This is a genomic window from Ligilactobacillus salitolerans (assembly GCF_003864415.1).
Taxonomy (GTDB): Bacteria; Bacillota; Bacilli; order Lactobacillales; family Lactobacillaceae; genus Ligilactobacillus; species Ligilactobacillus salitolerans.
On record NZ_BFFP01000013.1, the window covers coordinates 1 to 54,307 of the forward strand.

At 42.0% G+C, this 54,307-nt stretch carries 45 protein-coding genes; 11 read left to right on the forward strand and 34 right to left on the reverse strand.

Going from position 1 to position 54,307, the window contains the following annotated elements; translation table 11 throughout:
* Nucleotides 1–148: 148 nt before the first annotated feature.
* From trxA to LFYK43_RS04935, 5 genes are all read right to left on the reverse strand, one after another.
* Complete coding sequence (gene trxA, locus LFYK43_RS04915) at nt 149–466, reverse strand: thioredoxin (RefSeq protein WP_124975995.1); 318 nt, start codon at nt 464–466, stop codon at nt 149–151.
* Between the two features lie 8 nt (nt 467–474).
* Nucleotides 475–1,302: a Cof-type HAD-IIB family hydrolase gene (locus LFYK43_RS04920; protein WP_124975997.1), complete on the reverse strand. Its 828-nt coding sequence runs from the start codon at nt 1,300–1,302 to the stop codon at nt 475–477.
* 109 nt (nt 1,303–1,411) lie between these two features.
* Nucleotides 1,412–2,152: a TerC family protein gene (locus LFYK43_RS04925; RefSeq protein WP_124975999.1), complete on the reverse strand. Its 741-nt coding sequence runs from the start codon at nt 2,150–2,152 to the stop codon at nt 1,412–1,414.
* A 325-nt stretch (nt 2,153–2,477) separates the two neighbouring features.
* Nucleotides 2,478–2,888: a helix-turn-helix domain-containing protein gene (locus LFYK43_RS04930; RefSeq protein ID WP_124976001.1), complete on the reverse strand. Its 411-nt coding sequence runs from the start codon at nt 2,886–2,888 to the stop codon at nt 2,478–2,480.
* Nucleotides 2,889–2,906: 18 nt separating this feature from the next.
* Nucleotides 2,907–3,683, reverse strand: coding sequence for a tyrosine-protein phosphatase (locus tag LFYK43_RS04935; protein WP_124976003.1), 777 nt, complete (start codon nt 3,681–3,683; stop codon nt 2,907–2,909).
* 114 nt (nt 3,684–3,797) lie between these two features.
* Here LFYK43_RS04935 and LFYK43_RS04940 point away from each other — a divergent pair, with 114 nt between their 5' ends.
* Nucleotides 3,798–4,778, forward strand: coding sequence for an NERD domain-containing protein (locus tag LFYK43_RS04940; RefSeq protein WP_124976005.1), 981 nt, complete (start codon nt 3,798–3,800; stop codon nt 4,776–4,778).
* Between the two features lie 331 nt (nt 4,779–5,109).
* On the opposite strand, the gene LFYK43_RS04945 is transcribed toward LFYK43_RS04940, so the two are convergent.
* From LFYK43_RS04945 to LFYK43_RS04975, 7 genes are all read right to left on the reverse strand, one after another.
* Nucleotides 5,110–6,066: a 2-dehydropantoate 2-reductase gene (locus tag LFYK43_RS04945; RefSeq protein WP_124976007.1), complete on the reverse strand. Its 957-nt coding sequence runs from the start codon at nt 6,064–6,066 to the stop codon at nt 5,110–5,112.
* Nucleotide 6,067: 1 nt separating this feature from the next.
* Complete coding sequence (locus tag LFYK43_RS04950; RefSeq protein WP_124976009.1) at nt 6,068–6,679, reverse strand: plasmid pRiA4b ORF-3 family protein; 612 nt, start codon at nt 6,677–6,679, stop codon at nt 6,068–6,070.
* Nucleotides 6,680–6,707: 28 nt separating this feature from the next.
* Nucleotides 6,708–7,871 carry an MFS transporter gene (locus LFYK43_RS04955; RefSeq protein WP_158609186.1) on the reverse strand — a complete coding sequence of 388 codons (1,164 nt, stop codon included), beginning with the start codon at nt 7,869–7,871 and terminating at the stop codon, nt 6,708–6,710.
* 110 nt (nt 7,872–7,981) lie between these two features.
* Nucleotides 7,982–8,890, reverse strand: a complete 909-nt coding sequence (locus LFYK43_RS04960) for a methyl-accepting chemotaxis protein (RefSeq protein ID WP_158609187.1) — start codon at nt 8,888–8,890, stop codon at nt 7,982–7,984.
* Nucleotides 8,891–9,015: 125 nt separating this feature from the next.
* A complete protein-coding gene (locus tag LFYK43_RS04965) occupies nt 9,016–9,489 on the reverse strand; it encodes a hypothetical protein (protein WP_124976015.1) in 474 nt (157 codons plus the stop codon).
* 80 nt (nt 9,490–9,569) lie between these two features.
* Entirely contained in the window at nt 9,570–11,678 is a 2,109-nt protein-coding gene (locus LFYK43_RS04970) for a DEAD/DEAH box helicase (protein WP_124976016.1), read from the reverse strand.
* Nucleotides 11,679–13,004: an ATP-binding protein gene (locus tag LFYK43_RS04975; RefSeq protein WP_124976018.1), complete on the reverse strand. Its 1,326-nt coding sequence runs from the start codon at nt 13,002–13,004 to the stop codon at nt 11,679–11,681.
* A 578-nt stretch (nt 13,005–13,582) separates the two neighbouring features.
* On the opposite strand from LFYK43_RS04975, the gene LFYK43_RS12510 reads away from it, so the two are divergent.
* From LFYK43_RS12510 to LFYK43_RS04990, 4 genes are all read left to right on the forward strand, one after another.
* On the forward strand, nt 13,583–14,941 hold the full coding sequence (locus LFYK43_RS12510) for an SWIM zinc finger family protein (RefSeq protein ID WP_158609188.1): 1,359 nt from the start codon (nt 13,583–13,585) through the stop codon (nt 14,939–14,941).
* Entirely contained in the window at nt 14,925–17,456 is a 2,532-nt protein-coding gene (locus LFYK43_RS04980) for a tellurite resistance TerB C-terminal domain-containing protein (protein WP_158609189.1), read from the forward strand. Before LFYK43_RS12510 ends, LFYK43_RS04980 begins: the two co-directional genes overlap by 17 nt.
* A gap of 336 nt (nt 17,457–17,792) precedes the next feature.
* Nucleotides 17,793–18,011 carry a type II toxin-antitoxin system RelB family antitoxin gene (gene relB / locus LFYK43_RS04985; RefSeq protein ID WP_124976022.1) on the forward strand — a complete coding sequence of 73 codons (219 nt, stop codon included), beginning with the start codon at nt 17,793–17,795 and terminating at the stop codon, nt 18,009–18,011.
* Nucleotides 18,011–18,280, forward strand: coding sequence for a type II toxin-antitoxin system RelE family toxin (locus LFYK43_RS04990; protein WP_124976024.1), 270 nt, complete (start codon nt 18,011–18,013; stop codon nt 18,278–18,280). Before relB ends, LFYK43_RS04990 begins: the two co-directional genes overlap by 1 nt.
* A gap of 125 nt (nt 18,281–18,405) precedes the next feature.
* On the opposite strand, the gene LFYK43_RS04995 is transcribed toward LFYK43_RS04990, so the two are convergent.
* On the reverse strand, nt 18,406–18,678 hold the full coding sequence (locus LFYK43_RS04995; RefSeq protein ID WP_229717953.1) for an AbrB/MazE/SpoVT family DNA-binding domain-containing protein: 273 nt from the start codon (nt 18,676–18,678) through the stop codon (nt 18,406–18,408).
* 231 nt (nt 18,679–18,909) lie between these two features.
* The gene (locus LFYK43_RS12515; protein WP_158609190.1) at nt 18,910–19,056 is read right to left on the reverse strand and encodes a hypothetical protein; all 147 of its coding nucleotides are present in this window, start codon (nt 19,054–19,056) and stop codon (nt 18,910–18,912) included.
* Nucleotides 19,057–19,361: 305 nt separating this feature from the next.
* Here LFYK43_RS12515 and LFYK43_RS05000 point away from each other — a divergent pair, with 305 nt between their 5' ends.
* Complete coding sequence (locus tag LFYK43_RS05000) at nt 19,362–23,216, forward strand: GH92 family glycosyl hydrolase (protein ID WP_124976026.1); 3,855 nt, start codon at nt 19,362–19,364, stop codon at nt 23,214–23,216.
* Nucleotides 23,217–23,330: 114 nt separating this feature from the next.
* Here the strand turns inward: LFYK43_RS05000 and LFYK43_RS05005 are convergent, their stop codons facing one another.
* The 5 genes from LFYK43_RS05005 to LFYK43_RS05025 form a co-directional block, all read right to left on the reverse strand.
* Entirely contained in the window at nt 23,331–23,852 is a 522-nt protein-coding gene (locus LFYK43_RS05005; RefSeq protein ID WP_124976028.1) for a hypothetical protein, read from the reverse strand.
* 46 nt (nt 23,853–23,898) lie between these two features.
* Nucleotides 23,899–25,137 carry an AAA family ATPase gene (locus LFYK43_RS05010; protein ID WP_439957205.1) on the reverse strand — a complete coding sequence of 413 codons (1,239 nt, stop codon included), beginning with the start codon at nt 25,135–25,137 and terminating at the stop codon, nt 23,899–23,901.
* 304 nt (nt 25,138–25,441) lie between these two features.
* The gene (locus LFYK43_RS05015; protein WP_124976032.1) at nt 25,442–27,658 is read right to left on the reverse strand and encodes a S8 family peptidase; all 2,217 of its coding nucleotides are present in this window, start codon (nt 27,656–27,658) and stop codon (nt 25,442–25,444) included.
* Complete coding sequence (locus LFYK43_RS05020) at nt 27,659–28,699, reverse strand: ATP-binding protein (RefSeq protein ID WP_124976034.1); 1,041 nt, start codon at nt 28,697–28,699, stop codon at nt 27,659–27,661. It lies immediately after the preceding gene.
* Nucleotides 28,700–28,877: 178 nt separating this feature from the next.
* Nucleotides 28,878–31,517, reverse strand: coding sequence for an LPXTG cell wall anchor domain-containing protein (locus tag LFYK43_RS05025; protein ID WP_124976036.1), 2,640 nt, complete (start codon nt 31,515–31,517; stop codon nt 28,878–28,880).
* 329 nt (nt 31,518–31,846) lie between these two features.
* On the opposite strand from LFYK43_RS05025, the gene LFYK43_RS05030 reads away from it, so the two are divergent.
* Nucleotides 31,847–32,794, forward strand: a complete 948-nt coding sequence (locus LFYK43_RS05030) for an LCP family glycopolymer transferase (RefSeq protein WP_124976038.1) — start codon at nt 31,847–31,849, stop codon at nt 32,792–32,794.
* A gap of 168 nt (nt 32,795–32,962) precedes the next feature.
* Nucleotides 32,963–34,303, forward strand: a complete 1,341-nt coding sequence (locus LFYK43_RS05035) for an ISL3 family transposase (protein WP_124976040.1) — start codon at nt 32,963–32,965, stop codon at nt 34,301–34,303.
* Between the two features lie 193 nt (nt 34,304–34,496).
* Here the strand turns inward: LFYK43_RS05035 and LFYK43_RS05040 are convergent, their stop codons facing one another.
* From LFYK43_RS05040 to LFYK43_RS05110, 15 genes are all read right to left on the reverse strand, one after another.
* Nucleotides 34,497–35,459, reverse strand: coding sequence for an XcbB/CpsF family capsular polysaccharide biosynthesis protein (locus LFYK43_RS05040; RefSeq protein ID WP_124976042.1), 963 nt, complete (start codon nt 35,457–35,459; stop codon nt 34,497–34,499).
* Between the two features lie 124 nt (nt 35,460–35,583).
* Nucleotides 35,584–36,705, reverse strand: coding sequence for a CDP-glycerol glycerophosphotransferase family protein (locus LFYK43_RS05045; RefSeq protein WP_124976044.1), 1,122 nt, complete (start codon nt 36,703–36,705; stop codon nt 35,584–35,586).
* On the reverse strand, nt 36,695–37,879 hold the full coding sequence (locus LFYK43_RS05050; RefSeq protein WP_124976046.1) for a CDP-glycerol glycerophosphotransferase family protein: 1,185 nt from the start codon (nt 37,877–37,879) through the stop codon (nt 36,695–36,697). Before LFYK43_RS05050 ends, LFYK43_RS05045 begins: the two co-directional genes overlap by 11 nt.
* A gap of 18 nt (nt 37,880–37,897) precedes the next feature.
* Complete coding sequence (locus LFYK43_RS05055; RefSeq protein ID WP_124976048.1) at nt 37,898–39,532, reverse strand: CDP-glycerol glycerophosphotransferase family protein; 1,635 nt, start codon at nt 39,530–39,532, stop codon at nt 37,898–37,900.
* A gap of 141 nt (nt 39,533–39,673) precedes the next feature.
* The gene (locus tag LFYK43_RS05060; protein ID WP_124976050.1) at nt 39,674–40,036 is read right to left on the reverse strand and encodes a hypothetical protein; all 363 of its coding nucleotides are present in this window, start codon (nt 40,034–40,036) and stop codon (nt 39,674–39,676) included.
* Nucleotides 40,037–40,412: 376 nt separating this feature from the next.
* Nucleotides 40,413–43,385: a CDP-glycerol glycerophosphotransferase family protein gene (locus tag LFYK43_RS05065; protein WP_124976051.1), complete on the reverse strand. Its 2,973-nt coding sequence runs from the start codon at nt 43,383–43,385 to the stop codon at nt 40,413–40,415.
* A 51-nt stretch (nt 43,386–43,436) separates the two neighbouring features.
* Nucleotides 43,437–44,246, reverse strand: a complete 810-nt coding sequence (locus LFYK43_RS05070; RefSeq protein WP_124976053.1) for an ABC transporter permease — start codon at nt 44,244–44,246, stop codon at nt 43,437–43,439.
* A complete protein-coding gene (locus LFYK43_RS05075; protein WP_124976055.1) occupies nt 44,246–45,682 on the reverse strand; it encodes an ATP-binding cassette domain-containing protein in 1,437 nt (478 codons plus the stop codon). The genes LFYK43_RS05070 and LFYK43_RS05075 overlap by 1 nt, the downstream gene beginning before the upstream one ends.
* Nucleotides 45,683–46,211: 529 nt before the next feature.
* Nucleotides 46,212–47,891: an HTH domain-containing protein gene (locus LFYK43_RS05080; RefSeq protein ID WP_124976057.1), complete on the reverse strand. Its 1,680-nt coding sequence runs from the start codon at nt 47,889–47,891 to the stop codon at nt 46,212–46,214.
* A gap of 18 nt (nt 47,892–47,909) precedes the next feature.
* On the reverse strand, nt 47,910–49,070 hold the full coding sequence (locus LFYK43_RS05085; RefSeq protein WP_124976059.1) for a MalY/PatB family protein: 1,161 nt from the start codon (nt 49,068–49,070) through the stop codon (nt 47,910–47,912).
* A gap of 98 nt (nt 49,071–49,168) precedes the next feature.
* On the reverse strand, nt 49,169–50,596 hold the full coding sequence (locus LFYK43_RS05090; RefSeq protein WP_124976061.1) for a fructose-specific PTS transporter subunit EIIC: 1,428 nt from the start codon (nt 50,594–50,596) through the stop codon (nt 49,169–49,171).
* Nucleotides 50,597–50,600: 4 nt separating this feature from the next.
* A complete protein-coding gene (locus LFYK43_RS05095; RefSeq protein ID WP_124976063.1) occupies nt 50,601–51,044 on the reverse strand; it encodes a PTS fructose transporter subunit IIA in 444 nt (147 codons plus the stop codon).
* A 107-nt stretch (nt 51,045–51,151) separates the two neighbouring features.
* On the reverse strand, nt 51,152–52,069 hold the full coding sequence (locus LFYK43_RS05100; protein WP_124976065.1) for a GH25 family lysozyme: 918 nt from the start codon (nt 52,067–52,069) through the stop codon (nt 51,152–51,154).
* A gap of 64 nt (nt 52,070–52,133) precedes the next feature.
* Nucleotides 52,134–52,361, reverse strand: coding sequence for a DUF2922 domain-containing protein (locus tag LFYK43_RS05105; RefSeq protein ID WP_124976067.1), 228 nt, complete (start codon nt 52,359–52,361; stop codon nt 52,134–52,136).
* A 36-nt stretch (nt 52,362–52,397) separates the two neighbouring features.
* The gene (locus tag LFYK43_RS05110) at nt 52,398–52,604 is read right to left on the reverse strand and encodes a DUF1659 domain-containing protein (RefSeq protein WP_124976069.1); all 207 of its coding nucleotides are present in this window, start codon (nt 52,602–52,604) and stop codon (nt 52,398–52,400) included.
* Nucleotides 52,605–52,916: 312 nt separating this feature from the next.
* Here LFYK43_RS05110 and LFYK43_RS13080 point away from each other — a divergent pair, with 312 nt between their 5' ends.
* The 3 genes from LFYK43_RS13080 to LFYK43_RS12815 all read left to right on the forward strand — a co-directional run bounded on the left by LFYK43_RS13080 (nt 52,917) and on the right by LFYK43_RS12815 (nt 53,943).
* The gene (locus tag LFYK43_RS13080) at nt 52,917–53,003 is read left to right on the forward strand and encodes a type I toxin-antitoxin system Fst family toxin (protein ID WP_369692898.1); all 87 of its coding nucleotides are present in this window, start codon (nt 52,917–52,919) and stop codon (nt 53,001–53,003) included.
* A gap of 342 nt (nt 53,004–53,345) precedes the next feature.
* Complete coding sequence (locus tag LFYK43_RS05120; protein WP_229717961.1) at nt 53,346–53,444, forward strand: type I toxin-antitoxin system Fst family toxin; 99 nt, start codon at nt 53,346–53,348, stop codon at nt 53,442–53,444.
* A gap of 433 nt (nt 53,445–53,877) precedes the next feature.
* Nucleotides 53,878–53,943, forward strand: a complete 66-nt coding sequence (locus LFYK43_RS12815) for a hypothetical protein (protein ID WP_229717963.1) — start codon at nt 53,878–53,880, stop codon at nt 53,941–53,943.
* The last annotated feature ends 364 nt before the right edge of the window (nt 53,944–54,307 follow it).

A 54,307-nucleotide genomic window follows, 5' to 3' on the forward strand; every position in this document is an offset into this window, starting at 1 on the left:
CTTCCTTCAGATTCTACCTCGCAATAGACACCCTTGCCTTCGACTTGTGATACCGACCACTACGGCTCACAGCGGACTCACACCGCCTAGTTACTGCCCATGCCGGGCGCACCAGAAAAAGGACACCATCGTCCAGATAATGTCCTTTTTATTCACTAATTTTTTGTTCCAAATACTGACTTAATGCCTTCTTTGGTTTGTAGCCGGTAATTTTTTCCTTAGCGACCCCATCTTTAAACAAGATCAGCGTCGGGATACTCATGACGTTAAATTGCTGCGCCAGATTCTGGTGTTCTTCCACGTCAAGCGAAGCAAAATTAATTTGACCAGCAAAATCATCTTCCAATTCCTCTAAAACCGGCTCCAACATATGACACGGTCCGCACCAATCTGCCCAAAAATCAACCAGAGTCAGTCCATGCGCGGTTGCTTGTGCCAAATTTTCACTTGTGATCTCGACGCTCATAAAATCACCTATTCTTCCTCGTTAAAGATAAACTTGTTGATTACTTCCGCGATCGCATCGTGGTTATTGTCGGCTTGCGTGATATAGTCGGCTTCAGCTTTGACAAAATCACGGCCGTTGGCCACACTGACACCCAGACCAGCGGCTTTGATCATCGGCAGATCGTTGCTGTTATCACCAATAGCGATCACTTCACTAGGTTTGATCCCTAATTTCTTAGCCAAAGCCATCGTGCCCCGACCCTTATCAGCGGTCGGATCATTGAACTCGATATAGCGGTCCGAAGAAAAGGTAATGTTTAAGGCAAAATCAACGTGACTTTCAACATAATCGCGCATCGACAGGCGACCGGCCTCATTTGCAATATTAAAGATAATCTTGGTGATCGGTGTATCTTGCAAGAACTTGATGTTATTTTCACGCATCAGTTTCCAGCCATCGACCCGGCCATCCAGATAATCTTTTTCATTTTGGTTCATATTCCAGATATAAAGTTCATCGACGGTATAAACGTGGATGCAGGCTTTTTCGTTCATCCCGATCTCAAAGAGCTGATTGACGATTTCATATGGCAGCCCATTGACTTGCAAAACTTTATTCTCTTTATTTTCGATGATCGCACCGCCATTATAGGAAATGACATACTGATCTTCTTTTTGACTGAGACCCATTTGGATCAAGTTATCCTGAATACTCAAGAAGCTCCGTCCCGTATTAGGCACGAAATGCACCCCGGCAGCTGTCGCGCGTTTGATTGCCGCTTCAGTCTTGGGGGTAATTTTCTTAGCATCAGAGAGTAAAGTTTCATCCATGTCGCTCGTAATCAATTTGTACATAATTAGCCAACTTTCTTTAGTTTTAGCTTACATTCTCCTCTTTTTAATCTACCGTACTCTTGCAAATAATTCAAGGTCGGCCTCCCACTTACAGAGACCGACCTTGTGTTTAAGCTCGATTATTTTTGATTCGGTTCACCACGATCGCACCAAGGATCGAGACCAGTACGATCACACCAAACAAAACAGCCGGAATTTCGATGTCAATTGCTGGGATCGTCAGGAATAATTTGATAGCGATCAAGGCAATTAGCCCATAGGCGACAGTTTCCAATTCCGGAACAAGCTGCAGCAGCCGCATGATAACTTCGGCTACCCCACGCATGGCCAAGATCCCGAAAATCCCGCCAAGCAAAACGATCACCGGATTAGGCGAGATCGCCAAGGAGGCTAAGATCGAGTCGATCGAAAAAACGATGTCCATCATTTCGATCGAGACCACAACCGACCAGAATGGCGACAGCCAAGACTTGCGTTCCTTTTTCTGCTTACTCTTGTGCTTGTCGTGCGGGTGAGCCCGGCCGTAAAAATGTTTGACCGACAAATACATCAAATAGGCAGCACCCAGGACCTTGATCTCCCAGAAATTGATCAGATAAGTTCCGACCCCGATCAGGATGAAGCGAAAGAAATAAGCGCCCCAGATCCCGTAAAAAAGCGATTTTTCCTGCTCTTTTTTAGTCGGCAGCTTTTGCGTCTGCGCGGCCAGCACAATGGCATTATCAACTGAGAGCAGACATTCGATCAGAACCAGCGACAAGATGATCATCCAGTCTTGCCCGGATGAGATCACTGTTTCCCAGTTGTGTAAGTCAAAAAAAGGTCCGTATAAGTTTTTAATTAGTGACAATCAAGGTATCCTCTCTGTGTTTAGTGTTTAGTGTTTAGTGTTTAGTGTTTTGGGGTTGAGTTGGTGCTGAGGTGTTTATAGTCGGGTTCCGCATGGCAGAAGATTGTGCTTAACCAACTTCAACCATCAATGCTGAAAAACGCATTGCTGGTCGAAGTCTGTTAATGCTCATCTTCTGAACGCCATGTTCCACCCTGTTTTTTAGTCGGGTTCCGCAAACCAGCCACTTCCGCTTATCTAACTCACCCATCATGACGCTTAAAACCGCGTCATAATAGGTGAGTCCGATAATGCTCGGTGCCTACCCGATTTGCTCCACCCTGTTTTATTGGTCCAACGGCAGTGTGACCTGGGCCGAGTCCTTTTGCTCTTCGTCTTTTGGCGGGTATTTGGCACGCAGATACCCTTTGATCATTCCATAAACCGCATTGCGGTCCTCCGTATCCAACGTTTTTCCGTTGAAGCGCAGGCGTGAATTGGATGCAAACAGATCTTCAATTTCAAAATCGTCGTAGTCGCGCCCCATCAGAAAATCAAGCGAAACATTGAAGTATTCTGCTAATTTGACTACCTCTACATACGAAGGGCGGTTAACTCCGCGCTCCCAAGAGCCGATCTGGTGCCCGGTATTACGCCGGTCTGCCGGTTGGTCCGCTTCCTTGTTCAATTCTTTTGCTAAAGCTGGCAAAGACAACCCCCGCCCCTGGCGCAGAGCCCTTAACCTAACTGGAAACATCACACTCACCTGCCTTTTTTAGAAGAACAAAAACCGTTTTTTCTTACGGATCGGCGCATAATCATGGGCCGCCACATACTCACCGTTGATCAGATTTTCCGCATTCGACTCAAAAGCCGCCGCCTTCTCCGTGCCAAAATCATGTGCGATCTGCTCGAGCGCTTCGCCCAAGACGAACTTGCGTCCTTGCAGAGCATGCGCGTCGGATGCCACGATCTGGACCAGGTTATTTTCAACCATCTGGTGAGCGATCTTGGCAACGTGATCACCGAAGCCGCCAACATAACTCGTCGCTGTGACCTGAGCCAAGGCCCCATTTTGAATGAAACCATACAAAAGATCCAAGTCGTTTTGAATCCCTTTATTTCGCTCTGGATGGACGATCACTGGTGTTGTACCGTGCTTTTTTAAATCAAAGATCACCCGATCGGCATAACGCGGTACCTCACCGTGCGGAAATTCCAGCAGCATATACTTTTTAGTTTCATCGATCCCCAGCAGATCATCATAATGGTCTAACAGATCACCATTAATATGCACTTCCTGGCTGGGAAAAACAGTCAACGGGATCTGCCGCTGATCCAATTCAGCTTGAAATTTATCAGCTGCTTGAACTACTTGCTGGGCATGATTGACGTAATCATTATCTAAATGATGCGGCGTTGCCAAGATATGCGTAACGCCATCGCGCACTGCCTCGTTTGCCAGAGCCAGGGAGCTTTGCAGGTCGGGCGACCCATCATCGATCCCGGGTAAAATATGACAGTGTAGATCAACAATCTTATTAAATTCCATTTCAACGACTCCCCTTTTCTGAAACTATTTAAATTTAGTATACACTATTGCAAACAGATTTGGCGTTAAATTGCGTATTTATATGTAGTAAGTAATTTCAAGGAGCTGAATTAAATGAGACAGAAAAATTTGGAACTACAATTTTTAGAAACGCTTTGTCGCCGAACCCAGTTAGATACTAAAGAGGAAAATCAGCTATATCGTTTGCAGCAAGGCTTTACAGGTGAATGTCAGGTCGACCAATTGATCAAACGTCTGCCCAAGCACCCATTTGTGCTGGACGATTTAAATATCCAATTTGGTCAAAAAGTTACTCAGATCGACAAATTGGTACTGGTCGGTCAGACACTTTATCTGCTTGATGTCAAAGATTATCAAGGCAAATACACTTATCAAGCCGGCAGCTGGTATCATGACGGCAAAATTCTGACCGGTAATATTTTAAGCCAGATCGACCGTGCCCGCGACATCTTAGCCCGAATTTTGCTAGATAATAACCTGAGTCTGACGATCGAACCGGTGATCATTTTTGTCAACCCAGCAGTCCAACTGGAGATTGACGACCCAGCCAGTCATACTATCAAACGTCTAGGCGAATTTGCCGACTGGTTTGAACAGCGGACCACAGCACATAGGGACCCGGCTGTGGAGCAGCGTTTAGTTGTGGTGCTTAGCAAATACCAGATCCCAGCAGTTGCACCAAAAGCCGACTTTAGTCAGCAGACTCACAGAAGTTTGCATCCGGGGATCTGCTGCCCGCACTGCCACAATTTCGCTTTGGTCCAGAAACGATACAGCCTGTACTGTCCACGCTGTCGGAGTTTCGAACCCAAAGAGCAGGCGTATGTCCGCACTATTTGCGAGTACGGCGTGCTGTATTTTAAGCAGGACCTGCGACGCAAGGAGTTGTTCGCATTTTTTGGGGAAGAGTATAACAGACGATATATTGAAGTTTGCTTAAAAAAATTCTTTAAAAGCTCTGGGTTTCATGGCAGAAGTTCATACTATATAAATGAAGGGCAAGAGTTTCGCTATTTATTTGCTAACCAAATGACTTACTTCAAATCTTTACAAAAACGAATCTCATGGCGCTGATCAGCAACTGACTTTGCTTTACTTACACGAGTTTAATTCCTAATCTCGCGTAACTTCGACTGACTTACGCAAGTTTAGCTCCTATTCTCGCGTAACTTCGACTGACTTACGCAAGTTTAGCTCCTATTCTCGCGTAACTTCGACTGACTTACGCAAGTTTAACTCCTATTCTCGCGTAACTTCGACTGACTTACGCAAGTTTAACTCCTATTCTCGCGTAACTTTGACTGACTTACGTGAGTTTAGATCTGTTTCTCCTCCAACTCCAATCGCTACCCTTGCCAAATAAAATAACCGCCATCCCAGCACTTCTCCAGGATGGCGGTTGTATTTATTTGGCACCAAGCAGCTCTTCTTTGGCATGGATCATGGCGGTCAGCAAGTCGCAGTATGGCGTCGGGATCTCGTACTTTCTGCCTTTGCGCGCAATCGCGCCGTTGATGAAGTCAATTTCTGTCTTGCGTTTGTGCAAAATGAGGTCCTGGTACATCGATGGATAGTGGTCGGCCACTGCCGAATCGTAACAAGACTCAACGTGTGCCACTAACTCTGACTCATTCAAATCAAGCCCCTCAGCTCGACCAACAGCGACAAATTCACTGACGACCTGCGTCACGATTGCATGTGCCGGCGCCATTTGACCGAACTGACCGATGTTGCATTCCAACAAGGCTGTCAAACAATTCATCGTGCCGTTAACACAGGCTTTGCGATAGATCGACGCCAAAATATCAGCAGAATAACTGGCATTTAGCCCCGATTTAGAGAGAAATTCTGCCAAATCTCGCGCTGCATCCTCTTGCCCTGGCGCGACATTTTGCAGTTCAACTGAACCTGTCCCGAACATCTTGACTTTTCCTGGGCCGATTAAGCTGGCTGTCCACATCGTATTACCCAAGAAAATCTGTTCTTTGGCAACATATTTTTCCAAAGTTTCGATGTGCCCCAATCCATTCAATAAACACAGGACCTTTGTCTGGGGCCCCAGCACACCTTGAATGTCATGCAGCATTTGCCCCAGCTGCATCGCTTTAGTAAAAACGATCACCAAGTCAAATTGCTCACCACTTGGAACTTCTGACTGCAGCCAGACCGGAACCTGAAGGCCAACGCCTTTGCCAACTCCTTTATCATCCTCGCCCAAATCCGCTTGCAAACCGTTCTTTTTGATCGCCGCCACATGTTCAGGCCAGCCATCGATCAGTGTCAGATCCTCATTGCCGCCCTGCGTGAGCATCACCGCAAACCGACTACCCATCGCTCCAGCACCCGCAATTGCAATTTTCACTTTAAAAGCCTCCTGCTTCTTTGATCATTACATTAGCTGCTTCTAAATCAAATTCATCTTCGTCCAGATCGTCATCAAAATCCAGTAATCCTTCCAGATCGCCCAGACCTTCCAGGATCCCTGCACCTTTGCCTTTCAGGACCCGAGGCAGATCTTCATGATCCACTTCAATTTTCGCAACTTTTTCGACTTTCAAACTAACTTCCCAGTCAGCCGTAAAGTCGTACTCAAAGCGAAATTTACTGCCGACTTGAGCAAAAGTTTCGCTTAACTTAGTGGTCCCTGGTTTGACCAAATTCTGGCTCCAGTGCAGCGTATCCTCCGGATCATCAACACCGAGGTCATAGCCGATATTTTTTATTCTCTCATCAAACGGTCCTAGTTCTGGCAGGCTCGGATCTGCCTTTTGCCGTTGCCGGTATTCCCGCCGAAACTGGTCGCCGACAAGTTCCGTTAAGGAATACATATGCTTGCCTTCCATTTCAAAAATCGCCATCAATTGCGCGGCCAGCTGCTTTAGCGTTTGCTCGCCGGAAACTTCGAATCTGCGCCAGACAGGCGGTTTGGCACCTTTAAGATCTGCACGAAACCGGTACACTTTTTCTTTTGCCATCGTTCATTACTCCTTTGACTTAATCCTATCAGGCTTCCTTAAACTTGTCTAAAGCAAAGGCCAGGACAACGAGCACCATTTGTAAAGCAAATAAGCCGACAAATGCCCCACGGTAACCCGCCAAAGTGATCACATAGCCGCCAGCGACCGGCCCCAAAGCGACCCCCAGCGTATTGGAGAGACTGCCAAGCGACTGCACGAACGCCCGGTGTTCTCGCCGCGCATATTTACTGAGTAACAGCGGGATCGTCGGTGTCACCAAGATTTCCCCGGTGGTCAACACGACTAGTCCCAGTACATAGCGCCAGTATTCGCTGGCGTTGATCACCAGTAAAAAAGACAGGCCATATAAAAATAAGCCCAACATCAAACGGAAACGTTCGACCCAAGGACGATGCGGGAAAAGTCGGTTAAAGACAGGCTGAAGGACAACGACTTGCGCGGTTGCAATCGTAAATAAGAGACTGTACTTTTGGACCGGGATCCCATGCGAGGTCATTAAAACTGAAATGTTGCTTTCCCACTGTTCGTAGCTGATACAGGTCAAAAACATAAAAGAACAGAGGATAGCGATACTGCGCGGCGAGCCGCTCTGCACGTTCATCTGCTCAGCAGTTGTTTCCGAGACGACACTCTCTTCGGCATTTTCTTCAGTTTCGACATTAAAGTATTTGGCAAAAACAAACAGGCCGCTGCCAAATAAAACCGCAGTAACTATGAAGACCAAGTGGATGCTGAGCGAGTAAATAAAGCCGGCCAGCAAGGTCGCTACACCGAGTCCGATATTAGCCGTCCAGTAATTGTTATTAAAAATATCATGGTCATTTTCTTGCAAAATAGACATGTAGCCGCTAAAAGCCGCGCGCCACAAACCCTGACCCAAGCCATATAAAGCCAGCAAAACTAGCAGGACCGGCCAATTAGGAAAAGCCGCCAGTAAAAGCAAAAAGCAGATCGCACTCATTCCGCCGAGATAGACCAGCGGTTCCTGGCGCCAGCTGTCAAATAAACGTCCGCCGATCAGATACCCAACTGCCACCAGACCCGAGTAGAGCAGCAAAGCATAGCCGGCGGTGACCAAGCTCTTGTGGAGATCATTATGAATGTAGAGGGTCATAATCGGTGTAATTAAACCGCTGCCCATGCTCAGCAAGGTGTTGATCAAGAGAAAAGTTTTGTTTTTGAGCACCATGGGAATTCTAGCCTCCTCCATCAAAAATAATCAATGCCACTACTATAATCGTTTTGCCAAGCAAAGTAAAAAAGCCGAGTCTTTCAACTCAGCTTTCCTCACCAATTCCCTTATTCATCGCCTTGTTCTACGGTCAACAGCTGGTTGAGCAAGGCTGCGTTGTCCCGGATTTTTTCCGAGCTTAGTTCAAGTTCATGCAGCGATTCCTGATTATGCTTAAAGCCGACCAGCGCTGATTCGATCTCTTCACCCGTCTGGTGCGAGGTCTGATCAATGTTCGCCACTTCTTGCGAGATCTTTTGCAAAGTATCCCGAATGCCGTCAGAAGACTGGTCAACATCCTTGGCCAACTTGCGCATTTCCTTGGCGACCACGGAAAAGCCGCCGGAATTGTCAGTCGAGCGCACTGCCTGTAAGGCCGTATTCACCGCCAAAATATTGGTATGGTACGAAATATCATGTACGGTCCGAGTGATTTTTTGGATCTCCTCTGTGTCCTTCTTCAAAGAATCGGTGATCTGCAAGTTGTCAGCCGATGTGCCCTGCATTGATTCCATCATCTTCTCCGTGTCGGCCATTTGTCGGGACTGCGAATCATACATTTGATCAATGGCGCCCGAAACTGACACAATCTCAGCCAAAGCCTTTTTGGTGGCTGAAATCTGCTTGGTTTTGTCAAAACAGACCTTACAGATGCCGGTCACGACTCCCGCAGCATTGTGCAACGGAAAGCAATCGGCTTCAAGATAGATTTTATGCCCATCCTTGGCTTTGCGGACCATTTGATCTTGGAAAGTGTTGCCTGCCAAAAGATACTCCCAAAATTTTTCATACTCAGGACTATCGGCAAAGGACGGGTAGCACAGGATCCGGTGCTTTTGACCGACCAACTCCTCGCGCGTGTACCCAACGGTTTGTGCAAAAGCCTCGGTTACAAAAGTAATATTTCTCTTTGGATCCAATGTGATCAGCGCCAGGTTGTCCAGCGCAGAACCTAAAAAATCTGGTGTAATTTCCACAAGAATCTCCCCTTTTCTTGATTGAAGTTCCATTCTTTTATATCGGCCACTTCGCCCAAAAGTTTAAGCGATTTCATGAAATTAAACACTAAAAAAACAGGCCTCTCTTCAGAAACCTGTCTTTATTATTGGGCTGATTCGATTTCAGTTTCTGCTGGCAAACACTTCTGCAGCAGGTGAGTCAATTCATTCAAGGACATTTCAAAAACCAGTGCATAGCGGCGCAATGATGCTTTCTCAATAAAAGTTGCGACGATCACTTTCCGTTCCTCACTCACGTCCATTGGTTTCAAGCTGACCTTGACGACCTGTTGAAACTTCAATAACCGAGTAAACAGGTTGGGCAATAAAATTCCCTGGTCAGTTAAACCGTTGCGCCCTGCCAAAAATGTCAGCAAGATCAACGCGGCAAACAAGACTTCAAAAACTAAGTTGGCACCCATTGTGTTCAATAAAGGTGTCAGAAAGCCTAAGAAAATCATCCCGCTTAAAACTGGGGAAAAATTGTATTTTGCCTTCAGCTGGAGCTGTGATTGCAAGTAGATGCGGCGCACCAGCGATAAGACTAGTAACGCACTAACGATGGATAGAAATAGCAAAGTATGCTAACCTCCTTTCTGAACAATATAACACATTTTAGTTAAAATTTCAGAGAGGCTGACTACAACTTGCAGCCAAATCAAATCCGCTCCGCAATCGTTTGTAAGGCCTGATACGCTAGCGGCAGATCAACTAAATTGGCTAAAACATACTCGATTTTTAGTGTCTGCGGCAAAAGCACCTGGTATTTATTTTCAGCCAGCAGCCGCGCAACCACGTGCGGATGTCCTGCCAGATATCCCCGCAAATTTCCCGGTTCCCACGAAATGTTCAGCACGGCTTGCAAAAGCTTTGCCACATCAATTTCTTCAGGCAGATGAAACGTGGTCGTTTTGTCGGTGAAACTGATTTGCCGATCCAACAGAGAACTAAACATCAGCTGCAAGGTCCGGTTGATCTTCGTACCGCAAAAAGTGCGCAAATTATTTTCTTCTGAGACAAAAGGAGAGCCATTTTCAGCCAAAACCTCTGCTTTCAAATCAGCCAAGATATTGGCCGCATCCGGACCAACTTTTAAACCTGGGCCAGCTTCCAACAGACTCAGCATTTCTTGTCGCACCAGTTGGCTGACTTCTCCACCGCCGCTGCCAAAATCCATGACATCAGCAGCGACAGTTGGTTCAACATAGATTTTGTGCGTGGGTACGATCACCCGCGTCACGACCCACGCTTTAGCATTCAAAATAAAACTGCTGCCTGGCTCAAGTTCGTTCGTTAATGGCAATTCCCCCACCTTTTTGTCACCGGCAACGACCGCGAAATTTTGTGCAGTAGCAAATTGCGCGAAGAAGTCTGCGCCATGCATTAGTTTTTCCGCGTTTGTCCCGCAGATCATCTCTGGCCCTAAACGCTCCAAATAACCTTCCTCAAGCAGGGACTCTGTTAACTCCAAAAACTCCGCGTCGCTGATCCAGGACCAAGCTTTAAATAAACGGGGCAAACGCTTAAATTCGGCCAAATCGATGCCGTTGCGTTCCAGCAATAAAGCTAGCAGCTGGTGGGCGAAAACATCGTAAGGCTTGGAAATCACAGTTGCCGCGTCTAAAGCTCCCCGTTGGTAGAGTTGGATCGTCGCTAAACCCTGCAAAAGCGACCAGAGTTCGGTGGCAATAAAGTGGAGCCGACTCTTTTTGGTCTGACGGCCAGACCGCCCCAGCCGCTGTGCTAGCCTAGCCACCGAATATGGCGCATTATACTGCACAACGCTATCCACCGCCCCAATGTCGATCCCTAATTCTAAGGTCGAGGTTGCACATATGGTAAACAAGGACTGACGGGCACCTTTGGCAAAGTGCTCGATCCGGGAACGATCGGCCTTCGTTAACGCAGCATGGTGGGTGAAATATCTGACCGAAGAATGATGTTCTGACCCTAATTGCTGCAGATTGGAGGCTAAATATTCAACATTGCGCCGGCTATTGGGAAAGACCAGCATCGTTTCTTTTTGTGAAAGCTGATAAATTCGCGTCAATGCTTCCGGCGCATTATGCTCGAGGTCTTCTGCAAAATAATCGACACTGACTTCAAGCTGATTCTGCCCGCGATCAAGCAAGATCTTAGTTGGCCGGTCGTTGCCAAACATCTGCTTTAAAGCAGTGCTGTCTGTCTTGGTGATCGTCGCCGACATTCCTAAATACCGTGGGCTTTGTTGCGTATAGTGCTGCAGACGCTCCAGCAAGGACTGGAGCTGAATGCCCCGGTTATTGCCCAGAAAACTATGGATCTCATCGACTAAAACCCATTCCAGACTAGCAAATAAAACCGAGCAGTCCTCAGGGTGCAGGTCTAACAACGCCTCCAAAGACTCGGGTGTGATCAACAAGATTCCGCGCGGGTCTTGCAGCAGCTTGACCTTGCTGGTCCGTGAAACTTCGCCGTGCCAGCGGTTGACCGGAATTTCCAGTGCCCGACATAGCTGACTGACCCGCGAAAATTGGTCATTGATCAGCGCGACTAAGGGGGAAACATAAAGGATCTTGATCCCATGCTGCCAATCAGAAACCGCGTTGATTGCCGGCAAGAAGGCAGCCTCAGTTTTGCCAGCGGCCGTTGGGGCAGCCAGAATCAAATTATCGCTGGTCTGGTGGACATATTTGATGGCAGCCGCTTGAATCTTAGTTAAAGCAGACCAGCCTTGTTGATAGATATAATGCTGCAAGTCACGCTGCAGCAAGGAAAAAGCATCCATTTAGAAAACCTCAATATCATCTTCGGTGTCGGCACTGTCCTTTTGCACGGGGCTTTCCTGGCCAAATTTGGACAAGATCACCTTTTCGACTTCAATTGCTGGATTTTGCCTGATCAAATCCAAGATCTCAATGTAGTCCTTGATCACCGCACGCGGGGTCAAAAACTGGTCGGCTCCCGGACGATTGAGTTGTTCTTCCATATAGAGTTGAACTTCCTGCAAGGACAGCTCGACCTGGGCGCGATAGTGCAGGTTGTAAATCTCCGTCAGGCGCTGCAGTAATGTATAGATTTCTTCATTAGTGAGCGGCTTGAGCGGCAAAACCGTCTTATTGGTGTTAACTAATTCTGAATCCAAGGAAGACTCAGCACCTAAGCGCCCTTTTAAGGCCCCATAACTCGCCAGTCCGCGTGTTTCGTCAAAAACTGTTTTGCGGGTCGCACCAAAATTGACCAAGAGATGCTGCACTTCATTGGACTTGCATTCATTGTAAATGTTCAAAATCCGTTCGTAGTTGCGTTCGCGTGATTGACGCCGGGGGAGTTTGTACAAGTTGACTGCTTCATCAAAATTGATCACCAGTCCCGCGTAGCCCAAACGGCTAAAGAGTTCACTTAAGTTCTTGATGGCGTCAAACCAGTTATCATCGGTGATCACGCGGTTGATGCCTAATTCACGTTTGGCTTCGGTCTTAGTCTCGATCTCACCGCGGATCCAGCGCAAGGCCTGTGCCTTTAACATGCGATCATTGTCCAAGACACCCTCGTAGTACTTGACGATGGCTTGTCCCATTTCAAAAGCTAAGCCAGCCGCCGCAAAGGAGCCCGTGATATCCAAAATTTTATTGGTCATCAAGCTCTGTGCTTCTTTAGAGAGAGCTTCTGGCAAACTGATTTTTGCTTCACTGGCGACTGCTTGGGCGATCTGGTTGATCCACTGGGAAAAGACGGTGTCTAAGGCATTCCCATTTTGAGCAGTCTGAGAAATAATGCTGTTAACGATGGCGGTGTACAAAGCCTTAGCCTTGCCGTCAGTGGCATAAAAGCGCCGGGTCGGGGTCATATCGACCGTAGCGACCAGGTAATTTTTCTGCAACGCGATTGCTTCGATCGTACGTAACATAAAGCTCTTGCCGCTGCCAAAGTCACCGACCCAAAAGCGCAGGTCGCTTCCACCAGCCGCAACATCGTCTAAAATGCGCAAGACCTCTTTAACTTCTTCATTACGGCCGACCAGCAAGTGGCGGACACCACGTTGGGGCACGACTCCGGCTTCTAAAGCACTGATAATGCTGGCAGCTTCTTTAGGATTGATTCTTGTCTGCATGTTAAAACTCCTCGTATTTTCAAAATTAAATATTGGCTTTTAAACCAAGTTTTAGTGACCATTGATACTTTATTTGTTGGACACTACATCATAACCTCTAACTGTCATTTACTTTGGTCAACAGGTATATGGTTGTAGCTCCTGCAGTTCAACTAGAATTGAAAGACTACGCCAAGATAATCATATTTCGGTTGGACTTTCGCGTAAACTCCAACCGATTTCGGCTCTTTCGGTTGGACATTTGCGTAAACTCCAACTGATTCCGACTCTTTCGGTTGGACATTTGCGTAAACTCCAACTGATTTCAGGTCTTTCGGTTGGACTTTCGTTTAAACTCCAACCGAATACTCCTCTCGTATTATTATATTAATTGGATTTTACACCATGCTTTAGTTTATATTCTTTATGCCTGGTATAGTTTTGAGTCAAACAAGCACACTTTATTCATCCTTTTGGGCTAGCGCCAAAGCGCACACATTTTTCCTTGGCCCGATAAAATACTTCAATTCTACCATAAACTAGAGGGCTTTTGATGTTACAATAAACTGATAAATTAACTAATTAGAAGGTATTCAACCATGAAATGGCAACAATATTTTTCCCCCACGATCCGGCAACGCGGACGCCGCTATTTTAACCAAAACCAAGTCAGCGAACTAAACTACGGCACCGGTCAGGTTGACGCAATCGTCCAGGGAAGCGAAGAGTACCATGTTCACATGGAATTTTCACCCGAACTCAAAGTAAAAAAGATGACTTGCGATTGTCCATACTGGACTGAGTGTAAGCACGAAGTCGCGGTTTTTTTGCTGCTCGATGCAATCGGTGATGCAGATCTTAAAGCCAGCCTTTTTGAGACCCAAGACTTGCAAGCCCTCCAACTGTACGTGTTACTACAGGAAGTTGCACCCCAAGACAGGCTTGACTTCTTGGCCGAAACCCTAGCAGCCGACCCAAATTTATTACTCACTTTTAAGCAAAGGTTTGGTTTGCCACTCTCAGAAGAAGAGTTACGGAATTACGGCGACAAGTTCGAAGATCTTCTCAGGTCATTAATGACTGCTAAAACCGGCCAAGAGGGATTTTTTCAAGATTTCCTGGCCTTTATCCAAACGGAGTTGCCAGGACTGACCAGACAAGCACCCAAATTTTGTGAGCGTCTTTCTTTCCAGGCACTGCAAGTACTCGACCGGATCAACGCCTGGCCTAACGAGTATTATCAAGCGACCTGCCTGCACGCACTGACAGCCCTCTGGGAAAAGCTGCTGGAACATCCTGCCAAAGGACAGAAACGGGAAATCTTTGAACAGGTCCTCAATTGGCTGGAATTTCATCTCACCGTAGATGCCGTCCAAACGATGGGAGATTTCCTACTGGCAAATTATCCGCAGAGAACCTACCAGCGCGACCTTCAGCATTTTGCTGACAGCCTAGAGGAGAAAAAAGATGAGGCTGATGACCAGACTCAAGATCACCTGACAGCATTTCAACTGATCACTGAAGTCAACCAATTATTCGATGTCCAAGAAATATTGCAAATAGTGCACCAACAACTGAACCTCGCTAGCTTGGTTTCACAAGCCGCCAAAAGGCTTTATGAAATCGGCAAGGGAAAACAAGCCCTGCTGCTTTTGCGTGAAGGCAAATATGCCCAGCCGACCGGCAGCAAGCAGCAAGTGCTACTCAGCCAAGAGTTGGGCAAAGCTTACCAGCAAGCAGGACAGCAGCAAAATTATCTCAAAGAATTGTTGTTGCGAGTCACGCAATACCAACCGGGTGACCTCATGGACTACCGGGCCCTCGAGCAGGTTTACCAGCGACGCCGCCGGGAATGGGAGCAAGTCCAAAACGCACTGCTGGAAGCCCTCCCTGCAGAACAAAAAAATAATTTACTTCAACAAATCAAGGGAGGTGCAAGTCATGGCGACAAATTCTAATCATAATTGGCACAAGGAAATCGGGATCACTAGTGCTATCAAACTAGAAACCGTCAAAGCTAACCAGCTGCTCTGGCAAGTCACACAGGTCTACGATGAACTGTGCAATCAAGCCTCAGTTCGCTTAGCATCAAGTAAGGGCTCACTGGACTATAAAATTAAGAAAAGCAAGCAGTTTCCGCTAGAGTCTTTCAAATTAGCCGGAGCACTGCTGCAGCTGGCCAATGGTCTAGTCGCAGGTCACTACCGGAAACAAGAACTTGATGCAGCTAGCCTCGAAGCCAAAGACATCGCGACCTTTTGGCTCGGCCAAGAGCTAGTTTCAACGGTGATCACGGCGGTGCAACCGATGTTAAAGGATTTGCCAGAGCCTGACGAGCAGACCTGCCGCTCCCTCAAAATCACTCCTACCGGTGAAGTTTATGTTGCCTGGGACCCCGAAGGAACGCTGCGCAAGATTCGGAAATTTTCTACCGAAGAACAACAGCAGCTGGAATTATTACAACAATCTGATGTAAGCTCTAAAATTGAGCCAGAACTAGCCTTATTTTACTTAGAAATTTGGCACATTATTTTAACTGCAGCCTTAGACGCTCCACGCTATGACCAGCGCGCCAAGTGGGTGATTAAGTTGAGCCGGCAAAAAGGCCAACTGACTGCAGATCAAATTGATTTTGTCACGAAACTTTATAATTATGGGCTTGCAATTAAAGAAGCTGCTACCAAGGATATCGATTATGACTTGAGTTTTGATCTCTCCCTGGCACTTACTCTAAGAGTTATCTTTCAGATTGAAACTGCTGGACGCAACTTTGCCGCCAGGCTGTATCTTAAAAACCATCCCACTGAAAAGAGCGCATTGCCTTGGGATAGAAGCTGGACCGAGCTGCTCCAGGAATATTTGCATTTTGACGAGAAAGCCTCACTCCTTAGCGACCACCCGTCCCAGTTTGACCAGCTGACACTCAAAGGCTTCAACATCGTGTGCGCTGAATTCGAAAAACGGCTACAGGCGTATCACCTCAGCTTGAAAGTGATGCTCGAATACGACAGCGATGAATTTGTTGCCTATTCCCTGGTAAATTATGCCTCTGATTTATTTGAGTGGTGTTACAAACCCAGTCTGCTTGAACCGAGTCTCAGTCATTATTACCAGCTAACTGAATATCTGCCAGCGAAAATTTTTGTCCCCGTCCAGGAGGCGGCTCAAGAAAGGGGCAAAGCAAGCGACTTGCCCACCCCAGACTTTGAAACCTGCAACCTGCTCCAGATCACTCCCGACGGCAGTCCATGGCTGGAATGGGATCCGCTCGGTGAGATCCGGCAAAAACAGCATTTTTCAGAGCAGGAGATCGAGCTATGCAGCACGGCTTATTATGCGGCCAAGGTCAACCAGCAGCTCTCACAGTCAGCCACCGCTCGCACCCAGACTCTCTTGTTATTTTTGCAATTATTCGAGCAAATAACCACAGTCTATGCCCAACAGAAGAAAAAATTTGGCAAAAAATTGAGTGGGGCCCTTGACGACCTCCAAGGACAAGGAAGATGGCTGGGCAGTTTTACCTACCTCTTTTTAAAAGACCTTTTCCGGACCGCCGATAATGGGATCCGCGCATGTTTGCCGCAATCTCAGATCACGCGCTCGCTGAAAATGGAGGAAAAAGGTTTTGTGGGGATGCCCAAGCCGCTCAAAAGTGACCTGCATGAAACTTGTGCTTCTTATGGTCAGTCGCTGAGTCTAATGACTAAAAAACAGATTTTCCAAGAACTGCCGCAAACACCGCAAGTGGAGCTGGTGCAATTGAAATTCACGACCGAGCCCGCTGAGCAGATCAAAGTCTTTCAAAGAGCTGCCAAACAAGAAAAATACCGCACATTTTTAATGGATGTCTGGGCAAAGGCCAACAAATTGCCAACTGAGCTGAGATTACTAGCGGTTTGCGAGCTGAAGCGTCTCAGAAAACTCACAGCTGACAAGTTAAAGCAGGCAAAAAACTTGGTCTACCCGGCAAATCAGGCTCGTTTCGAAGATTATCTGACCAAAGAAGTAAGTAAGCATGCAACTAGTTTGGCTGAGTTGGAATTTCTCACTAATTTGACTAAACCGATCAGACAAGAGATCCATTTGAACCAGCAAAAAATCACGCACTCGGCGCAAGCACTAGATCAAACGGTCCAATTACTGAATGACTACGTTGGTCCAATAGACGAAGAAAAAGTACCTGAGGCAGAGGAAAAGACTTCCAAACCAAGTACTCCAACCAAGAGCGAAGAGTCTGAAAGTTCATCCTCGAGCTTAGATTTGCTCAAAGAATTATTGGAGAAAAAGCAGATCCCTGTGGCAGAGATCGCTGCCCTTGCCCTAAAGCAAGGTGAATTACCCGACACTTACATCGCCCAGATCAACCAAGAATTTTTTGAGGAACTAGGCGATCAATTAGTGGTAATGGATGATGAAAAAGTTTGGATCGATGAGTATTACGTGGACTTTGCGCGTGAAAAAGTCGGTGAATAAGTGTCCTCGCCAAGTGGTATTGGCGAGTAATGCATATGAATAAATTGATATAGTTTGATCGGGCTGCCAGTTCTTGAATGGAACGGGTGGCTTTTTTGCTTTCTTGGTAGCTCGGACGTTACTTTGGCAGTCCAGCAGTATTTGCAGAACCTGAAAAGAGGTAGACATTTGAGTAATACCTTTTTACAATTTCATGCTAAAAAGCTATTTTTGAGTTGAATTTGCAATTCCGGTTATATTTTGGAAAACTCTTTTTTAAACTTAACTAATCATTATTGAATACAAACGTATTCTAATGTGTTATAATAAACCTGTAAAAAGATAGGAGGTTTTTGAATGACTACCACAACAACCATCAGAATGCCAGAAGACCAGTATAGGCAAGTCCAGGCCTTAGCATCATATGAAGGAATAAGCGTGTCTGCTTTCATGCGCAAAGCAATCCTTGAACAAGTTGAAGATGTTGAAGATTATGCAGATGGCATAAAAATTCTTAGCGAAAAGAATGAACGTATTTCTAGAGAAGACGTTCTTAAAGAGGTCTTATCGGACTAATGTACACTTGGAAATTTGACAAGAAGGCATTTAAAAATTTTAAAAAGCTGGATCGCACCATCCAAAAAAGAATTATTAAATGGCTTGATGACCATATAGAAGGAGCCGAGAATCCCCGCCAATGGGGAAAGGCTCTTGAAGGCGATAAAAAAACACTGTGGCGTTATCGTGTTGGCACTTTTCGTTTAATTGCAGATATTGTTGATAACGAATTCGTAGTTTTAGTTCTTAAGACGGCTAAACGAAATGATGTTTATAAAAACAAATAGGACGCCAGTCAAAATCGAAATAGCAGGGTAAGGGCCAATATTCAAATAACCCCTATCCTGCTATTTCGCTGATTTTAGTCAACCACTCTACAAGCCCAAAATTGGTGAAGTCTCCTATCCAAATTTCAATCAAGTCCTTCACTTTCTATATCTTCTCCCCAGTCAATTTCTTTAGTATTGACATTCCCGAACTTCTTCTCTTGTTCTGCCACAATATCCCACAGGTCTTGCTTTTTAGCAGCTATGGTTACTCGACTATTTGCTTCTATTTGCCACTCAATCGCGTCACTTGGACCTACTTCTAAGAAATCTCGTACTGTCTTAGGAATCGTGACTCGATTTTTGCTGGTTATTTTTGAGCGGACTATTGTTGAAATTAGACTTGGGACTAGATTCACCCCTCGGCTTTCCTAGAAACTATCTATTTTTGTCAAACTTAAGCTGGCAGATCCAAACCTTTTGTTACATTTCATCCTTCAATAATTTGCTGGTGTTTTGAATTAGTTTGGCAAACTTACTGCCAACGGGGTCCCTATTTCGTTCACCCGACTTGGAACCAGACCGATCCCGTCTGGTGCCTTCTTCACCCGACTTGGAACCAGACTGATCTCGTCTGGTGCCTTCTTCGCCTAACTTGGAACCAGACTCATTCTGTCTGGTGCCTTCTTCGCCTGACTTTGAGCCAGACTGATTCTGTCTGGTGCCTTCTTCGCCTGACTTGGAACCAGACCGATCCTGTCTGGTGCCTTCTTCACCCGACTTGGAACCAGACTCATCCCAACCAGCTCATACTTCCACCGATCTGCATCCTTCCCTCAAATCAACTAGAGAATTTTATCCCGAGCCCCTGAATGTTTTAACTTGAAACCTTTAGGTATAACATTAAGCTTCCCCTGCCCGCTTTCCCAAACAAGTCCGCGCTAACAGGCAAAACATAAGAACCTAATTAAACTTCTTTGCTTTTTTGTTAAATTACGTTATTATGTAAACGTATACATTTTTGTGATAATTCGCACAGAAAGGAGGCCTTGTTTTTACTGTCGTTTGTTTGGGTGTTAGAACATAAAAGGAGTGAACTTACATGCAGAACTTTAAGCGCTGGAGGGCGCTGCTGACACTAGTGGGGGCTAGTGCGCTTTTTGGCTTGGCTGCCAATCTCGACCAAGCTCATGCTGACCAGACACTTTTCTCAACTTCCTTTGAAGCCGATGAAGACCAGACATTTCCTGAAAATGAAGTCAATGACCGCCTTGGTTCCAGCAAGGTGGAGAATACCTTTGACTCCATTATTCCTGGGGATTTGACCAACCAGGTCGAACCGGATTCGATCAAGGGCAGCAAGGATTTTAACGATAACGAAACTAAACAGAAACTTTTTGACTCTGACCTGAGCACAAAATTCTTGTCCAACGAAAACGACGGCAAGGATATTTGGGTCAGTTTTTCTTTGCCCAAAGCTCAAAAAATCGGGATCTACGCCATCAGTTCAGCCAACGATGAAGCTAGCCGCGACCCGAAGGACTGGCAGCTTTACGGCAGTACCGACGGCAAAGAATGGGAGTCCATCGACAAGCAGACCGACCAGAAATTTAGCGGACGCAAGCAATGGCAAAAATATCAAGTCCAGCCCAAGCAAGCTTATCGCTACTACAAGCTGCAAGTTGAAAAGAATAATGGCGCCAACATGACGCAGTTATCCGAACTTAAAATTGGTACGAACAACAAGGCGGATGATCCCGCAGCACAGCCAATGATGTCATCAACTCTGAGCACCGGTCCCAAGGACGCCTTAAATCAGCAGAACAATCTCGGCTGGACCGGCAAAAAAGCTCTGGAATTTAAGGGAAAGGTCTCGGCGTCAGGCAACGCCTATTCACATAACAACTTAATTGATGATTTAAACATCAAAGTCAAGCCTGACACCAAGCTGCAGTATAAGATTTTCCCGTCTGACGGGCAGCATGACTACGATAACAAGTATGACTATCAATACACACCAATGTATGTCGCAATTAACCTGGAATTTACGGACGGCACTTTTCTCAGCCAGCTCAAGCCGCAAAGCACCGACAGCTTTGAGGTCACTCCGTCTGGCCAAGGCAGTTCACGCTCGCTGTATTACAATCAGTGGAACCAGATCACGACTAATATCGGTCAGGTCGCCGCTGGCAAAACCATCAAGCGCGTGCTGGTCAGCTTCAACAAGCCAGATGCCCAAGCCGGCAAGACCTTTGACGACTTCATCGATGATGTCAAACTAGCCAACGGCTCCACTGGCACCACCACGGCTAAAAACAAGACCGACTATGTCAACACCTTGCGCGGCACCAACGCAACTGGTGATTTCTCCCGTGGTCTGAATGTCCCGGCAACGACCGTCCCGAATGGCTTTAACTTCTGGGCGCCAGCCACGAACTACAATAGCAATGTGCTCTATGAATATCAAAACAACGGCGACCGGAAGTTCCAGTATATGACAGTCAGCCACGAACCATCGATCTGGGTCGGCGACCGCGGGACCTGGCAGTTTATGGTCAACACTTCGATCGACAGTTCCAAGGTCACAAGCGGCCAGGACATCGACCATAACAAATACGCTTCGACCTTTGACCATGCCGACGAAACCGCCAAACCGCAACTCTATTCGATCAAATTCCCAGCTAAATCCAACGCAGCTGGTGCTACGATGAGCCTGACGCCTAGCATGCACGGCGCGATCGCCCGCTTCCAATTTGATCCTGACGTTAAAAACAAGAACGTTGTCTTTGACTCGGCGCGTGGTAACGGCAGTCTAGAGTTTGCCCAAGATGGCAAGTCTTTCACAGCCATCACGCAACACGGCGACAACGGCATGCACCAGATGTATGTCTACGGTCAATTCGACAAACCGGTTCAGTCCAGCAAGGTCGAAAACTCCAAGCAAGGAATCGTTTCTTTCAAAGACAACGATGTTTCCATGAAAGTTGCCACCTCATTTGTCAGTGCTAAACAAGCGCAAAAGAACTATGAGCTTGAATTAGCCCAGGAAAGCTTCGCCAGCCTGCAGCAAAAAACAACTGACCAGTGGGAACAGATCATGAACAAGATCCAAGTCAAGGGTGCCACCCATAACCAGCTTGTGACCCTTTACTCCAATATGTACCGGCTTTATATGTATCCAAACTTCTACGGTGAAAACCAAGGAACAGCCGCTAAACCGGATTGGGTCCACAGTGATCCGTACAGCGGTTCAATGAGCCAACCAGTCGTGAAACCAGGCAAGATGTACTACAATAACGGCTTCTGGGACACCTACCGGACGGCTTGGTCGGCATACTCCCTGCTCTCACCAGCCAAAGAATCCGAGTACCTGGATGGGCTAGTGCAGCATTACCGTGACCAAGGCTGGGTCCCACGTTGGATCGCGCCAGGCGGGACTAACAGTATGGTTGGGACCAGCTCCGACATTATTTTTGCCGACGCGATGATGAAAGGTATTCCATTTGACCAGCAAGATGCCTATCAGTCAGCGATTAAGAACGCTTCGGTCCGCTCCGATAACTTGACCAATGGCGGACGTAAAGCCTTAAATCAGTCAGCCTTTCTGGGTTATGTTCCTTTGGAAAAAGACAACTTCGGCTTATCCTGGTCGCTGGAAGGCTATATTAACGACTGGGGCATCTACCAGATGGCCAAGAAACAACATCGTTTCGCCGAGGCAGAGTACTACAAGAACCGGGCTTTGACCTATGTCAAAATGTTTGACGGCAGCGGCAAAACAGCCACTGACAAGTGGTTGAAAGGCAAGAAGACAGACGGTTCATGGTCAACGACCGCCAGCAGCTTCGATCCACGTTCCTGGAGCCGGGACTACACGGAAACCGATGCTTACAACATGGCAGTCTCCGTCCCGCAAGATGGTAATGGGCTGGCCAACCTCTACGGCGGACCAACGGCACTGGCTCAAAAGATCGACCAGATCCTGACCACGCCTGGCGACTTCACGACCGATGGCGGTGTGATCCACGAAATGCGCGAGCAGCGTGAAGTCAAGCTCGGCCAATACGGCCATAGCAACCAGCCGGCGCATAATATCCTGTATATGTATGCCTTCTCGAGTCAACCTTGGAAGACCCAGAAGTATGTCCGGGATGTCTTACAACGACTCTATGTCGGTTCTGACTTCGGTCAAGGTTATGTCGGCGATGAAGATAACGGCGAGCAGTCCGCTTGGTATATCCTTTCTGCACTAGGGATCTACCCGCAGAATTTAGGTTCCAACCAGTTCGTCCTAGGTTCCCCGCTCTTTAAGGAAGCCAAAGTCCAACTGCCAAACGGCAAGTCGCTGACAGTCCAAGCGCCAAATAACAGCCAGCAAAACGTCTATGTCGACAGCGTTTATCTCAACGGACGTAAAATCAACAATCTCTACCTGGATTACAAGCAGTTGATGCACGGCGGGACCTTACGCTTTAATATGTCAGCTCGGCCAAATAAGTTCCGCGGTACGCAAGCATGGCAAAAACCGGAGTCACTGACCAAGGGCAAAAAGACGCCAACCGTCAAAACCGATGCTTTTGATCAAGGCAAAGTCACCAGCAACTTAAGTGACGGTAAGAACCTGACCGATAACAACAGTGAGACGGCGGCAAACGTTAAAGATGGTTCTACTCTGGATGTCACGCTTGACCAAGCCCGCAGACTCGACTTGCTGACACTGTCAAACGAAGATCAAAACACCAAGTTTAAGTCGGTTGAACTCAAGGGTTCACGCGATGGCAAGCACTGGTACAAGGTCGACAAGATCAACCACGTTGACTTCACCTATGCTAAATCAACTAAACCATTCTTACTCAAGAAGAATTTCCACGCTTATAAGCACTACCGGCTTGAATTTAAAGGCGGCAGCGGCAAGATCGGGGAAGTTGAATTGTTAGGGAAAATGGGAGAAAAGTAGCACCGACTTTTCGCTTGTAACACAGAAAAATCACATCGGAGTCCAATTTATGGATACTCCGATGTGATTTTTTTCTGTCTCTAGATGAAGCATAATCTTTCTGGACCTAAACTTTCAGCAAATCAGCCAAATAAAAATAATTCTCCCCAAACCTCGTAAGCTGTGTTTACGCTGCATTTCAACTTTAACTTCCTGAATAGCCTGAACAAGCCCTCCTGGATCGTCCGCCCACAGCTGAAAAACATGGTCATATTTTTTAATGGAGGCAATTCCTAATCCATCTGGTTTCTTCTCTCTAAAAAATGCACTGGGCTTTTTCTTCTTACCCTTGATATATGGTTTATTTTTGTACTTTTCATATCGCACAAGCCATTCTCTATCATAATGAAGGTGAATCGCTTCAATTTCCTCGCGAGTAATATAATAGTTAATGGATTCAATCTGTTTGGATAACTTTGAAATTGGTAGTTTACGATCGGGATCATCCATCAGGACAAAAATCCTAATATTTTCTTCGAATTCATGGCTCAAAAATTCGCTAGCATATCTCTTGGCATTGAGACCCTCATAAACATAATCACCATCTGCATTTTCAATTAATGAATCTCGGCCAATTATCAGCAAGTCATTTTCCAATAGGATGTCAATAATAGCATGTTCACTTGCCCCCTAAACAATGATACTATTCACCCCGCTCACCACGATTCTTCTTGGAAGTGGAACTCACCTTTCTAACTTGAGGACTATTATGCTCAATAATTGTTTGCCGCAGTTTTCTCAGTCTTTCATAACTTGGAGCTGTACCATTCAGCGCATTGCTTCCAAAAATATCACTATTTTTCAGCTCAGTCCTAATATTTTCTTCATTCATACGATGCACTTCAGTTTCTTTATTGCGGGTTAAGACATATTCTTCATCTTTGCGCTTTAAATCATCAGTTAGTTCAATGTAGTGAGACGAATATATAAGTGTACTTTTATTAACATTGACCCTTGGATCAGTAAAAAATCCTATAAAGTCCCTAACAATTTGTTTGTTAACATGCAATTCAATTTCATCAACAAGGAGAGTTGCGCCACTTCTCAGTGCCGTTAAAAACTCAAAGAATAGAGTGATGCCTTTAACCGTACCAGAAGAAACATACTTTCCAATATCATTAAAGTCCGCCACAGTTATTTGTCGTTCACTATTTTTAAACTTCAATTTATAGCCAATCGTGTTATTATCTTCGTCGACTTGATATTTCAAATAGTCTATAGAGTTATCCAAATATTCTAGCAATTCTGTTGGAGTTTCATCAGAAAAACTCTGTACAACATTTCTATCGGTTATCGGAACTGTTGATAACACTTCATAAACATTGGCTGTTTGATTATAAATTCGAAAAATTGAATCCTCCGAACTTAACAATCTCAATTCATTATCGCTTAACTTAGAGCGGTGCACTTCTGGTGCCTGACCATCAAATTCAAAGTACCGTGATTTGGGAACTTTTACATTTGAATGAAACACTTTTTCATCACTGATTCTCCAAACAGGCAGATCACGGTCATTAAAAGTCTCATTAAAGGACGTTTCAACACGATATCTGTCGCCTTCGTTGGAAGCAAGAAAACCTATTATTTCAATCGAATCTTTGCGTGGCCAAAAGGATTTAAATAAATCTGTTTGATCGATAGACAGTGATTCCAGATAAAAATCATTCAATCCTTTGAAAATATTCATTAAGGTACTCTTGCCAGTAGCATTGATACCGACCAGTCCAATTGTTTTATTGATCGTTAAAACATCATTAAATGCCGTTACTCGTTTTTTGGTTTTACTTGTAACTTGGCCAGCTGTTTGAATAGTGAACTTAGTCCCATCTTCAAACAAAGAGTGACCGGAAATTTGAAAACCAATTAATTTGATTGCTTTCACCATTCATTCCTCCAAATTACATATATTATGTAATTATCATAACTCTCTTAAGGATGAATGTATACAGAAAACCTTCAGAAAAAAAGCGAGCAATCACAATGATCACTCGCTCCAAACTAGCTTTCGGCAGAGCCTGAGCTAGCTAACGGATTTCCGTTATTTCATAAGAACACTATACTCTTAGACCGTTACATCGGCAATTATTTTGTTAGTTAAGTCATGGCAAACAATGTTCTCATACCACTACTACCACAGGTTAAACTCCATGGTTGTCGACTTAAGAGCTTATTCCCATTTACTCCGTTCAATCTAAATCAATCACTTCTTCAGCTTGATTGTAGATTTCAACTTGATTTTCAACGTCGATCCTATTAACTAACCAGCCTCTCATTGAACATTGTTGGATAAAATCTTCAATTCGATTTTTGCCATGGATCTCTTTTAATGTGACAACAATCCCAAACTTAATACCGTTGCCGTCGTTGCTTTGAAGACGATTCTTCATTTTTAGACTGAATCCCCAAATCCCAGAATCTTGATATGATTTTCTAGGTCTAGTTCTGGAGGTCAGTTTTTCCCCAAAACTTTTAACATTATCCCATTTTCTAAATAGCAAGCGGACTTTTGATTCACCTAAATAAAACCTGCCGTCTTCAGCTTGAATATTGTCATTAATTGTTTGGATCGTCTGACCAGTAACTCTTCCAAAATGTAAATCCAACTCGGTATCAGTGTAGTCCACCCCTTGATTTCTATTACATTCTGGAAAATAACACAGGGTAGCACGAGCCACAAATGGGTGTTTCCCTTTTTCCAACGGAACAGGAAGATTGTAATTATATGTTTCGTACTTATTGGCTACACCATTTAGAACAAAGCGAATCTCATCGTTAGCTGAATGCAGAATTTCATTGATATTCTGCGGAACAACTCCAAATCCAACCAATGAAGAAACACTATCCTGTTTATGCCAACCTCTGGCTGCATCAACAATTAACGCCTTGCTTAGTTCGCGACTAAACCCCATTACTTCAATTAAATAGGCTACCTTTCTTGTGATCCAGGGAGCTGCAAAAGAAGTTCCCGTGACTTTCTTTGTCCCCATGGCCGTGCACACTTTGATTTTTTTCTCCTGATCTCCACCAAAATAACTAACGTCAGGTTTCGTAAAAAAAGATAAGACAATTCCATCTCTGGAATACAATGCAGGGTTTCCCTCAGAATCCACGGAATTAACAACGATTGAATTAATTGAGTCCGCTGGGGCACCAATTTTCATTTTTCCCGGATGATTTCTAGGCTTATTAGTTCCACTGATGATAAAAATAACATCTTGTTCATATTCTATTTGATCTAAAATTGCAGCTTCAGGAGAAATAAAATTATCATTGACTTCCAACATCGAACCTAAAGAAAGATTCCAGACCTTAATGTCCTTGTTTTGCGCAATGATTTGTTTGATTGCTTTGATGACACTAAACGAGCTTGCCCTGTCACCATTCGTCACTCCAAAATGACGCACGCGGAACCGTCCGCAGCCATCTTCTAACTCAGGATTGAAGCTCGGGCCATCAACAATAATTGAAGTCACTGCTGTCCCATGATCGGCTCCCCACGGAACATCAGGAATATCTTCAGAAACTAAATTATGGTAATCTACCCAGGAAGAAAAATAAACATCTTGATCAAAAACCGTATCAATCACACCAACAATTGGTTCGTTGTTGGGTGCAGGGATCGTAATTTTACTATCGACCTCTTCAGTCGCAGCAACAATTGGAGAAAGTTTGGCAATATCCGAGACTGACATGGAAATTAAATAAGGAGCTTTTTCTTGCAAAAGTTCAAAATCACCCGGCTGTAATCTCATCGTAGTCCGATCTAGCAATTCAATTTTAGAGAGGCCAACTTTCTGTAATAGGTCAACTGTGTTAACTCCAGTATCATAAATTGTCACGATTGATGGAACAGTTGAAACCACACTAAGTTGTTCAACACCGAATTTTTCCACTCTCAAAGTATCCACAATTATACGTGCCAATTTGGTTTTCGGAAATCCGCCAAAATCTGCCTTAATTTTGCCGGAAGTAATTGCGGCCACATCCGTGTTTGTGATTTCATCTCCAAAGTGGTCTTGAATAAACGACCTCGCAGTTTCTAAACGAGTGATTGTTTCTTGAATGGCTTCTAGTGTGACACAGTGAGTGATAATATGCTTTTTTTCGCCAGTACTCGTGAATTTTGCACCAACAATTGAACCATTTGCTTTTTCATTTTTTTGAACTAACAGAGCTTGAATCCTATTACTTTTAGCGATTACCTGATCATAGTAGACTGAAACAAGCGGTTTAATAAAACTTGGCTGTTTAGTCCAAAAAGCTTGCACTTGCAGTAAGTTTTTAATTAGTTCTTCAAAGTGATCCAAGGAAATAACAGCATCTTGTGGCAACGTAGGCGCACCTGGCCTTTGTGAACTCTTTCTTTGCTCAAAGCGACCTTTTAATTCTAGGATTTGATTCATTTATTTGCCCTCGTTTAATTCTCGTGAAACTGTACTCTTCGGAATAGATGTCAGAACCTCAATTTCACGTACTGTAAAGCCCTTCTTCTTTAATTCTTCTACACTTAATTGCTGATTATCCATAACCTTCTCGTATAAGCGCTTCAAGTAATTGAATTTATCATTTGGGTCACTAAAAGCAACCACTGTTTCGATGAGATTCTTTAAATTGCCCGGGTATGGAATGTGCGGTAACAACTGTAATATTTTTCTAAAAAGACGGACATTTCTGCCTGCTTCGGGCACTTTTATTAGAACACCATTTAAAATACTCTCTGCAATCTCGAGTAAGTCATCTTGTGAGTATCTATCGAAATCAACAACAGCATTAAACCGGCGGATCAAAGCTTGATCAAAATCTTGAAAAAGATTAGTTGTGGCTAGTAATACTATTTGACTATTAAGATGATCTAGGCCTTTTAAAACAGCAGAGGTAGCTCGCCCCATCTCTCTCACATCGTTATGATTTGTGCGATCAAGGGCAATTGCATCGATTTCATCGAAGAGGATAACCACTTTTCCCGGTTGCGAAAGCTCATTAATCTCTGCAAACATTTCACTAATATTCTTAGCAGTCTGACCTAACCTGCTGTCGATCAACTGATCAAAATCAACTTGATATAATTTCCGATCTAGAAGTCGTGCAACCTGTTTAACCGTTTCCGTCTTACCAGTTCCGGGAGAGCCTTTAAAAATAAATTTATTGACCCCGAGTTTATGATTAACTGCATTAATTATTCCTAAAACATCATTAGTAATGATGTCAGGTAAAGGCAGGGAAACATCTTCTGCTCTAACCTCTTTAAAAAATTTCAGACCATTTGTATTCGCTTGAGGGACAAAAGTATTTGCGTCAGATAGCAGCGACACAATATATTCAGAAATTTGACCATCACCATTATTATCGAATTCTTTGGCAATCAGGTATGCTTGTTCACGAAAAGCTGGATTATTTTGTTCAGTATGATAGCGGATCAAATTTAAAACATCCTTTTTCTTCATTTCTTACACCTTTCCCCTTTAAATTTTCAAATGTCATTATATCACCAGCTGGGACATCTTTCTATTTTTTGGGACTAAAATAGATATTTTAAATTCAATAATCTTCGCTTATCTATCAAAATAGCAGAATAAGGCCTACCAATCGGTTGGGTCTTATCCTGCTATTTTCAAATTATCTTTACTTAACGGTTCGTGGATTTTTTTCTTTGAAGAAAACTCCCAGCCCCAATGCTGACAAAACTAAACTCAATAATCCTAGCCAGCTTGTATGGCTATCTTGCTCACTACCAGTTTTTGGCAAAGCGGCTGATTTAACGGTTGCTGCCTGAACAGTCTCTTCATGTAGTGCTGGCAAGACTACTTTCGTGTGGTGCTTGAAGTTCAAGACTTCTTGTTGCGCTTTTTTTGTTGCATTAACAGCGCGCTGGTATTCAGCGTTAGCCACAGCTTGTTTCTGCTGAGCTGTATCTAGTTTAGCTTGTGCGGCTTGTTGCTTATTCTTAGCCTGAGCTAATTCTGTTTGGGCTTTGATCACTGCTTGTTCAGCTACAGCAAGCTCTTCTTTTGCGGTTGCCAAGAGTTCGTCTGCGTGTGTCATCCGGTACTGATAATCCTGAGCAGCTTGCTGGGCTGCAGTCTTATCTGCCACCTGTGCAGAAGCTTTATCAGCAACTTCTTTTGCAGTAGCTTGTTGCTCACTGACAGTCTTCAATTCTGCCTGTGCTTGGACTAAAACAGCCTTTTTCTCTGTGACAACTTTATTTGCAACAGTCAAATCTGCTTGAACTTGGGTCAACTTATCCTGCAATTCTGTTAGTTTCTGTTGAGCCTCTGCTTGCTTGGCTGGCAAATCACCTAAAGTAGCGGTAATTTCATCAATCTTCGTTTGACTAGTAGTGATCTGCTGGTCAAGTTGCTGGATCTCCTGGGTCAGGCTTTCCACTTTTTTGTTAGCAGCTGTTAAACGCTTTTGCGCAGCTTCTAATTGTTGCGTGGGACTAACAGCTGCACGTACAGTGAGTGACCTAGTTGATAAAGTGTTTCGATCTTGTGAATTATCTTCGGTGTCTGTGCCATTAACCAGATGCCATAATTCTTCGACTACTTTTTGAGCAGCGTCTGCCTTTTCTTCAGCTTCTTTCACAGCTTGATTATAATCCGCATAATGTGGAGTATCTGGAATTGCTACTTTATCCGGAGTGCTGCCAGCAACATCATAATCATCGATTCCTACAATGACGATCTCATCATGGTTAAAGGAAACTCCCAGATGAGTTGGCTGATAATTATCCCGATCACCATCATAAGCACTCCATTCAAGACCTTCTGGCTTTTCCATTTCACCTAATAAGTAATTATCCGCTGGCCAGGTCAATCTTCCAGCAAGAATACCAGCTATTTCAAGTTTTAAGTCATTCATTGTAAAAGCATTTTTTTCATGAAGTTCCCCAGATTCAAGCATCGAATGACCCACTAATTGATTTAATTCCGCGATGGAGTCATAAGTATCCCCAATAACTTGTTCATTTTCTCCATCAAACTCATAACCAAGGGCAACATGATACTTCTCATTAATCAGTTGCTTGGCATCGTCATCAACCTCGATGTAATCAGAGTCATCTTCATCATCATGATAATTTTTAATAGCAATGTTAGCGAAGTCCTTCGCAATTTCTTGATCAACTTTATTTGAAGTTAAATGTGGTGCAGCTGTTCCCCAATAATCACGTGCCTGATTAACCATATCTAAAACAAAATTGGTCAAAACGTTCCAATCGTTTTCCGATAACTGATCAAAACTAGTATACTGTTTTTCAAAGCCGTCAGGATCATTTGAATAAAAGCTGTTGAAAATTGCAACATAAATTGTATCAGCTAACTCAGACATTTCAAGATTATCCTGCCCACGTCCAAGCAATTTATGCCAGTCTTGTAAATTTTCTTGAGTTAATTGTACGTTTGGCAAAGCCTCCTGTTTGGTGTAAAGTTTAGCATATACATCATATAATTCTTCGTACTTGCTTTCAGCATCCAACATCTCCTGATAATGCGGATTCTTAGTATAATCAATCTCTTCTTGACCATCATTACTATCACCCTCTTGCAGTTCATCAACTGCTTCCTGGGCATCATCTTGTTCTGCTTGGGCGGATTCAAGTTCATCTTCCTTGTCACTTTTCTGGTTTTCCAAGTCGATGCGTTCATTTATTGCGTCAGATTGAGCCTGGTTTAAATTCTTTTCGTTCAAGCCAGCTGCATATTTTTGCTGGTCAGCCAAATCTTTTTGAGTTTGATCCACCGCACTTTGCGCCTGTCCTTTTTGTTTTTGCGCCAGATCATAATCTGCTTGAGCCTGATCAGTTACTGCTTGCTGCTGTTTCTGGTCAGCATTTGCTTGATTCAAAGCCGTTTGAGCTTGAGCATTCTTGTCCTGTGCATTGGCTAAATCACTTGCCGCTTGATCTACCGCCTGCTTAGCTTTCTCAATTCCACCATTTTTAGAGTCAGCTAAATCTGCTTGGGCATCAGCGACCTTTTGCTTGTCTGCCGCCACATCAGCTTGAGCAGCATCCGCTTTGCTTTGCGCATGGTCAACTGTTGCTTGAGCCGCAATACTATCTTGTTTCGCCGTTTTCGCGGCTTGATCAGCTGCCTGCTTATTTTTCGCAGCTTGCTGACTTTGCTGTTGTGTCTCTTGAATACTTGGAGCCTGTTTAACAGACACTGCATCAGCATTGGCTGACACAACGTTTGCCCCCGCAATCGCTGTCCCAACTGCTGCTGATGATAAAAGTGCTTTCGTTACCTTGTGTTCCATGATTCGAATCGCCTCTTTTTTCAGATAGAACGACTTAACTAAAGAAACCGGTTAAACTATTCCTTATTTATAATATCGGCAAATTCAATCAAATATTAAGGCTATAAATAGAAAAATATTATTTTTGTTTTGATAAAAAATTCAAGTTTATATTAGTCATCACAATTATCTTATATCATCCAGTTTATTTATCAATGTACTCAAATCACAATAGGAACAACTAGTCTTTTCAAAATGATAAACAAAGCGCGCCGCTGACCGTTTTCTTTGCTATAATAGTAATGACAGTGATTTCACACTGCTAAATTCAAAATGGGGTTGAAGATACCATGAGTAATAAACATCAAGAAGTACAACACCGTCATCACCATCACAAGAAACATCGCGTCTGGAAATGGGCAGTTGGCATCATCCTGGCACTCCTAGTCGTCAATGGAGTAGTCCTAGCAAAGTTCTACCATGACGCCAAGACTTCAGTTGAATCTACTTACAAACCAGTCAAACACAATACTGGCCGCAGCAGTGCCGTCAGCTATAACGACGGTAAGCCATTCTCAGTTTTGCTTCTTGGGGTCGATACCGGGGACCTGGGACGGACTGAACAGGGCCGTTCTGATACAATTATTGTCGCAACTGTAACACCGAAAAAAACTACTCTGCTGAGTGTTCCACGTGATACTCTAGTTACGATTGCAGGTCATGCTGGTAACAACAAGATCAATGCTGCCTATGCTTATGATGGTGTCAGTGGTTCATTGAACACTTTGCAAAGTTACCTGGATATTCCGTTAGATCACTACATCGAGGTCAACATGAAAGGCCTGGAACAATTGTCGGAAGCAATCGGACCAGTTGAAGTTGACAACGACCTGGACTTTACCCAATCTGGACACCATTTTGCGAAGGGTACTGTGACGATTAACTCCGAAAACATCTTAGCCTTCTCTCGGATGCGTCATGAAGATCCACGGGGAGATTATGGCCGTCAGCTGCGTCAACGTCAAGTGATCACCGCACTTGTCAAAAAGATTGCTTCAGTCGGCAGCATTACCAAGTACCAGTCGATCCTAAAAGCTATTTCATCAAATATGAAAACTGATATCTCATTTAGTGATATGAAGAAGATTTACGCGAACTACAAAGATGCCACAAATATTTCCCAGATCCAGCTGCAAGGCAATGGGCAAATGATCGATGGTGTATCATATGAAGTTGTTTCATCCGATACATTGCAAAAAACACAAGCCAAGCTCAAAGAACAGCTTGACGTTAAATAACAGTTCTATTTGAAGGTTCTATAATATCTGGTACTGATAGAGAAATTTTACTATCTGTACCAGTTTTTTGTTTTTTGTATTAATATAAAAAAAGAGACAGAGCCACTACACCCTGTCTCACTCAATTCCACTCCGTCTGAACGACGAAAATAGAAAGAGATCTTACACATAGATAATCTTACACTCAATTACTTAGGAATTAAAGACCCTTGCACTGTTCCTGATCCTAAATTTAAAGACCAGCCTTTTTACTTTGCTGATTATCAGGGTGAAACAGCGCGCTTTATTCATCTCATGCAGACCTATTCCCGCTTATGCCCCAAGTGCCGTCAGACAATGCGTAAAAACGGCTTTAAAACAGTCCAAATCGTTGGCCTACGTGCAGCTGGAATACTTAACATTTTCTTGATCCGGAAGCAAAAATTTATCTGTCCTGCTTCAAAAAAATGTAAAAGAATAGTGACTAAAATTGCTAAAACCCTGGATGTTGAGCCTAACACTCAGATTGCGAAGGCTGTCAAATACCACTCGATCACTCAGCTTAAAAATAATCGTACGCAAGCAGATATTGCCGAAGAATACGGGATTTCTACCATGTCCGTCATGCGTTTTGGACAAGAAATGGCCAGTTATTTTAAACCCAGGTATACCTGGCTTCCTCAAGACATTGCCTTTGATGACTTCAAATCTAGCAAGTTTGCGAAAAGCGGAATGAGTATCTTACTGATGGATATCGCCCAACACCGCACCTTGGACATCATTCGTTCACGGACTAATACATACCTGCGCAACTATTTTTATCAATATCCACGCAAAGCACGGCTGGCAGTTCAAACTGTGACTGTTGACTTGTACTCGCCTTATCGCCCGCTGATCAAAGAGCCTTTCCCCAATGCCCTGATCATTGCGGATCGTTTCCATACTGTAGTTCAAGCTTACCGTGGCTTAAATAGTGTGCGAATTTCAGTCATGAAGCAATATGGTGCAAAATCCCATGAAGGTCGCGCACTCAAGCGCTTCTGGAAACTCTTAGTGAAAGATTCAAACAAAGTTGATTATCAAGAACATAAAACACGGATCAATTTTCAGCGCAGACCATTAACAGATTCTGAGGTAGTTGATCGTCTGTTGAAAATGTCTCCTGAGCTAGCTCAGGCATACAAGTACTACCAAGACCTTTTACTAGCTGTAAACCGCAAGGATGCAGTCTTATTAGAGGAACTCTTGAACTCGCCTCAGAAACTGCCCGAAGTCATGAAAAAAGTCAATAAAACGCTGCTCAAGCACTTTGATGAGATTGTGAATAGCTTCAAAACCTCATATTCAAACGGCCCGGTTGAAGGTACCAACAACAAAATCAAGGTTATCAAGAAGACTGCCTATGGCTTTAGAAACTTTGCCAACTTCCGCCTGCGCATTCTCCTGGCACTGAAGACTAGCTTTTTAAGCATGAATATTCGCAGAGAGATCAAAAAAGCCACCCGTCCCATTCAGGAACAGGCAGCTTGATCAAGCTATACCAATTTTTTGGAATTTTAAATATCATTACCCATCAGTACCACTTGACGAAGAGCCCAAAAATCACCTCATCTCATTTGATAAGGCAATTATATTAAATCTGGATTTTTATTAAAATACGTCCGATGTGCACCGCTTACGGTTCATCCGTAAAATTTTTGAAAACCATCACCCAAAAAATATTTTAATATAAAGCATTTTGAAGTTGCTCATCTAAGCTGATATTTAACAATGTCACAGATTGAACTTTACTGTTGTATCCCACAACTTGCAAATGGTTGTATGCATTTGGCATATCTATATCGACTTTTGAAATAAAGTCACTTTTTGTCACTCTTTGTAAACTATTATAATTAAATGAAAAATGACTATTTGTAACAACAAATTTTTTGTTTTCAAAATTACTATCATTTATTATTTTATTTATCTTAGGAATTAAATCTGTTGTCCTTAAGCCATCCATAAAATGATTGTCATTTTTATTTTCAATATACCAACTCTCATCTAATATCGGATCTACAACAACCGCTTTATAATCACCCAGTAGAGCATGATAAAATGCACCTGTGCCACCTTTACTACTACCCCAAAAAACAACATTTTTCTTATCTATTTTTTGATCAGCCATAATAAAAGAAATAAGATTTTGAACTTGATCCTCGTAATCTGGAAAATTAACAGTGTTAATGTATCCAGAACCGTGAGACAAATTAAAGTCCATAATCCTTAGCACCATAGTATCTTTAACAAGCTCCTTTTGAATATTTTGCCAAATATTAAAATACATCCTCTTAGATATCGTTGCTTCGTTACTAGCGGAAAAATGGGCGAACAGAACAACTAGTTTTTTGCTTCTATAGCTACGCTGTTCAACACTATCTTGGATTGTATATTTCAAATCTTCAAACGTTTTTAACTCTGGATTTGGGAGCGCAAAGGTTTTACGTTTTTGAAAATAAGAAACCCCATTGATATGCTCACCTAAAATATAATCATGGGCCAATAACTTTTTAAATTCTTTTTTAACAAACTCGTTATCTACAGAAAGTTGTAGCATGTTGCTGTCTGAATGCATATTTACTCTAATTTTATTTGCAGTAAAATCTGGGTTAAAGTCTTTCAAAAAATCTACATTTTGAACATCCATAAAAGTATCCGTCCTTTTAAAAATTCATTTTTTTGCTAATGTTTCCATACATTATAATTAAATAATTTTCTTTTTAAAGTAATATAAATTGTGCTACTTTGTAATCTTGCGTTCCATTACTACTCTATATTTCATTATCAGATTCGATGATTTCTCTAATTAACTTAACAACTCTTTCAGTTGATTTGCCGTCTGTATATCGATACATCTTTTGCTTGAATAAGTCTCGTTTTATTTTTAATTTCTCGTCCTCACAGTGCTCAATTGCTTTAACAAGCTCTTTTTCATTTTTGACTACTGATCCTGGATACTCACGCTTATAATCAATTGTCAAACCCGGCTTTTTAGAATATTTCTTCAAGTCAGGTACATAGGCGATCACGGGCTTATCGAATGCCATCCAATCAATCGTGATGGCAGAGTAATCTGAAATCAATATGTCAGTGACGCAAAATAGCGACGAAATCAGTTCATCCTTCACGAAAAGAACATTCGGATCTTGTTCATATTCTGAATGCTTAATCAAAGGATGAGCCTTATATATAATTATGTAGTCATCACCAAGGGCTTGATGCAATGCTTTTAAATTGATACCCGCTTCCTTGAAATGTGTACTAATTCTGCCACGGAAAGTTGGAGCATACATGATAACCTTTTTATCTTTAAGATTGGGAAATTTTTTCAACAATCTTGCCTTGGTCTGCTCAATGAATTCTTGGTGAAATATCTTATCATTATTGGGAATACCAGTAACCACAACATGGCCCTCTGGCAAGTTAAATGCCCTAGAATAAAGAGGTTTAAAAAAGTCTGAATTAGCGATCGTATAATCATAATTCTTGATTGTATAATCTCTGTCCACATCGTTGCCAAATTGTTTTAATGCCCCGGTCGCGTGCCACAATTGCAGCACTTTAACACTCCTTTTATGTGGAAACCTTGAAACTACAAAGTTGTTGTAGTCAATTATGACCAAGCGGGAACTTTGAATTAAGAATAACTGACGAATACAAGCCAGTCCATATTTTAGATTTCCCAAAAGCGTTGGTTCAAACTTGAATAAAACTGTTTTCAATTCATAGTTAGTATTTAAAGCCAATGAATTATGTAACAGTTTAAAATCCTTGGCAAGATTGGCATGTTCTAATGAAATAAAAGTAATTCGATTCTTATGAACTTTACTAAGCAGAGAGAAAGGATAAAAGAACCCCAGAATAACTGTTAAAACAATTGATTTAAGCTTCACGGAAAATCTCCCCCAAGACTTTAGCGCAAACATTTCCATCATTCCAAAGGTTAAATTTCTGATTAAAATCTGCCAAACGCTGATAATCAAAATCATTTTCTTTGATTTTTTTCAAAAGCTCTGTTTCAGTCTTAACGACTCCATTTGGCAATTCCTCAGGCACCTTTAAGTAAAAACCACGCAGCTCTTCCTTATATTCATCAAAATCATACATATAAAAGTAAATCGGTCGACCTAAAAGTGCATAATCAAAAAATACACTTGAATAATCAGTAACCAGTACATCACTCATAAGGTAAGCATCGTTAATGTCTGCACTTGCCCCCATGGTGTACACAAAATCATTTAGACTAGCAGGAACTTGATAACCGTTAGAAATTAAGTAATGTGGTTTAAATAAAACAACATACTCATCTGATAAGTATGAATGCCAGCGTTCAAAATCAACCTGTAATTCAAAAGTATAGCCATTGAGAGTAAAAGAATCATCACGCCAAGTTGGCGCATATAAAATAACTTTCTTATCAAGTGGCAAGCCATACTGTTGTTTAATTTTTGAAATTTTGTCTTGATCAACTCCTACCAAACAATCTAGTCTAGGATAACCAACTTCTAATATTTTTTCCTTGGGAAAAGCAAATGCGCTTGAAAAAGCCTGGGTTGAAAATGAGTTAGGCGAAAGTAAATAATTCCAATGACTGCCATCACTATCATAACTTTTCACCATCTGAGCGTAGGATTGACGACTCCGATAGTAAGTTGAGCCATTATCAACGATATCATGGCCTAAACGTTTCAACGGTGTTCCATGCCACGTCTGCAAGTATACCTGCGAGTCACGTTTATGATAGTAAGGCGCCATCTTCGCATTAAAAATCCAATACTTAGCCTTTGTCAATAAGTAATAATACCTAAGAGAATTGAATTTAACACTCTCTGCGCCATCAACAACCTGGGCCTCCTTAAACGCCCAAACAAAGCGATAATCAGAAAACTCATTGTTGTCTCGCATATATTCGAACAGATAGCGTGGATTATCTGAATAAGCCCTGCCATTAAAGGAGACGAAGATAATTAACTTAGGATCTTCCCTAACAAATACACTTAAGATCCTTAACATTAACCCGAGCATGAACCTACACAAATGCAACCAAATAAAATAAACTATTCTCATTTTTGTCCCCCTATAGAATTAAATGATTTTTCGCTGGCTCGTTTCTGATTTCTTTAGCCTTCTTTTGTAAAAAGGCACGAAATTAAAGCCTTTTTCCCACTTACTGATTGCCTGAGTAATTCTGTCCGAATTATTCTGATCAACAAAAGAAAAATATTTTTTCTGGTAAGCATCGAGAGCCCCTGTTTCAGGATGTTGAACAAAATTTTCAATTTTCTGGACTAATGACATTGGGTCTTGAACAATTATTCCAGCTAAATCTTCATGGAAATCCAAATAGCTGCCTTGCGTTTCTAGGTACTCTGCCTGATCGAACTGAAACAACACAGTTGGAATACTGTAGTAAAGAGCATCCCACATAATACTACTGTAATCTGTAATTACTAACTGGCTGCTTTTTAATTCTTTATCAAGCGGAATCTCACTTTGATGAATAACTCTGATATTTTGATCATCGGTTTGAAAATATTTTTCGAAACGAACGAACTTAGGGTGCATCATGAAGTGCAAACTGTACCCAGAATCATGTAAGATTCTTTTTATTCGCTCAGAATGAAGCAGTTCACTGTACGCTTGATAAAAAGCACTCTTCAGAAATTCATCATCCGATAAAAGTTCGAGCTGGGTCCGCCAAGTTGGCATTACAAAGATCTTTTTTCCTCGCAAGATTTTTTCTGGATTATCCCAGCGGGCCAAACCAGTCACCGCAATATTTTGAGGCGAATAGCCTAAATAGTCTGTCACAATATTTTTCTCGATTTCAGAACTGGTGATAAATAGGTCGGCGTGGTTCAAGCGATTACTTGCAAAAAATGTATTATCAACCTGCTTTAGTCCCAAGACACCATGTTGCAAGAAAACAAAAGGCTTGCGGTTTAAAGCATACCTAACGATACTTTGATTATGCCGCCACGCGTACGCATGACCTTTTGCTTCAGAGGCGATAAAGTACTTTGATACTAAAACCAAAAGCAAGTGCTTAATACTCATAAAATACACAACTTGCTTTCGATAAGGTAAAAGGTTGGCTAAGTCTGGGGAATCCTTCGTAATTATATAGAAAAGCTTCCTATCTGGGTGGCGTTCTTGAACATTAGCAAAATAATAAAAAGCATTATCACGTGCGTAATTAGAAAATTTTTCATAGATAAGTTTCGTATCTTTATAATACCAATATACAAAGGGAGCTATGATGCAGGCGAGTAATTCCTTGGCATTATAAATCCAACTATCGTACCGGTCTTTTGCACGAATCTGCATGGATAAGCCCCCACCAGCTGCAAAATACTCTGTACTTAAATAAAGTTGATCATCATGCTGTATAGTTTGACTTTTTAAATGAAGCAAATTAATTAAAAGCCGTTGCCAGCGAGATTTATTTTTGAGCCTGGCTTGCTGCACTTCCCCATCAACATCTATATACTCCAAATAAACATCATAGTATAAATTTTGCGGAGAAAATTTTTCTAATGGCACTGAAAAGGTTATTTGATTCAAGCCGAGTTTACATGGTGATATCTTCAAAGAACAACTATTATCTTTTCTTGCTTTAATTATCAAAAATGGTAGCTGACAATCTTCTCTGCCGCGGATTCTTACAATAACGTTGCTACTTTTATTTTTAATACTGATAATTGTTACCTTGTTTACCATTCTTAATTCTCCAGTCAAAAGATAAGTAAAGTTTAACCTCTGAAAGCTATTTCAACTTAGAGAGGTTGTTGAAGCATCTTATCTTAACAGCAACCTAGATGTTTTTTTATAATTCTCGAATTAATCTAACACCTAAATGCCCTATTGCATCAAAAATTTTACTAAATCAAAATTAAGTGAGCCGTTCAAAAGCGTGATTATCTCATATTTGTCCGTCGATCCAACAAGACTATTTGTCTGGTATGCTAAAAGATTATTTATGTCAAAAGTCTTTAAACCTGGTATGTCAGAAAGCTTTTTTATTTCATTATAAGTTGTTGGGACATTGGAATTTGAAACGATAAAAGCTTGATTTTTCCTTCGTAAATTTTTAGATGCTTCTCCAATTTTTATGCTAAAATCCAGTTCCTTATCACCTTTCATAAAGTCCAAACCATTTTTATTTTCTACAAAGTAATTTTCATTCACTATGGGATCAATGCTAAAGTAGCTTGCAATTTCCAAGTAAGTATCTTCGAAAAAAATGGTTGAAAATTCTTTTGCCAGTATTATCAGAATCAGTCCCAAATTAAGAAAAAATAAGAATCATTTTTGGGCTTTGCAATCCACTAATTTTTTTGCGGATGAAGTTCCAGCTTATAATAAATTTCGTCATCCTTTAAAATATCTTTCCTAGTCCACTTCCATCAATTCTTTTACTACGTCTTTATGAAATCAAATCATAAACTCAAGAGTAAAATATCGCTATACTTAATTCCCGCTTGTGAGCTTTGGCAAGCTAATACCAATATAGATTCAGAACTTTAAGTATAGGCAATTATTTTATTAGCAGACCAATCTGGTTGCCAATTTTATAACAAACCCACAGAAAAAAATCATACTAAACTACTCTCCTGTAGATCTTTAATGCTAAGTTGTAGCTAACACTACCCTCACTCGCCTTTTGCTTAACATATTTTCGTAATTTCTTATAAACTGACGATAGAAAACCGTCTCTTTGAATTTTCGTTTCTTGATAGATTTGATCAATACTTTGTTCTGAATAGTTTATTGATGTTTCTTTCCTAACCAACAACATCTTATTAATCATTTTTGTCAGTTCGTTCTCAAGACGATTTGAATTCTTCGTGTCAGTGTACCTAAAGAAATCTAAAACCCTATTTTTATAAAGATCTGTCATTTGATAATTATTTTTGATAATTCGGCTTAATTCAAAAATAACCTTGTTAAAATCATCGCAAACTGGACCAAACCCCATCTCTTGAAAATCGAAGTACCCTTCTTTATTATTTGTATTTCCACCATCAAATTGGAAATACAGTGTCGGCTTACCTTGATATGCAATATCAAAATATATTGATGAGTAATCCGTTATTAGCAAATCAGCTTTTTTCAAAACATTTACATATCTTTGCTCAAATGGAACCTTTTCAATATACTTTGGAACTTCAAATCCAGTCTCAACTTCTCTTAATAACGGATGCAACATCAAAGAAATTGTGTGTCCCTGCTCGATCAACTCTTTCAGATAATCAGACTTCAGAAAATCTTCCCACTTCTGATAAAATTCTGTATCATGCAATTTTTTTATCTTATCTTCTAGTTTGTCCTTATCATTCCAGATTCCATTACGCCAAGTTGGTGCTATTAGGATATTTCCTTGGTTCTTCGAAATTGAATAATCTACCTTAAAACGGTCAAAACGTGGAAAGCCTGTCACTTTGACTTCTTCAGGCCCATACTCATACCCATATCCAAAGAAACCTTGTTGTTCTTGCTCACTAACAGTTACCAACAAGCGAATATCCTTTTCAATTTTACGCAACCAAAGGCTAAGATCCTGCTTAGTAACTCCATGTTGTAAAAAGATAAAGTTGTAATGATAAGCATCCCTGAGGTAACCAAAATTTTCTTGCCAAGGACGCATTTCAGTTAGGCTTGCCTGCGAGGAGATTAGATTTTGTGCTTGAATTAGCAGCTCTTCGTGTTCTTCACTGCCATACTCAACTAATCTGTAGTTTTCCTGTTCGAGCCTATCCCAATCGCTGGAATCGCGATTTAGCACAAAATAATTTTCCCATTCAGGATGCCTCTCGTTAATATACTTATAAAAGACTTCTGCATTGTCATCGGCCTTATTTGCCCGATCTTCGAAAATATTGATGATCTTGTTTGACGTTTTACTTTTTAATGCCAACTTTCTTAAATAGAGCAAACGCTCTTTTCTTGCTTGAGTCATTCCTTTCGAGCTAATAAATTTGGCAGTCAAATCATTTTCAAATCGTGATAAATTCTCTAAGTTATTGTCCCTAACTTCAAAATAATTATCATTGAAATTAAAACGCAGAAGCTTCTGGTTAGCCCATAGATAGTTGAATTTGATGTTATTACCCACTCCCACTAAGATACCACCAAACTCGATTTTCAAAGGAATACGAACTTTCTTGAAATTAATTTGAATTTGTAAGTACTTACTGTCGGTTAGAGATTTAATGGGAATACTAAAACTATAGGTGTACATACTATGTACCGGAAGACCAATCATTTTAACCCTGGCAGGTTCATCCAACTCTTCACTCACAAAAATTTGCTTGCCATCGGTTGCAGTAACATTTAAAAACTCTTTACCAAACAAATGATCAATTGTCCCAATAATATTAATCGAATTAGTTTCTGGTCGATATTTAAACACATATACTTTAGAAATAACATTTGATAAATAGTATGTTTTTTCACCATTAATTAAGTGAACATCATCTTTTAGACAAACTGGTAACCCAACCGCTTTATCTTGCAAAGGCAAGTCACCACTGTTTTTTAAATGGACAAGTGCCTCTTTTTGTACCCAACGAAGATGCCCTACTGCACGAATTTCATTTTCATCAATATACTGTAGTAACTCAGATACTAGATCTAAATACTCCGTATAAAATTCTGCCGACCCCTCAAAAGGCAGTTCTTGTCTTCTGACCTTCCAAGCCAGGTCATAAACGAGCATATTTTGAAGCCATTTGTCGATCCTGCCATCCTTTTCATGTGTACGAGCTAATTCCAACATCATTTTGATATTTGGAATATAGGTTGCTGAATCACTTCTTGAACTATCCATTGCTGAGTCGCCAGCACTCCTAGCACGGTAGCGATAAAAAAAATTGTTTATTAAAGCAAACTTCTTTTCCTGCTCCACTAGCTTTGCAACTAACGCAAAATCTTCCCCATATTTTCTACCTACTTCAAACCGCAAGGACGTATCTGCAAACAAGGTTCTTAAAAAAAACGAAGATGATATATGCGCAAAAATTTTCTTACTTGTCTTAGCAATATCAACTATTTCTTCATCTTTATCAAAATATTTATTTAAATTATGGGGCTCACTTTTTGCTTCAAAAGTATAAAGCGGAATATGAGAAATTTTAATATCAGGATGTTTCATAAAAAACCATTTCACCCTGAGCAAAACACCATCATCTAGCATGTCATCTGGATCTAAGAAATTAATGTACTTTCCTTTTGCAACCTCTATCCCCGCATTTCTTGCGACTGAAACTCCAGAATTTTCTTGATCAATAACTACAATGTTATTCGGATATTTTTCTTTCCATGCTTCAGCTTTCTCTAAACTTTTATCACTAGAACCATCATTTACAATGATTACTTGAACATTTTTTTCAAAGTTCAATTGTTGTTTTATCAATGAATCCATTGCTTCGTCAATATACCGATCAACATTGTATGTAGCCATAATAATTGAAAAGAAAAATTCGTTTCTTGAATATTTTCCTGACACCTCTTCTTGGGCTACTTCGTTACTTTTTTCTACATCTGGTATTTTAATAAGCTCGAGTGATTCCACACTTACTCCCCCTATTTCTTTATAAACTAACTACCCTTTATAAAATGCTTTTTACAAATAATCTGAAATTCTATCCCGAATCCTCATATGTGAATTTGCTGCTGCTATTAGCACTGCAAGCACTAAAAACCAGAAACTAAAATTAAACATACCATGTTCCCAGAACCACGCCCTACCATAAGCAATATCCCGAAAGCCTTCGATTAAATAGTAGAACGGATTTATCAGCTGGGCTTGTAACAAGACTCTTGGAATTACTGCAAAATTCCCCAAGTCGAAAATTACACCTGATCCATACATCAGAAACCGAAATAGATAGTTCAAAAAGAAGTTGAAATCTGGAAATACTACTTCAATCGACGAACACAGCAATGACACTGACAACGAAAAAATGATCAGCATCGGCAGGTAATACAGTAACTGCAACCAGTATACAGATGGGTAGTAACCCGAGAACATTGCGATTACAAGACCGGCGCCAACCATGATAAAGAACTCCGTAAAAAAGCCGATCATCGATGAAGTTGGCATAATGCTCACTGGAAATTTCATTTTTGCAGTCAATTTAAATTGTTTCATCACACTTTTGGCACCTGTTGTAATTACGTGTTGCATAAACGAATACACGCCCATTCCAATAAACATCCAGGAAAGTGGTGGTAAACCATCGGGCGCGGTACGATGCATCAATATCCCAAAAATTATGTAATTAATGGCCAATTGAACTAATGGGTCTAAAATTTCCCATAACCTGCCTAACCTGTTTTGCATGGAAGTACTCTTGGTACTATACTTCGAAAGGTTGGCTGCAACGTGCAGATATTTAAATTGTTCTTGAACGTAAAGTATTACATCTTTCATTATTGACTTACTCCATCTGTTTGTTGAGTCGTTTCAGACTCTGTAGCTGATTGTGCATTTTGCGCAGCAGGTATCTTGATTCGCTGGCCCGGATTTATCACACTGAAATCTACCCCTGGATTAGCTTCTTCAATCGACTCAACCGAAATTCCGTAGCTATCTGCAATCGACCCTAGAGAATCACCAGTTTCGACCGTATAAACAACATTCTTAGAAGACGATCGTTCCGAACTAGAAGACTTCTTTGACTTCTTTGACTTCTGTGACGCTTTTTTCTTATCATTCCTAACTTTTTTACGTCCTACTGGCTTGTCTTCCTCTGGCGGTGGTGTCTTTTCACCCTTCGAATTATCTCTACCAGCCATCGGCTTCATAGGTTTCGCCTTAAGCAATCTCTGCTTTAAAAATGACCTTGGGTGTTCAACTGATTGAGCAAAAGTTGCATTGCTAACTGCAACTAGCGAAAGCCAGATGAACATAACTGTACAAAAAGCGAGGATAAGCTTTGATACTATTGATAAGCGGTGATTGTCTTTTTGTTTCTTCAAACCATCAGCTACTTCAATTAAATCTCGACGGCTCATATTCGGTTCAGCTTTTGTGATTTCCGCTTTTAGCTTTTCTAATGAATAATCCAGCTGGACCTGTCTTTGCTCTGTCTTGTACTTTTTTTGGTCTTTTTTAGGAAGTTTTTTGAACCAGTTAGCAAATTTTGTGTATTGTGGAATGACTTCTTCGGGTGATCCGTAAGCTTTAACCTCGCCATAATTCAACCAGATGACTCGATCGCTCCACTCCTTGATCGTTCTCATATCATGAGAAACCAGCAAGATCGTCTTGCCTTGCTCACGGAATTCGAGCATTTTCTTTCTAGATTTGTCAACGAAGGTCTTGTCCCCAACCGACAATGCTTCATCCACGATCATAATATCTGGATCTTGATGAACCATAATAGAAAAGCCTAATTTAGCCTTCATACCAGAAGAATAGGTTTTGACGGGTTGATCTATGAACGGTCCGAGCTCTGAGAACTCAATAATTTCGTCCATTTTTTCTTTAATTTCTTTGTTGGTCATTCCCATCATCAAGGCTTTAAGACGGATATTTTCACGGCCAGAAAGATTGTTCTGCATCCCAGCGTTAGCAGCGATGATAGAAACGTCACCATTGATTTCAACCTGGCCGGTAGTCTGCGCGATCTGCCCACTGATGATATTCGATAAGGTTGACTTACCTGCACCGTTTAATCCGATCACGCCGACACATTCACCATCACAAATCTCAAAGCTAATGTTTCGTAAAGCCCAGAAGTCTTTTTCATTCTTATGGTTCATGTCAACGAGAGACTTGGCTTTGTTTTTACTATCTTTAGAAGGTAATAAACTAAACTTTTTGGAGAGGTGATCTGCTTTAATTTTTATCTTTTTTGTGTCCATTTTTCCTTAGTCTTTCTAGTTTTTAGCAACAAGAAAACACTGTTCCACCTATAACAATAAAAATCATCCAGCGTAACAAGCTTTCATAAGGCGGCAAATTTCAACAACATAACTTGCCTAATATTTTATAAACTTAGTTTTAAGTTTACCATTTTATCAACTTTTTTAAAATTTAATTTATTTAACTATCTATAGAAACAGTCAAGATACTTAAAATATATTATCTTTTTTTATGTAGCTTTATCTTTGCGACTTTAACTTTGGAATTGCTTACCCAGTAAAGCGTAGACCACGAAATTATTATTATTTGGCTAACTTTATGCATTTCAATGACTAAACACAAAAAAACGGCCAGCAAAAAATGGTCGTTAACAAATATAGGATTTTGATTATATTACTTTTTCATTACAAATACGGCTACCGATATCAGCGCTGCTTTGTTGAGCTTATCTGGCATTAAAACATAAGTTAAGCAAAGAAAAAACACCAAATTTACTAAAAAAACCAGATAGTAACCCCAATTGAATATCTAAGTTTCAGTCTCATACCCCACGACATTAATAATATTTTTCATCTCTCTATAAAGATACTTAAATATTCCACCTTTATCTTTCACGTTTCGGTTCACAACCATGATCAAGATTACAGTGACCTTCTGTTCATCTAAGAATACCGGCTTTTCTAATAATACAGCTAAGATCGAGTAAGGCTGTCTAATTTCATTTGAAACTATATGCGGCACCGCAACACTACCAATCACCAGCTGGTTGCCTGCACTTTCTCGGGTGAGCAAAGCCTCACTACCTTTTGAACTGATCTGGCCTTGATCCTCGACCCTTTGAAGACAATTTGTGAATACCTCTAAGAAATGATCACTGGTTGAGGTGTATTTCAGAATATGACTGCCACTTAATTCTTGGCGGCAAATTCTGCCATAATACTTATCTGACAGTTTAGTTTTGATTTTCTCAATATCCTGATCACCCAAAATACCTTCAAAGAAATAATCTGACTTACTAATCCCAGAATCACTAACCATTTTCCCACTCAAAATAGTTAGATCATACTGTTCTTGATCCTGGATTTCTTCACCAACTTCCAATGTACATTCGGCGTTCTTTAAAGCCTGCTGCAAAAGCATTTTATTGATGGCACCCAAGGCGTTGCTGTCCGAGATTAGTAATATTTTTTGCTTATTGTGCCTTTCCTGTTCCTTAAATGCCATTAAAGCATAAATCACCAAGAATGACTGGTTGACATAAATTTGCGGAAATTTGCCATTGATTGCGAGCCGAAGCTCTTCCGCTAAGTCAAAGGCTAAGGGGTCTGAAGCTTGAATATACTTCCTCTGATTTTCTGGCAACTCACTGAAGATGCTTGGAAAAATTGCTGCTCTAACAACGTGTAGATAAATTAAGTTGCAAATTTTTGTCTCAGCTGTCTGATATTGCAACAGGCAGTTCCAAATAGCCATCCATAAATTTTCTTTTTCTTCCGTTAACCGATGATATAAAGCAACTTTTCCTAGGTAACAATTTTGCAAGCGGTCTTTAATTTCTGATTTGGCTCCACTAGCTGAGCAAGAAGTAGCCAGCAAAACACAAGCTTTAACTTGTTGTTCTAACTCTACACGTGTGATAAATTCTCTGACTTGATTAAATTCAGGCAAAATCACGCCCAAAAGTTGTTGTAACTCTTGGCTCAGCTTGTCTTGTGCTGGTGAATTCATCAAGTTAAGCAAGTCAGGAAATCTTTGCAGCAAAGACGCCAATAAATCAATTCGTGTCGTCACTTTGACTTGGATCAGGATCCCTCTTCTTTGTACAGTCTTGATTACAAAAACTTGTTGATACCTAGCATTCAACAAAGCTAGGCAATGCAGAACTCGCTTCTTTGACATAAAGCAACTCTCAGCCAAATCATCAAGACCCATTTTTTCCTGGACCAGCAGCTTAAACAAAATAAGGTATTCATCCGGCACAGATTCATTTAAGAGCACATGAAATTTTTCTTTGTTTAGTATCACCAGATGATAAATTTGGCTGGTTTGAACAGAACCAGTTTTTTCTTTCTGCAGCGTGTCATTGATTCGTTTGATTTCACGCACAACTGTCCTTCTGGAAACCCCAAGTTTAGTAGCCAACTCATTTCCAGAAGAGTCCCCTATCTGTAAAACCTCTAATATTTTTTTCTGTCTTTCATTCAGCATTCGATCACCAATCTAAGTTTAACCTATCAGAGCTGCCTTGATTCCCTGCAACCCCTGTTGAACTTTTGTCAAGGGACAAGCAATATTCATCCTTAAAAAGCCGCTATTTCCATAATTTTCACCCGACATGATGCCAACATGTCCCTTATTCACTAATGATTCTTGCAATTCTTGAGCATCAAAGCGGCAATTTCTAACATCAATCCAGGCTAGATATGTTCCTTGGGGTACTATAAATTTCATCCCCCACGGTTCATCCTTGAAAAATTCTTCTAAATATTGCATGTTGCGGTGAACATATTCAACCAACTGGTCCACATATTCGCAATTTGCATATGCCCCGATTTGCGCCTCCATCCCTAGGATACTGACAGAGGATAAGGCGTTCTTGCCTTTTAGCTCTACCGCGAATTTCTGTAACAGATCCTCATCTGGTTCAATAAGATAGGAGCCAATTAAACCCGGCGTATTAAAAGTTTTGGAACAAGAACAACACAGGACCATGTTCTTGTGGGTCACTTCTGTCAAAGGCACATAGTGGTTCGGTGCAAATACAATATCACGGTGAATGTCATCCGAGATAATGAACACATCGTTTTTCTGACAGATTTCAACAATTCTTTGAAGCTCAGTCCGTGAAAAAACCTTACCTGTCGGGTTATGCGGGTTGGTCAACAGCAAGATTTTCGTTTTTTCCTGATCCAAGACAGTTTCAAGTGTATCCCAGTCTATCTGATAGTTTTCAAAGGCACTGCCAAGCACAATTGGTGCCAGCCGCCGGTCATTTTGCAAAATCACATTGTAAAAGGCATCATACATCGGAGTGAAAACTGCCACTGAATCATCTGGTTCTGACATCAATTTGATAAAAGAGGCAATTGAAAAAACAACACTGGGACTGTATGAGATCCAATCGCCATCGACGTCTACCCCGTCTCTGTTTTTAAACCAGTTCACAATACTAGCTTTATATTCAGGATTATTCCAGCGGGTGTAGCCATAGATCGGGTGCTCAATTCTTGCCTTCAATCGCTCCTGGATGCTCTCAGGAACCGCAAAGTCTGTATCTGAAATTGAAAAAGGCAGCACATCACTACTGCCAAAACGATCAGCAGTATAATCCCACTGGGTGCTATAGGTGTGATGCCGGTCAATTACCTGATCAAAGTCATATTCCATTTTAAATTTCCTCCAGTTATTTAACTTCAAAAAAAGCAAGCGACATCGAATATACCTTTAGTATGTTCGTAATGTCCCTTGCTGTCTAATAATTTCAGCTATCCTTGTGCTGCTTTTCTTTGTTTCTTAAGCCAGGCTCCTTTGAACCACAAAATGAACACGACGTTTAAAATCAATCCGATCCCAAAAGCAACATAGTAGTTAAACCACGGATAGATCAAGCCCAGTAAAGGATCAAAAACACCAATACCTGGTGCGATTCGTTTAACCCCTAAGACCATCGAGAGCGCCCCAGCGATCCCGCCAGCTAAAGTGTTCGCTGCAATCATTGGAACTGGTGCTGCCAAGGCGTATGGGATCGCAGGCTCGGTCGCCACGGTCATCCCTACCAAAAAGGCTGGCAGGCTAGATTCTCTTTCCTGCTTGGTAAACATATTTGGTTTTAGCCAGGTTGCGATTGCCGCAGCCATCGGTGGAATGACAGTCACTACTCCGACGATGCCATACCAGGTATAGACTTTAGAACTCAGCAGTGAGAAACCGAAGAACCACGCCGCTTTATTCACTGGACCGCCCATATCAAAGGCTAACATACAGCCTGCCACAAAGCCGCCAATAATTTTCATCGAAGTCGGGATACTATTCAAGATCTTGATCAAAGCTCCCATGACCCAGCCAGCAAATGGTCCAATCAGGTAGTAAGTCAATAAACCAAAAATCAGTAAAGTCACGAACGGAATGATCAGATAGCCCATTGTCGACTGGAAAGTCTTGCCAATATTGATCCGTTTGAAATATTTGACGAAGTAACCGATCGTGATCCCCAAGAAGATGGCGCCTAAGAAACCAGCACCAGTCTTAGTCCCCAGCAGATCTGGGCTGTTTGCCAAGTAGGTCGTCAGAAAAGCAGGTGCCAAGGCCGGCTTATCCCCAATTGAATTGGCAATATAAGCGCCCATAATCGGGATCATGAAGGTAAATCCTAGTTGCCCAACATTATTCAAAACCCAGGCTAAGGAGCCTAAGTTTCCGTCTTTAGGAGCAACATTGGGCATCCCGAACTGAATCAAGATACTGCCAATGGCTAATAGTAACCCACCGCCAATGACAAATGGCAAGGCTGCAGAAACACCTGCCATCAAGTGACTGATGATCCCAGTCTGCACGGCTTCTTGGTCAGAACCCAGCTTCACCTTGGATGCATGATAAACTTCTGCTCGCTCATCTAAATGATCCAACAGATCAGGAACATTCTTCAGAGCATCAGAGACTGGCAGTTCCACAACCTTTTTGCTGTCGAATCTTTGCCGGTCTTCATTCGACATCCCCTTACCTAAAGCAAGGATCACATAATTAGCTGCGGCAATTTGGTCGGCCGTCAGTTTGTGTTCAACACCGGCAGCACCTTGTGTTTCAACGTGGACCTCATAGCCCCTTTGCTGGCCTTCTTTTTCAATAGCTTCAGCTACCATATAAGTATGTGCAATTCCAGCGGGACAGTTGGTCACAGCAACGATTTTTTCCATCACATTACGCCTCCCCAATCACTTTTTCAATCAGTTGGTAAACTTCACTCTGACTTCCTTGTTTTAAACCAGCCACAAATTCTTCGTGCACCAGGTTTCTGCTTAACTTCGCTAATAAATTCAGGTGCACTTGCGAATCTTCTTCAGGAACTAAAATCGAAATCCAATTATTGACGGGTTTCCCGTCCAAAGCATTCCATTCAACTTGATTTTCTGAACGCGCAAAGAGAATTGTCGGACGTAGTACAGACTTGCTTTTAGCATGAGGGATCGCGATCCCGTTGCCAAACCCTGTTGTCGACTCCTTCTCTCGTCTGAGATAATCTTTATAGACTTTTTTGGGCTTTTTAGTCGCACCCAAATCAGATGCCTTCTCCGCCAGTGTTTTTAATATTTCTTCCTCGCTTTGTCCGTCAACATCAAAAAATATATTTTCTTCAGCAAACATCGCGCACCATCACCTTTCCCTATTCTTCATTTTCATTTTAACTAAGGGTGAGGCGTAGTTTAAGGAGCATTTTGTCACTCAGTTGTGACAAAAGCGCTTGCAAAACTCTAAATAAACTTCCCCCAGCAATCCACCCTTTGCCCATTAGCAGATTTTCCTGTAGCCAGATACCCGAACTGTCCCTTCCCACGTGGTTGTCTGAGCCAGACATAGCCGCCAGAATGGGCGAAGGCATCATATTTGATTCCTGAACCAGCTGGCAACAATGCGATTTGACTCGATTTGGTGCTGGCACCCCACCGCAAATAAATTGCTTGCTGACTAACAAAAATTCCTTTTTCTTGATGCCAGGTCACGCCAAAGTCATCGACCCAGGTATTTTTGACTGCTGGTTTTACCACTGCTTTTTGCACTTGCTCTGGTCCATTGCCAGTAAACAGCCCAGAGTAATCAACCGAGACATCTGTTTTTGCGCCAGCAATGAGTTGCCGATCAGTATACTGCCAAGCCGCACACGAAATGCCTGCATCCTTGGTGTCGTAACTAGCGACCCACAAAGTTTGTGGCAGGAGTTTGCTACGAAGCAACCTTGCCTTAAACCAGCTGGTACTGGCATAGACGCTGACTTTGCCATAGCCGAGGCGCTTCAGCTCCGCCGCAAAGGTATTCACTTGATCTGTTAATGCAGCTGGCTGATGGGTCAAATCTCCAGCCTCCACATCAATTGCCAGCATTGACCCCTTGTTCAAGCCGACCTTTTGTGCTTCTTTGACAAAAAATTGAGCTTCCTGCTTGGCATCACTGACTGAGATCGAGCGCAAGAAATGATAGCCGCTCACAGTTAAACCGCACTTTCTTGCATTTTGAACCTGTTTTTTGGCTTTAGGATTGACATAATTCGTACCCTGGGCGCTGCCCTCAGTAATTTTAACCACAACACCAGTGATCCCCAGCGCTTTTGCCGCTTGAAAATAAGCCAGTGTCTCTGGTTGGTAACTGGCAACATCAATAAATTTTGCTGACATGGCTGATCCTTCCTTTCATAGAAAAAGCCCCAATGCTCATCACATCAGGGCTGTGTCACTGACCTTATTTTTCTTCAAACAAAACAAGATCTTCTTCATCAATATAAACTGCCGAAGCTGGTGTGGCATACAAGAGCGCGCCATCCTTATCGACAAAGATTTTGGCATCGATGATCGTCTGCATGGCAGCTTTGACTGCGTCAGCGTCCAAGTTTGATTTCACGTCAGCCAACTTTAAATGGCGCAAATTGCCATTAACACCTGAGCGAAAGATTAAATCTAATGACTTCATGGTTGATAACTTCCTTTCTGAATTTGCTTAATTCTATTATTCTGCTGCAGTGAGCACACTGGCCACTGTCAAGACTGTTTCAGCAGCTGGTTCACCGGTCAATTGACCAATGATTTGGGCAAACTGACTGATTTTTTCGGGACTGGCATCAGCACTCAAGTTGTTAAAACCCCGGGCTCTGTATTCGCCGTCTTCCTTGATCGTTTGAACCTTGATCCCCGTCTTTTTCCATTGTTTATTCATGATGATAAACCTCCTTGTCCAACACTTTATTTTTGCAAGCCGCGCGCCTTACATCCTTACTAACGAAATCAAGGAGGAAAATGTCAAAGGGTCAAAGAAAAAGGACTGAACCATAGTGAGAAATTTTATCTCACCATGATCCAGCCCATATTTTGCAGACAGCATTAGTAATTTTGCCCCAGCCTCGTGCTGCCATTGGAATAAATCAATTTCAAATCCAAGCTCACACACTTTTTTAATATTTCGAAAAAATACCCCAGCCTATGACCAGTAGGCTGGGGTATTTTGATAGTCAAATCATTGTCATTGGCTTTGGCTATCACGCCCATTATCATGGGTGTCTGTCTTAAGTTATTCAAACACTGGTTGGAGAATAACGATCGACATGTTGACTGCTAACTGAGTTGCCTTCCAACCTCACACAACATTGCAGCTTGGTAGCTACAGGCTACAATATTGTGAATCTTTTAACAGTCAAACACATTCTACAAATATACCTGAAAAATGTCAACATATTAGCAACCGCGCTATCAGCCCAGCACTAATCGGTTCCTTGACTCTCTATCTCATCTGCTTTAAAATCAACTTACCATCGTCCCAGCTAACGAGACTTGCAGGGATGATATTTAATTTTGCAAAAAAACCTTTCGTCTTTATTTGAAAATGTTTACACAAACATCAGTTCCTGCGGTATAATTTTATTGGTAACCTACCCTGAGAGGGGGTGGTACTAAAATGCAGATGATCATTTCATTGATTATCGCCCCGATTATTGTTGGGGTTAGTGTCGAATGGTTTAAACACTGGCTCGCACAACACGATCGACACGATAAGCATTAAGGTTACTAAGCGAGCCCCACACGCTATTTTTACATAGTGCAAAAAATACCCCAACCTATCGCAATTAGGTTGGGGTATTGTGGTACTAAATGCAGATAATCATTGATTACAAGGTAATAGTACTATAGGTCTTTAAATCTGTCAACAAAAAGCGATCACCTTTTAAAGCGCGGTAGGTCAGCATTTGAAAACGGATACTAAAGCTTAGGCTCCGTCGCTGTGATAAGTATTGGCGACTTGCTAGTCAACCCCACATGCTATCTTACATAGTGAAAAAATATCCTAACTTTTGCTGCAATTGGAATAAATCATTTTCAAATAATATATCACGAACAAAAGTTCCTGTTGTATAATTATAGAGTGGCAACTGCCCCAAAAGGGGGTGGATATTTTGTTAGCCAAATTGCTGACGCTGGTCATCGCTCCCATAATTGTGGGAATCTGTCTCGAATTGTTCAAACATTGGCTGGAGAAGAACGATCGACATGGTGACCGATAGATAAGTTGCCTTCCAACCTCACACGCTATCTTACATAGTGAAAAAAATACCCCAACCTACTAACATTAGGCTGGGGTATTGTGGATATTTTGTTGACCAAATTTACACTGTTATCTTACATAAAAAAATGATACTTGTCAACACATTAGGTACGCTCAAAAAGTAGGATGATGGTTACCACAGATACCTTCACTTCAACTTACCGTTCTCCTACTTGATAGAACCTGCGGAATTATTGAGAGGCAGACTTGGTGGTTTTGTTCCAAGTTTTTGCTGCAATTGGAATAAATCAATTTCAAATAATATATCACGAACAAAAGTTCCTGTTGTATAATTATAGAGTGGCAACTGCCCCAAAAGGGGG

Coding starts and splice junctions, on each gene's coding strand:
- LFYK43_RS04955 (WP_158609186.1), bottom strand. CDS start 7,871: ATGGTGCTCAAAAACAAAACTTTTCTCTTGATCAACACCTTGCTGAGC.
- LFYK43_RS04980 (WP_158609189.1), top strand. CDS start 14,925: ATGGCGACAAATTCTAATCATAATTGGCACAAGGAAATCGGGATCACT.
- LFYK43_RS05105 (WP_124976067.1), bottom strand. CDS start 52,361: ATGAAGTCATTAGATTTAATCTTTCGCTCAGGTGTTAATGGCAATTTG.
- LFYK43_RS05070 (WP_124976053.1), bottom strand. CDS start 44,246: ATGAAAGATGTAATACTTTACGTTCAAGAACAATTTAAATATCTGCAC.
- LFYK43_RS04920 (WP_124975997.1), bottom strand. CDS start 1,302: ATGTACAAATTGATTACGAGCGACATGGATGAAACTTTACTCTCTGAT.
- LFYK43_RS05095 (WP_124976063.1), bottom strand. CDS start 51,044: ATGTTTGCTGAAGAAAATATATTTTTTGATGTTGACGGACAAAGCGAG.
- LFYK43_RS05040 (WP_124976042.1), bottom strand. CDS start 35,459: ATGGATGTTCAAAATGTAGATTTTTTGAAAGACTTTAACCCAGATTTT.
- LFYK43_RS05075 (WP_124976055.1), bottom strand. CDS start 45,682: ATGGACACAAAAAAGATAAAAATTAAAGCAGATCACCTCTCCAAAAAG.
- LFYK43_RS04990 (WP_124976024.1), top strand. CDS start 18,011: ATGTACACTTGGAAATTTGACAAGAAGGCATTTAAAAATTTTAAAAAG.
- LFYK43_RS05015 (WP_124976032.1), bottom strand. CDS start 27,658: ATGAATCAAATCCTAGAATTAAAAGGTCGCTTTGAGCAAAGAAAGAGT.
- LFYK43_RS04950 (WP_124976009.1), bottom strand. CDS start 6,679: ATGGCAAAAGAAAAAGTGTACCGGTTTCGTGCAGATCTTAAAGGTGCC.
- LFYK43_RS04930 (WP_124976001.1), bottom strand. CDS start 2,888: ATGTTTCCAGTTAGGTTAAGGGCTCTGCGCCAGGGGCGGGGGTTGTCT.
- LFYK43_RS04935 (WP_124976003.1), bottom strand. CDS start 3,683: ATGGAATTTAATAAGATTGTTGATCTACACTGTCATATTTTACCCGGG.
- LFYK43_RS04970 (WP_124976016.1), bottom strand. CDS start 11,678: ATGGATGCTTTTTCCTTGCTGCAGCGTGACTTGCAGCATTATATCTAT.
- LFYK43_RS04940 (WP_124976005.1), top strand. CDS start 3,798: ATGAGACAGAAAAATTTGGAACTACAATTTTTAGAAACGCTTTGTCGC.
- LFYK43_RS05000 (WP_124976026.1), top strand. CDS start 19,362: ATGCAGAACTTTAAGCGCTGGAGGGCGCTGCTGACACTAGTGGGGGCT.
- LFYK43_RS05030 (WP_124976038.1), top strand. CDS start 31,847: ATGAGTAATAAACATCAAGAAGTACAACACCGTCATCACCATCACAAG.
- relB (WP_124976022.1), top strand. CDS start 17,793: ATGACTACCACAACAACCATCAGAATGCCAGAAGACCAGTATAGGCAA.
- LFYK43_RS05050 (WP_124976046.1), bottom strand. CDS start 37,879: ATGAGAATAGTTTATTTTATTTGGTTGCATTTGTGTAGGTTCATGCTC.
- LFYK43_RS05020 (WP_124976034.1), bottom strand. CDS start 28,699: ATGAAGAAAAAGGATGTTTTAAATTTGATCCGCTATCATACTGAACAA.
- LFYK43_RS12510 (WP_158609188.1), top strand. CDS start 13,583: ATGAAATGGCAACAATATTTTTCCCCCACGATCCGGCAACGCGGACGC.
- LFYK43_RS05090 (WP_124976061.1), bottom strand. CDS start 50,596: ATGGAAAAAATCGTTGCTGTGACCAACTGTCCCGCTGGAATTGCACAT.
- LFYK43_RS12515 (WP_158609190.1), bottom strand. CDS start 19,056: ATGAGTCTGGTTCCAAGTCGGGTGAAGAAGGCACCAGACAGGATCGGT.
- LFYK43_RS05120 (WP_229717961.1), top strand. CDS start 53,346: ATGATCATTTCATTGATTATCGCCCCGATTATTGTTGGGGTTAGTGTC.
- LFYK43_RS05110 (WP_124976069.1), bottom strand. CDS start 52,604: ATGAATAAACAATGGAAAAAGACGGGGATCAAGGTTCAAACGATCAAG.
- LFYK43_RS04975 (WP_124976018.1), bottom strand. CDS start 13,004: ATGCAGACAAGAATCAATCCTAAAGAAGCTGCCAGCATTATCAGTGCT.
- trxA (WP_124975995.1), bottom strand. CDS start 466: ATGAGCGTCGAGATCACAAGTGAAAATTTGGCACAAGCAACCGCGCAT.
- LFYK43_RS05025 (WP_124976036.1), bottom strand. CDS start 31,517: ATGGAACACAAGGTAACGAAAGCACTTTTATCATCAGCAGCAGTTGGG.
- LFYK43_RS05085 (WP_124976059.1), bottom strand. CDS start 49,070: ATGGAATATGACTTTGATCAGGTAATTGACCGGCATCACACCTATAGC.
- LFYK43_RS05080 (WP_124976057.1), bottom strand. CDS start 47,891: ATGCTGAATGAAAGACAGAAAAAAATATTAGAGGTTTTACAGATAGGG.
- LFYK43_RS05055 (WP_124976048.1), bottom strand. CDS start 39,532: ATGGTAAACAAGGTAACAATTATCAGTATTAAAAATAAAAGTAGCAAC.
- LFYK43_RS05100 (WP_124976065.1), bottom strand. CDS start 52,069: ATGTCAGCAAAATTTATTGATGTTGCCAGTTACCAACCAGAGACACTG.